We start from the raw sequence: 57,671 nt of genomic DNA, 5'->3' as shown, positions 1-57,671 counted from the left end.
TGGAGGGCCACGGCCGCGAGCAGGTCGTGGCCAACGCCGATCTGTCGCGCACCGTGGGCTGGTTCACCAGCGCCTTCCCGGTACGTCTCGCGCCGGGAAGCGATCTGGACTGGGACGAAGTCTGGTCGGGCGGCGACACCGTCGGAACGGTCTTCAAGCGCATCAAGGAACAGCTGCGGGGCATCCCCGACCACGGCATCGGCTACGGGCTGCTGCGCTATCTCAACCCGCAGACCAGCGCGGTGCTCGCCCGCTACCCGCGCCCGCAGATCGGCTTCAACTACATGGGGCGGTTCGGCGCCGCAGGGCCGGCCGACTGGTCCCTGTCCGGCGAAGGCGCCGCGGTGGGCACCGCCGCCGCGCCGGACATGCCGCTGCAGCACGTACTGGAGGTCACTCCGGTCACCGAGGACCGGCCCGACGGTCCGCAGTTGGTCGCCGACTGGCTGTGGGCGGGCCAGATCCTCTCCGACGAGGACGCACACGACATCGCACGGACCTGGTTCCGCGCGCTGGAGCTGCTGGTGGAGCACGCGGCCCGGCCCGGAGCAGGCGGACGGGTGCCATCCGACCTGCCACTGGTTTCGGTGACGCAGGGCGAACTGGAGGCGTACGAGCAGGAGTTGAGCAGCGACGGCACGATCGGGGGCCGCGGGCTGCAGGACGTCCTGCCGCTGGCACCGCTTCAGAAGGGCCTGCTGTTCCTGTCCGAGTACGACCGGGAGGGCCCGGACGCCTACGTACTCCAGCTCGGCCTCGAACTCGCCGGAGAGGTGGACGCCGCCGTGTTGCGCGCCGCCTGCGCGGCGCTGCTGCACCGGCACCCGAATCTGCGTGCCGTCTTCCGACACCGCGCATCCGGCGACCCCGTGCAGCTGATCCCGAACGCGGTGGAGGTGCCGTGGCGGGAGGCGGATCTGACGGGCGCCGACGAGGAGGCCGTCGCCCGGCTCGCCGATGAGGAGCGGCAGCGGCGCTTCGATCTGTCGGACCCGTCCCAGGCGCCGGTGATGCGCTTCGTGCTGGCGCGTACCGGCCCGGACCGGCACCGGCTCATCTGGACGATCCACCACAGCCTCGTCGACGGCTGGTCGATGCCGCTGCTGGTGCGCGAGCTGTTCACGCTCTACGCGCACGGCGGCCGGGACACCGCGCTGGCCGAGGTCGCGCCCTACCGCGACTACCTCGCCTGGCTGGCGGCCCAGGACACCGAGGCCGCGCTGACGGCGTGGAAGGAGGAGCTGTCCGGCCTCGAGGAGCCCACCCACGTCGCTCCCGCGGAGAGCGCCGGCCGTACCGCGGTCATGGCTCAGACGCTCGTCACCGAGGTACCCGCGCAGCTGGCGTCGGACCTCGCCGCCTGGGCGCGCGGGCGCGGGCTGACCCTCAACACGGTCTTCCAGGGCTGCTGGGCCGTGCTGCTGGGCGCGCTCACCGGCCGCGACGACGTGGTCTTCGGCGCCGTGGCCTCCGGCCGCCCGGCGGAGCTGTCCGGCGTCGAGAGCATGGTCGGCCAGTTCCTCAACACCATCCCGGTGCGGGTGCGCCTGAGGCCCGAGCAGACCGTTGCCGATCTGCTGACCGGCCTCCAGGAGCGGCGGTCAGCGCTGCTGCCGTACGAGCACGTCGGACTGGCCGAGATCCAGCACCGGGCCGGATTCGGCGAACTCTTCGACACCGTCCTGCTCTTCGAGAACTTCCCACTGGACGAGGAGAGCCTGCGTGTCTCCGCCGCCGGCCTGCGGCTGCTGGACGCCGAGGCGCGCGACGGGCGGCACTACCCGCTGAGCCTGGCCGTCCTGCCTGGCGCCGGCACCCGGCTGGACCTGCGCTTCGACTACGCCCCCGACCTCTTCACCAAGGAGGCGATCGAGCGGCTCGGCAGCCGTCTGCTGCACCTGCTCACCACCGTCGTCGGCTCCGCCGGACGCCCGCTGGCCGCAGTGGACCTCGTCGACGAGGCGGAGGCACGGCAGTTGCTGGTGGAGTGGAACGCCACCGAGCGCGACGGCGGGTTCGCGGGGGTCGTGGAGCGGGTGCGCGAGCACGCCGCGCGGCGGCCGGACGCAGTGGCGGTGGCCGACGGCGAGACACAGGTCTCCTACGCGACACTGGCCGCGGGGGCCGATGCCCTGACGGGCCGACTGGCCGGGGCCGGGGCCGGGCGGGGCGCGCTGGTCGCCGTGCTCGCCGAGCCCGGAGCCGCCTATGTCGGCGCGGTGCTGGGCGTGCTGGGTGCCGGGGCCGCTTGGCTGCCCCTGGACGTCGACGCGCCGGTGGCCCGGCAGACCGGACTGCTGACCGACAGTGGTGCGCGGTGGCTGCTGACCGGTCCGGGGCTGCGGGCCCGCGCGCGGGAGATCGCGGCGGCGTACGACGGGGAGTTGCACATCCTCGTCCTGGACGAGCCGTTCGGCGCCACGGCGACGGGCGAGCTCCGGCCGCTGGTGGGTGATGAGGACGATCTCGCGTACGTGATCTACACCTCCGGGTCGACCGGCCGCCCCAAGGGCGCGATGGTGCACCGCCGCGGCATGGTCAACCACCTGCTCGCCAAGGTCGAGGACCTCGGCCTGGCCGAGGGCGATGTGCTGGTGCACAACGCGCCGGTGACCTTCGACATCTCGGTGTGGCAGATGCTGGCCGCCCTGATGGTCGGAGGCACCACCCGGGTCGTGGACCGCGCGGTGGCAGCCGACCCGGACGCCCTGTTCGCGGTGACGGCGGACGAGCACGTATCAGTGCTGGAGGTCGTTCCCTCGCTGCTGCGGGCAGCGCTGGAGGCGTGGGAGACCACCGGTGCTTTCCCCGCACTCCCCCGGCTGCGGTACCTGGTCGTGACCGGTGAGGCGCTGCCGGTGGACGTGTGCCACCACTGGTTCGCCCACTATCCGCGGATCGAACTGGTCAACGCTTACGGACCCACCGAGTGCTCCGACGACGTCACCCACGCCGTGCTCGGCTCGGCCGACGAACTGACCGGCTTTCGCGTGCCGATCGGCCGCGCGGTGCGCAACACCCGGCTGTACGTCCTCGACGACGCCCTGCGGCCGGTACCGGTGGGAGTGCCCGGCGAACTGTACGTGGGCGGCACCGGCGTCGGCCGCGGATACCTGGCCGACCCGGCCCGCACCGCCACCACCTTCATCGCCGACCCCTACAGCGCCCCGGGCCTGCGTATGTACCGCACCGGCGACCGCGTCCTGTACCGCCCCGACGGCCAACTCGAATTCCTCGAACGCCGCGACCACCAGGTCAAGATCCGCGGACGCCGCATCGAACTCGGTGAGATCGAGGCCGCCCTGCGCGCCGTCGACGGCATCACGGACGCCGCCGCCCACGTCCACACCGACGCGGCCGGACACCAGCGCCTCATCGGCTACCTCGTCGGCGGCCTTGACGCCGGCCACGTCCACACGGCCCTGTCCCGGACCTTGCCCGACTACATGGTCCCCCAGGACCTGCTGGCCCTGGACGCCCTGCCCCTGACCCCCAACGGCAAGGTCGACCGCAAGGCCCTCCCCGTCCCCCAGGCGGAACAGACCGCCACCGGCCGCGCCCCCCGCACCCCGGAAGAGGAAATCCTGTGTGCCGCCTTCGCCCAGGTCCTCGGTGTGACCGCCGTCTTCGCCGACGACGACTTCTTCGCCCTCGGCGGCGACAGCATCAGCTCCATCCAGGTCGTCGGCCGCGCCCGCGCCCAAGGGCTGGTCATCACCCCCAGGGATGTCTTCCGGCACAAGACCCCCGCCGCACTCGCCGCCACCGCGCACGAGACAGCTGCGGTGTCGGCGGCGCCGGCGCCCCTCCCCCCGTCCGACCAGCCCCTGGTCACGCTCTCCCAGGACGAACTCGACGAATTCGATCTCGAATTCAGTGACCTTGGCGGATTCGGTGAATTCAGTGAATGAGAAAGGCGTCATGAAGCACATGAAGCGTTCAGGTATCAGCGATGTGCTGCCGCTGACGCCGCTGCAGAAGGGCCTGCTGTTCCTGTCCGAGTACGACCCGCACAGCGCGGACGTCTACTCGCTCCAGCTGACCCTCGACCTCGAAGGAGCCCTGGACACCACCGCGTTGCGCGCCGCGTGCGAGAGACTGCTGCGGCGGCATCCCAATCTGCGGGCCTGCTTCCGCCGACGGGCCTCCGGTGACTCCGTCCAACTCGTCCCGCACAGCATCGAGTTGCCCTGGAGGGAGCTCGACCTGCCGGATGCCGACGCCGCTGCCCTGCGCCGGGTGACCGACGAGGAGCGGCAGCGCCGCTTCGACCTCGGGCGCCCGCCGCTGATGCGGTGCGTACTGGTCCGTCAGTCTGCCGAGCGGCACCGTTTCATCTGGACCGTGCACCACAGCCTGGTGGACGGCTGGTCGATGCCCCTGCTGCTGCAGGATCTGTTCACGCTCTACGCGCAGGGCGGCCGGGACACGGGGCTGCCCGCGGCCCCTCCGTACCGCGACTACCTCGCCTGGCTGACGGCCCAGGACACCGAGGCCGCGCAGGCCGCCTGGCGGGACGCGCTGGCTGGGCTCGCGGAGCCCACCCGGCTGGCGCCCGCCACCGACCGCACCCCCGTCCTGCCGCTGTCCCTGTCCGTGGACGTGCCCGGACAGCTCGCGGCGGACCTCGCCGCGCGGGCGCGGGCATTTGGCGTGACGCTCAACACCGTTTTCCAGGGTGCCTGGTCGGTGCTGCTGGGCCGGCTCACCGGCTGCCAGGACGTGGTCTTCGGTACGGTCACCTCCGGCCGCCCCGCCGAGGTCCCGGGCGTGGAGTCCATGGTGGGGCTGTTCGCCAACACCGTCCCCGTACGCGTCCCGACCGGCCCCGGACAGTCCGTGGGCGCGCTGCTCGCGGACGTACAGGAGCGGCAGACCGGCCTGATGCCGTACGAGCATATCGGGCTGGCCGACATCCAGCAGCAGGCCGGGACCGGCGAACTCTTCGACAGCGTCCTGCTGTTCCAGAGCTACCCGATGGACGAGGAGGCGCTCACCTCGGCGCTGCCGGGGCTGCGGATCGCGGACGCCGACATCCACTCGGTCACGCACTACCCGCTGACCCTCGCCGTGCTGCCCACCCCGGGCGGCGGCCTCAGACTGCGCTTCGACTACGCGCCCGACCTGTACGAACCTGCCGATGTCGAGCGGATCTTCGGGCAGCTGCTGCGGGTGCTGCACGCCATGGCCGGCGACCCCGGGCGGCAGCTGGCCCGGATCGCCGTCCTGGACGCCGAGGAGCACCAACAGCTGCTTCAGGACGGGAACAACACCGCGACCGCGGCCCCGGCCCGGCTGGTGACGGCGGCCTTCGAGGAGCGGGTGCGTGAACTGCCCGGCGACACCGCCCTGGTGTGCGGGGAGACGGCCCTGGCGTACCGGGAACTGAACGTCCGCGCGAACCGTCTCGCGCACGCTCTCGTCGCGTACGGCGCCGGCCCCGGCCGCACCGTCGCCATCGCGCTGCCGCGCTCCGCCGACCTCGTCGTCGCGGCCCTGGCCGTCCTCAAGTCCGGTGCCGCCTACCTGCCGGTCGACCCGGACCACCCGGCCGAGCGCAACGCGGTGGTGCTGGCGGACGCCCGTCCGCTGCTCGCGCTCACCGTCGGCGGGACCGGCCAGGCACTGCCGGACGCGGACCTGCCCCGGTGGGCCCTCGACGACGCGGAGTGCGCCGACCGACTGGCCGGCTTCCCCGACACCGACCTCACCGACGCCGACCGGGGCCGCCCGCTCAGCGCCGCGGACGCCGCGTACGTATTGTTCACCTCCGGCTCCACTGGCCGCCCCAAGGGCGTCGTGGTCACCCACGGCGGCCTGGCCAACGTCGTCGAGGATGTCCGGCACCAGTACGCGCTGGGCCGCGGCGAGAGCTTGCTGTCCGTCACCACCTTCGGCTTCGACATCGCCAACACCGAGATCCTCTGCCCGCTGGTCAGCGGCGCACGGCTGGTCCTGGCCGACCGGGACACCGTGCGCGACCCGGCCGCGCTCGGCTGGGCGCTCGCCGACTGCGGCGCCACGGTGCTACAGGCCACCCCGAGCCTGTGGCAGGCCCTGCTCACCGCCGCCCCGAACGCGCTCGGCGGGGTGCGCGGCTTCGTCGGCGGCGAGGCGCTGAGCGAGCCGCTGGGCGAGGCGTTGCGCAAGGCGACCGCGAGCATCACGAATCTGTACGGGCCGACGGAGACCACCATCTGGTCCACCGGCGCCCCGGCGCTGGACGGCACCCGCCCGGGCGCGCCGGCCATCGGCACGCCCCTCGCCAACACCCGGGCCTACATCCTGGACGCATGGCTGCGCCCGGTCGACCCGGGCGTGGCCGGCGAGCTGTACCTCGCGGGGGCCGGACTGGCCCGCGGCTATCTGGACCGGCCGGGCATGACGGCCGAGCGCTTCGTGGCCAGTGTCCACGGAGGGCCGGGCGAGCGGATGTACCGCACCGGCGACCTGGTGCGCCGGGGCGCGGACGGACAGCTGGAGTACCTCGGGCGGGCCGACCACCAGGTGAAGATCCGTGGCTTCAGGATCGAACTGGGCGAGATCGAGAGCGCGTTGGGACGCCATCCGGGCATCGCCCAGGCGGTGGTGACCGTGCGCGAGGACCAGCCCGGCGGGCCGCTGCTCGTCGGCTATCTGGTCCCGGCCGCCGGCACCCCGGCGACCGGCGCGCCGACATCTGCCGACCTGAGCGGCCATCTGTCCGGACTCCTGCCCTCCTACATGATCCCCGGCGCGTTCGTCGTCCTGGACGGCTTGCCCATGACCCCGAGCGGCAAGGTGGACCGCAAGGCGCTGCCCGCTCCCGACCTGGGTCCGCGGTCCGCGGGCCGCGCCGTGCGCACCCCGCAGGAGGAGCTCCTGTGCCAGGTGTTCGCCGAGGTCCTCCAGCTGCCGCGGTTCGGCCCCGACGACGACTTCTTCGACCACGGGGGCCACTCGCTGCTGGCCGCCCGCGTGGTGAGCCGTATCCGTACGGTCCTGGGGGCCGAGGTCCCGGTGCGTGCGCTGTTCGACGCGCGGACGCCTGCCGCACTCGCCGGGCAGCTGCCCCGCTCCGGTGCGGCCCGTCCGGCGCTGCGCCCGGGCCTGCGCCCCGAGGACGTTCCGCTGTCCTTCGCCCAGCAGCGGCTGTGGTTCCTCGACCGGCTGGAAGGCTCGCACGGCACGTACAACATCTCCCTGGCGCTGCGCCTGACGGGCGAGTTGGACCGGGCCGCGCTCGACGGCGCACTGCGGGACCTGCTGTGCCGCCACGAGAGTCTGCGTACGGTCTTCCCCGCGCACGACGGAACCCCTCGCCAGCAGGTGCTGGACACCGCCGACGCACGCGTCACGGGGACCGTGCCGCACGAGACAGCCACCGACGGGGCCGGACTGTCGGCGCGACTGTCCGCCGAGACGGCCCGCGGCTTCGATCTGTCCAGCGAACTACCCTTGCGTGCACGGCTCTTCACTCTCGGGGCCGAAGAGCACGTACTGCTGCTCGTGCTGCACCACATCGCGGGCGACGGCTGGTCGCTGCGCCCGCTCGCCGACGATCTGTCCCGCGCGTACCGCGCCCGCCAGGCGGGCGAGCACCCGCATTGGCGGGAACTGCCGGTGCAGTACGCGGACTACGCGCTGTGGCAGCGCGAGCTGCTCGGGGACGAGGACGACCCGCAGAGTCTCGCTGCCAGCCAACTGGCCTACTGGAAGGAGGCATTGGCGGGCCTGCCGGAGGAGATCGAGCTGCCTGCCGACTTCGCCCGGCCGGCCGTCGCCTCGCACGAGGGCGCGGAGCACCGCGCCGTTCTCGGCCCCGATCTGCACCGCCGCCTGACCGATCTGGCCCGCTCCAGCGGCGTGAGCCTGTTCATGGTCGTACAGGCCGCCCTGGCCGCACTGCTGACCCGGATGGGAGCCGGCGAGGACATCCCGCTCGGCAGCCCGATCGCGGGCCGTACGGACGAGGCGCTCGACGACCTCGTGGGCTTCTTCACCAACACCCTGGTGCTGCGTACCGATACCTCGGGCGACCCCGCCTTCACCGAGCTGCTGCGGCGGGTGCGGGAGAGGGACCTGGCGGCGTACGAGAACCAGGACGTGCCCTTCGAGCGGCTGGTGGAAGTCTGCAACCCGGTGCGCTCACTGGCCCGGCAGCCTCTGTTCCAGGTCATGCTGGCCTTCCAGAACAACGCCGGTGCGCGGCTCGCGCTGCCGGGGCTGACAGCGGCCGTGGAGCCGCTCGGCAGTACCACGGCCAAGTTCGACCTGGCGTTCCAGCTCACCGAGCGGACCGCCGAGGACGGCGGCCAGCGGGAGACGCAGGGCATCGACGTCGTCGTCGAATACAGCACGCGGCTGTTCCGTCCCGAGACGGTCCAGCGGCTCACCGAGCGCTTCGTCCGCCTGCTCGGCGCCGTCGCCGCCGACCCGAAGACGCCGCTCAGCGGCATCGATGTGCTCGGTGACGAGGAGCGCCAGCGCATCCTCGGCGCGTGGAACAACACCGCCACGGTGGCGGTGCCGCGGCTGACCGTGCCACAAATGTTCGAGAGCCACGCGGCCCGGCGGCCGGAGCACCCGGCCGTGATCTTCGGCGCCGAGGAACTGTCCTACGGGGAGCTCAACGCACGTGCCAACCGGCTCGCCCGGCTGCTGGCCGGGCACGGCGCGGGGCCCGGCCGGCTGGTCGCGCTGCTGCTGCCGCGGTCGGTCGACATGGTCGTGGCGATGCTGGCCGTGATGAAGTCCGGCGCCGCCTATCTGCCGCTGGACCCCGACTATCCGGCCGACCGTCTCGCGTACATGTTCGCGGATGCCGAGCCGGTGTGCGTGATCGCCGCCGAGGAGACCGCCGCCCGCATACCCGGTACCGATGGCCCGGTGATCCTGCTCAACGGCGGCGCGGAGTCCGCCGGTCACCCGGAGGGCGATCTCACCGACGCCGACCGCACCGGCCCGGTGAACCTCCGCGACGCCTGCTACGTCATCTACACCTCGGGCTCCACCGGCCGCCCCAAGGGCGTCGTCGTCGAGCACCCCGGCGTCGTCGCCATGGTCTCCGACTTCGCCCAGCGCTTCGGACTCGGCCCGCACACCCGCACTCTGCAGTTCGCCTCGCCCAGCTTCGACGCAACGGCCTTCGAGCTGATGTCGGCGCTGCTGTGCGGCGGGGCACTGGTCCTGACGACGGCGGAGTGCCGCGGCCCCGGCGAGCCGCTGGTCGAACTGATCGCCCGCCACGGCGTGACACTTCCCATGCTGCCCCCGGCGGTTCTGGCCGCCTTCCCCGAGGACGTCACGCTGCCTGAAGGGATGTCGCTGATCTCCGCGGGCGAAGCGCTGCCGCCGGAGGTCGCCGCGCGGTGGTCCGCGGGCCGGAGGATGTACAACCTCTACGGTCCGACCGAGTGCACCATCGTCACGGTGGCCAGCGACCCGCTGACCGGTGACGGCAGGCCGCCCATCGGCCGCCCGCTCGCGGGCACCCGGGCCTACGTCCTGGACGCGCGGCTCGGGCCGGTCGCCCCCGGCGTGGCGGGCGAGCTGTACCTGGCGGGCGCGCAGGTGACGCGGGGCTATCTGAACCGGCCGGCACTGACGGCCGAGCGCTTCGTCGCCGACCCCTACGGCGGGACGGGCGAGCGGATGTACCGCACCGGCGACCTGGTGCGCTGGACCGCGGACGGGCAGCTGGAGTACGTCGGCCGCGTCGACCACCAGGTCAAGCTGCGCGGCTTCAGGATCGAACTGGGCGAGATCGAGAGCGCGTTGACGGCGCACCCGGGAATCTCCCAGGCGGTGGCGATGGTCCGTGAGGACCGGCCGGGGGACCGGCGGCTGACCGCGTACACCGTGCCCGAGCGCGCGCCGGTGTCCGGCCCGGAGCTGCGCGAGCACCTGTCCGGGCTGCTGCCGGACTACATGGTCCCCACCGCGTTCCTCACCCTGGACGAGCTGCCGCTGACGCCCAACGGCAAGGTGGACCGCAAGACGCTGCCGGTGCCCGCCGCCGAGGTGCCCGCCGGCTCGGGCCGCAAGCCGCGCACCCCGCAGGAGGAGCTCCTGTGCGAGGTGTTCGCCGAGGTCCTGCGGCTGCCCCAAGTCGACGCCGATGCGGGCTTCTTCGAGCTGGGTGGCGACAGCATCCGCTCCGTACAGATCGTGGACCGGGCCCGTAAGGCGGGGCTGAAGATCACGCTGTCCGACGTCTTCCGGCACCAGACCGTCGAGGCGCTGGCCGCGGCCACGCAGCGGGCGGAGCAGGCAGCCGGCACCACCTTCCTGGACCGGGTCCAGCAGGAGGCCGACGGCCGGACCGACGGGGCCGGGGCATTCGATCTGTTCGGCCCGGTGCTGCCGATCCGGCCGACCGGGGACCGGCCGCCGCTGTTCTGTGTCCACGGCGGTGTGGGATTCAGCCTCCCCTACCTAGGCCTGACCGCGCACATCAGCGAGCGCCACCCGATCTACGGCTTCCAGACGCCCTGCCTCACCGGCCGGGGTGCGCTGCCCGACAGCATCCAGGAGGTGGCCGCCCACTACTTCGGGCGCCTGCGGGAGATCCAGCCCAGCGGTCCGTACCACTTGTTGGGCTGGTCCTACGGAGGGCTGGTCGCGCACGAGATCGCCGCCCAGCTCCAGGCCGCGGGCGAGGAGGTCGCGCTGCTGGCCAACCTGGACAGCTTCCCCGGCGTCCCGGGTGCGCCGGAGCCCACGGACGGCGAGCTGCTGACCGCCGTCCTGGAGTACTTCGGCCTGGAGCACACCGGCGGAAGCCCCGACGGGCCGACGGCGGAAGAGGTCCACGAGGCACTGCGGCGCGCCAACAGCCCGCTGGGCGGGCTGGACATCCCCCATCTCGTCGACATCATGCACAACCACCTGCGCCTGGCACGGAAGTTCACACCGGGCCGGGTCGAGGGCCGGATGCTGCTCTTCGTCGCGAGCCTCGGGCTCGGCCCGGACGAGAGCAGGCACAAGGCACGGGCGTGGGAGCCGCACGTCGGCGGGGCGGTGGAGATCCACGACGTGCCGTGCGGGCACGAGTTCATGATGCACTCCGACCCGCAGGCCCGGATCGGCCGCATCGTGGCCGCCGAACTGGACCGCCTCTACGGGTGATCCGGCCGCGCCCCCTCGCCCGCGGACCCCCGACAGCCGGCCCCCAAGCGCACCTGCGCAGCACAGCAACCCTCGTAACACACACCATAGGAGAAGCCGACATGACCAATCCGTTCGACAACGAAGAGGGTACGTTCCTCGTCCTGGTCAACGACGAGGGCCAGCACAGCATCTGGCCCGCGTTCGCCGAGGTCCCGCCGGGCTGGACGGTGGTGCTCGGCGAGAGCACTCGTGCCCAGGCGCTGGCCGCCGTCGAGCGGGACTGGACCGATATGCGCCCCAAGAGCCTGTCCGCGCGCTCCGGCAGCTGACGGCGGTGCGGCCGGATACTGCGGTCTACGCGGAGGGGCTGGAGAAGAGGTACCGGGGGCACACCGCCCTGCGCGGCGTGGACCTGTCCGTGGCCACCGGGTCGGTGCTCGGCCTGCTGGGCCCCAACGGGGCGGGCAAGACGACCACGGTGCGGGTGCTGTCCACACTGCTGGTACCGGACGCCGGACACGCGTCGGTCGCCGGGCACGACGTGGTGCGCCAGAGCAAGGAGGTCCGGCGCCGGATCGGGCTCGCCGGGCAGTACGCGGCGGTCGACGAACTGCTCACTGGCCGGGAGAACCTGGTCCTGCTCGGGCGGCTACTGCGGCAGGGCCGGCGCGGCGCACGGCGGCGTGCCGAGGAACTCCTGGAGCGCTTCGAGCTGACCGAGGCGGCCGACCGACCGGCGGGCAGCTACTCGGGCGGCATGCGGCGCCGGCTGGACCTGGCCACGTGCATGATCGCCCGGCCGCCGGTGCTCTTTCTGGACGAGCCAACCACCGGGCTGGACCCGACCAGCCGCATGGTGCTCTGGAACGTGGTCCGCGAACTCGTCGACGAGGGCATCACCGTGCTGCTGACCACGCAATACCTGGAGGAGGCAGACTATCTGGCGCACCAGATCGTGGTCATCGATTCCGGCCGGGTGATCGCGGCGGGAACACCGGCCGAGCTGAAGCGCACGGTCGGCACCGAGTACCTGGAGGTGTCGGTGTCCCGCCCCGAGAGCCTGTCGGCCGCCCTGTCGGCCGTGTCCGCGCTCGCCACGGCGGAACCCACCGTGGACTCGGTGGCGGGCAGCCTGTCCGTACCGCTGGACTCCGGCCTGGAGAGTCTGGCTGCGATCGCCACCGCGCTACGGGCCGCGGGCGTCGAGGTGTCCGACTTCGAACTGCACCGTCCCACCCTCGACGACGTGTTCTTCCAACTGACCGAGCGCCCCCGGCCGGAGGCCGTGACCCATGAGTGAACTGCGCGCAGGACCACGCCCCTTGAGTACGCAACCGCCGCGTCCCGGAAGGCCGGGTACCGGCCCGCTGAGCGGCCTGGCCACCGGCCTGGCCGATACGGCCGCCCTGGCCGGACGGCATCTGCTGCATCTGCGGCGGGCCCCGGGCAAGTTCCTCGGCATCACGTTGAACCCGCTGGTTCTGCTGATCGCGGTGGGCTATCTCTTCCGCGGCTCGATCGCGGTCCCCGGCAGCGGCGCCTATCAGGAGTACCTGATGGCGGGCGTCGCCGTACAGGTGGGGCTGGCCAGTATCGGGCCGACGGCCATCGGGGTGGCCATGGACCTGCGCGGCGGGCTGGTGGACCGGTTCCGGTCGCTGCCCGTCTCGCGTACGGCCGTGCTCGCCGGGCAGACCCTCTCGGACCTGATGGTCTCGGCCATCGGGCTGGGGATCGTGATGCTGGTGGGCTACGCCATCGGGTGGCGGCCGCACACCGGGCCGCTGTCGGTGGTCGCCGGGCTCGCCCTGGTGCTGGCGTTCATCTACGCGATGCTGTGGGTGGGCGTGCTGATCGGGCTCTGGCTGCGCTCCCCGGAGACGATCGACTCGGTGGGGGCCGTGGTGCTCGTCGCGTTCTCGTTCCTGTCGAACGCGTTCTTCTCGGTGCAGGGGCTGCCGTCGTGGATCCGCCCGCTGGCCGAGTGGAATCCGGTCAGTTCGGTGGTGACGGCCTGCCGTTCGCTGTGGGGCAACCCCGTGGTGGCCGGCGACGGCTTTCCCGCGGAGCACCCGGCGCTGGTCACGGCCGGGACGCTCGTCGTACTGCTGGCCGTGTGTGTACCGCTGAGTCTGCGTGCCTACCGCAGGGCCGCCTGAGCGACCGTGCTCAACGGGCGGCTGTCACTTCGCCCGTTGAGCACGGTCGGCACCGACGATGTGAATACCACGTCAGTCGAGCCGGTCGGTGGCACGGTCAGACGAATCGGGCGTCCAGCACCGGGTCCTGCGAGATGACGGCCTGGTACAGATCGCGCAGCGAACGCCCCACGTCCAGGCCGAGTTCGTCGGCGAGCCAGGAGCGGGTGCGCCGGTAGACGTCCAGGGCCTCGCTCTGCCGACCGCAACGGTAGAGGGCGACCATGAGCTGCTCACTGAAGCGCTCACGCCCGGGATGGGACACCACCAGCTCCTGCAACTCGGAGATGGCCTCCCGCTCACCGCCCGTGTTCAGCTTCACCACGACGATGTCCTCGCGGAGCGTGAGCAGCCGCTCCTCCAGCTGAGCCGCGGCCGACCGGCACAGCGCGCCCTCCCCCACGTCGAGCAGCGCGGGGCCCCTCCACAGGCGCAGGGCCTCGTTCAGCACCTCACCGGCGCGGGCCGGCTGATCACGCAGCAACTCCGAACCCCGGGCGGCCAGGCGCAGGAACCGCATGGCGTCCGTGCAGTCCTCGGGGAGTTCGAGTGTGTAGCTCTCGCCGGTCGTGGACACCAGCTCGCGGGGAAGCCCGGACGTGTCCCAACTCTCCATGAGCTTCCGCAGTCTTGCGGCATTGGCATGCAGGGCGTTTCGGGAGTTCAACAGGTTCTTGTCGGGCCATAGCTCGTTCACCAGGGTGTCCCAGGAAACCGTGCGTCCGGCATTCAGAGCCAGGACGGCGAATAACGTCCGGAGCTTCTTCGCCCGGATCCGGTACGTCGCCCCTCCATGCTCGACGGCTAACGTACCCAGCACGTTGATCTGCATCAATCTCCCCATCCCCGTTGATGCGCGCAGCGCGGCATCTCGCCGGCGACTGTTCTTGCGCGCCGACGCAAGGGGAGGCTTTCAGCAGTGCCTTCCCCCTCGGCCTGCAGGTGTCGTCGAGACTGCCGGTACTACGGGCGTCTCAAAACTGATGTCCCACCGGTGGTCCAGGTGTATCGAAATAAGCCAGGAGGTCCCCATCTTACAACGTAGTGATCTTGCCTACGCCAGATCACCAACGTCAAAAATTGACCATTCTTTACAGATGCCGGATATAAGGAATCCAACATTCCGGTCCTGAACACCGCAGTCACACACGCCAGTTGCCCGGACGGGCGTCCTTCCCACGACCGTCTCGGCGGGCAGGCGCAGCGTGCGCGCGCTGCCGTCACGCCACAGGTAGAGCCCTGCGAGGTTGAACTCATCGGTCCCGCTCTTCATGTGCTCCAGCAGCACGGTGCCGCCCTGATCACCGACGCCCGACAGTCACGATCCGGACTATTCACGGGCCAACAGGCTGCCGATCGCAGTAGCCACCGTCGTCTTGGCAGGTCAGCAACGGTGGAAGGCGTGTACCGCCAGGGGACGAAGAATGTGCCGGCACCTTCGGACTGCCACCTGTGGCAGAAGCGTCCCTGCTGGCCACGGGGCCTCGAACCATTCTGCGGTCCCGGCACGTCTGGTTGACGTCTGAGACTGTCGAGAGCCCGTGTTCTTCAACGACATGGCTTGCACGGAAGTCGCGTTCGCCGACGACAGATGCTGCGTCGGAAGGCAGTGCCCTCGTCCTTACGGCCCATGGGCCCGAGGGGCACTTCACGGTCCATACCGACGCGGCCAAAGCGCCCGATCCGGCGACGGCAGTCCCAGCCGTGTACTACCTTCACCGTCGCCCCCGCGGCTTCGACGGCGGGCAACTTCGCCTGTACGACACCACGGTGCGCGACGGCCGGGCCGAACGCGCCGATACCTTCCGGACCATCGAGCCCGACCACGACACGATCCTCTTCTTCCCAGCCAGCGCCTTCCACGAAGTCCTGGTCTCACACTGCCCATCCGGCCGGTTCGCTGACTACCGCTTCACCCTCACCTCCTGGATTTCCTGACCGGATAGGACACCATGTCCCGGACACCGAGCCGCATCCTGCAGTGGATGGCACAGGCCGCAGAAAACACCCGCCCCTGCCCGGCGTCAGCCGCGCCCACCACGGGGCCACCCACCCCTCTGCCGGACCCTGGCAGCGCCCCCATCGCGATCGACACGGAGGACACCCGGCCAGAAACGGACGTCGTCGCGTCGCAACGCATCCGGCAGACATAAGGCTGCTCGCGCCCCGGCGCGACACACCGGGGCGATGCTCTGAGAAGCCGCCGGTTCGGATGAGAGCGAGTGAAAATCTGCCAGCTCGAATGCGACAGGACGAAGAGTTCGCATCACCGCTGATGTGAGATGGGGACTTTGGTGCCGGCTATCCCCCTTTTGCGCCAATGCCAAATCTTCGTCACCAGCTCCCTAGCGCCGTACCCGGGGCATTCCCAGGCCGATCCAGGAGATGATTTCGCGTTGGATTTCGTTGTTGCCGCCGCCGAAGGTGAAGATGACGGCGGAGCGGTAGCCGCGTTCGAGTTCGCCGTGGAGGACGGTGGCGGCTGAGCCTTCCTTCATCGGGCCCGCGGAGCCGACGATCTCCATCAGCCAGGCGTAGGCCTCGCGGCGGGCCTCGGAGCCGTAGACCTTGACGGCGGAGGCGTCCTGCGGGGTGAGGGTGCCGTGTTCGAGGGCGTCCACCATGCGCCAGTTCATCAGGCGCATCGCTTCGAGCTTGGTGTGGGTGCGGGCCAGGCGTCCGCGGACCCAGCCCAGGTCGATGACGCGGCGTCCGTCGGCGAGTTTGGTGGTGGCGGCCCAGCGCTGGACGTCGTGCAGGGCGCGGATGGCCATGGTGCCGTGGGCGGCGAGGGTGACGCGTTCGTGGTTGAGCTGGTTGGTGATGATGCGCCAGCCCTTGTTCTCCTCGCCGACGCGGCGGGAGGCGGGGACGCGGATGTTCTCGTAGTAGCTGGCGGTGGTGTCGTGGGAGGCGAGGGTGTTGATGAGGGTGCAGGAGTAGCCGGGGTCGCTGGTGGGGACCAGGAGCATGGTGATGCCCTTGTGCGGGGGGACGCCGCTCTCCACGGGGGTGGTGCGCACGGCCAGCCACACCCAGTCGGCGGTGTCGCCGTTGGTCGTCCAGATCTTCTGGCCGTTGACGGTGTAGGTGCCGGTGGTCTCGTCGCCCTCGCGTACGGCGCGGGTCTTGAGGGAGGCGAGGTCGGTGCCGGCGTCCGGCTCGCTGTAGCCGATGGCGAAGTCGATCTCCCCGGTCAGGATGCGGGGCAGGAAGTACGCCTTCTGCTCGTCCGTGCCGAAGCTCATGATGGTCGGTCCGACGGTGTTCAGCGCCATCAGCGGGAGCGGTACGCCGGCCTGTGCGGCCTCGTCGAAGAAGATGAACTGTTCCATGGCCGACATGCCGCGCCCGCCGTACTCCTTGGGCCAGCCCACGCCCAGCCAGCCGTCCGCGCCCAGTCGGCGGATGGTGCGGCGGTAGTGGCGTTTGCGGGCGGCGGGGTCGGCGTCCGGTGATGCGGTCTCCTGCGGCGCCAGTTCGGCGAAGTAGGCGCGCAACTCGGCGCGCAGCCGCTGCTGTTCGGGGGTGTATTCGAGGTGCACGGCCCCTCCTGGTCTGCTTCTGCCCGTCCCGGCACGGCGTCTGACGGTCCGTCGGAAAGTGGACCGGAGGGCACAGTAGAACGCGTTTCAGAAATGTGGAAGGGGTGGGCGCTGCTCCTTCGGCGTCCCTGGCTCGGGTGAGGTCTTCGGAAAACCGGAACGGGCAGCGCGGCGCCTGGCATGCTCTGGCGTGCCACTGATCCGTTGTTGCGGCCGGGAGGAGCGCGGTGCCCGCGGCGAGGCGTCCCAGGCTCAGGCCACCGCGGCGGCCCAGGCCGTCGGCCGCTCGCAGGGTGCCGCCTGGGGCGCGGGCCGGGGCGCCCGCGCGCAGCCGCAGGTTTCTGGCGTGGCTCGTACCGGTCGTGCTCGTGGGCGCGGCCACGCTCGTACAGGAGCAGATCGCGGGCCTGCCGGACCGGATCGCGGCGCTGATCTCCTGGTCCGCCGCCTCCTCCGCCTCTTCCGGCTCCTCCGGCTCCGGTGAGCGACCGCGCACCGGCCCGGACTTCTCGGTGTCCGTCGAGCGGATTCATCTGGACGACGAGGGGCGCAGCGCCGTCACCCGCGGCGACTTCCGGCCCAGCGCCGGACAGGCCCGCTTCCTGGCGCGGCCGGGCTCCGTGGCCGCTCCTGAGTTCACCGGTCTCCTGCAGTCGGCGGGCGCGGTCAATCTGCGGGCCCAGACCGTGCGCCTGACACTCACCGGCCGTCGCGACGAGCGGGTGACGATCCTGGAGATCCGCCCGGAGTTCGTACGCCGCACCGCTCCGCTCACCGGAACGCTCTTCGACGCCCCGGCCCAGGCCGGGTCGGATGCCTTCACGCTGCTGTTCGACCTGGACCGGCCCTATCCCGTCGCGCACGAGGCGGTGTACGAGGAGAACACCGGCACGTTCCGGCCCGGGCCACCGTTCTTCGCCCAGCACACCATTGACGTGGGCCACCGCAAGCAGCAGGTCGTGGTCTTCCGGGCCACGTCGCAGCGCTTCTACGCGGCCTTCCGGCTCCAGGTGACCTACCTGGTCGGCGACCGCAGGAAGCACACCGTCATCGACAGCCACGGGCAGCCCTTCCAGGTCACCGGCGGCGGCCCGGAGAGCAGGGTGCGATACGGGCGGATCTTCCGTCTGCAGGGCGACTTTTCGCTCTGTCAGGCCGTCGGCCCGGACGCCAGTGCGCTTCGCCCGTGCGGAGGGGGCTGAGGGTCGCGGGGGCCGTCAGTGGCGACCGTCTGACACCGCGCGGCTGAGCTGTGAAAACGTAGGGCGCAGAGCTCTCCCTTCGATGTTCGAGGAGTCCCGCGTGAAGATGTTGATCAATGTGCCGGAGACCGTGGTGGGGGATGCGCTGCGGGGGATGGCGGCCGCGCATCCGGAGTTGGTGGTGGATGTCGAGCGGCGGGTGATTGTGCGGCGGGATGCGCCGGTGGCCGACAAGGTGGCGCTGATCTCCGGTGGGGGCAGTGGGCACGAGCCGCTGCACGGGGGGTTCGTGGGGCCCGGGATGCTGGATGCCGCCTGTCCGGGTGAGGTGTTCACCTCGCCGGTGCCCGATCAGATGGTGCGGGCGGCGGCCGCGGTGGACAGCGGGCGGGGTGTGCTGTTCGTCGTGAAGAACTACACGGGCGATGTGCTGAACTTCCAGATGGCCGCCGAACTGGCCGAGGACGAGGGCGTCCAGGTCGCCAGTGTCCTGGTGGACGACGATGTGGCGGTGTCCGACTCGACCTTCACGGCGGGCCGGCGCGGCACCGGCGCCACGCTGTTCGTGGAGAAGATCGCGGGTGCGGCGGCCGAGGAGGGGCAGCCGCTGGAGCGGGTGGAGGCACTGGCCCGCCAGGTGGTGGCGGCCTCGCGCAGCTTCGGGGTGGCGCTCAGCGCCTGTTCGACGCCCGCCAAGGGCAGCCCGACCTTCGACCTGCCCGCGGGCGAGCTGGAGTTGGGGGTGGGTATCCACGGCGAGCCGGGCCGGGAGCGGCGTCCGATGATGACCTCCGGCGAGATCGCCGAGGCCGCGGTGGACGCGGTGCTGGACGATCTGGCGCCGCGCGGCCCGGTGCTGCTGCTGGTCAACGGGATGGGCGCGACCCCGCTGCTGGAGCTGTACGGGTTCAACGCCGAGGTGCACCGGGTGCTGGCCGCGCGGGGTGTGGTGGTGGCCCGTACGCTCGTCGGCAACTACGTCACCTCGCTGGACATGGCGGGCGCCTCGGTGACGCTGTGCCAGGTGGACGAGGAACTGCTGCGGCTGTGGGACGCGCCGGTGCGGACCGCGGGCCTGCGGTGGGGGTGCTGAGCCGCGCCCGGCTCCCCCGCGCTCCAATGGCCCTTGTGACCCCGATTTCCCCAAGATCCGAGTACGTCGAGAACTTCGAGGAGTGACCGTGTCCGAAACGGCACTGGATGCCGCGTTCTTCCTGCGGTGGATGGCGGCGGCCGCCGCGTCCGTGGACCGCGAGGCGGCGCGGCTGACCGAGCTGGACTCCGCCATCGGCGACGCCGACCACGGCAGCAATCTCCAGCGTGGCTTCGCCGCCGTGGTCAAGAGTCTGCAGGAGGAGGTGCCGCCGACGCCAGGCGCCGTACTGATCGCCGCGGGGCGGCAGTTGATCTCCACGGTGGGCGGCGCGTCGGGCCCGCTGTACGGGACCCTGCTGCGGCGTACGGGCAAGTCGCTGGGCGACGGTGCCGAGGTCTCCCGCGCGGAGCTGGCCGCGGCACTGCGTACCGGTGTGGAGGCGGTGGCCCAGCTCGGCGGGTCCGCGGTCGGCGACAAGACGATGCTGGACGCGCTGGACCCGGCGGTGAGCGCGCTGGGCACCTCCTTCGAGGCGGCGGCCGAGGCCGCCGAGCAGGGGGCGCTGGCGACCGTACCGCTCCAGGCCCGCAAGGGCAGGGCGAGTTACCTGGGTGAGCGCAGCATCGGGCACCAGGACCCGGGTGCGACCTCGTCGGCGCTGCTGGTCGCCGCGCTGGCGGAGGTGGCCCGATGAGCGCGGCAGGTGGCGCGAAGGGGCCGGTGGGCATCGTGCTGGTGTCGCACAGCGGGCCGGTGGCCGAGTCCGTGGCGCAGTTGGCGGCCGGGCTGGCGGGCGGGGGCGCCACGGCCCCGGTCGCGGCGGCGGGCGGCACTCCCGACGGCGGTCTGGGGACCAGCTCGGAGCTGATCACCGAGGCGGCGCACAAGGTCGACCGGGGTGCGGGGGTGGCGATCCTGGTGGACCTGGGCAGTGCCGTGCTGACCGTGAAGGCGCTGCTGGCCGAGGGCGACGAACTGCCCGAGGGTGCGCGGCTGGTGGACGCGCCGTTCGTGGAGGGCGCGGTCGCGGCCGTGGTCACCGCGTCGGCGGGGGCGGATCTGGACGCCGTGGTGGCGGCGGCCGGTGAGGCGTACGACTACCGCAAGCAGTAGGCGTGGGGCGGCCCGCCGGGGGAGTCTGTCGCTCCTGTCCCGGCGGGCCCTTACGCGTCCGGTGCCGGCAGGTCCTCCAGGAGCGTGCCGAGGGTGTCCAGGACCAGCTTGCACACCGTGTCCGGGTCGGCGCTGGCCAGCGGCTCCTTGGCGACCACGACGCGCATCAGGCCGATGCCCAGCAGCCAGGACAGGGCGAGGTCGGCGCGCAGGCCGCTGTCGTCGGCGGCGCTGAGGGTGGCCAGGACCTTGGCGTACTCCTCGTTCAGGTTGTGGACCACCGCCGAGGTGTCGTCGCTGCCGATGGAGCGCAGGAAGGTGGCCAGCGGCCGGTCCGCCTCGTCGGGGCCCGGCCCGGCGGACCCGCCCTTGGGGGCGAGGATGCCGCGCAGGGCGACCTCGAAGAGCTGCTCGGGGGCCGTGGTGCGCAGCTGCTCGTGGCCGCCGTGCGTCATCACCTCGGCGAACAGCGCCTGTTTGGAGCCGAAATAGCGGAAGAGGAGCGCCTGGTTGACCCCGGCCCGCTCCGCGATGTCGCGTACCGTGGCCCGCTCGTAGCCCCGCTCGGCGAACAGTGCGGACGCCGCCGCCAGCAGAAGCCGCCGGGTGTCCTGCGCGCCCCGCCTGCGCGTGACGGCAGTGGTCCCGTCCATCTTCACGCCCCTGACCATCGCTGTGACCTCCCGCTTTCGAGGGCCCGTCAGGATAGCGGCCGTACGCACCGTTGACCTTACCCGCGGGCCGATCTACCGTCTTGTAAGCAGACGCTTACACAAGGGAGGCCCCGGTGACCATCGCCGATCCCAGCCCCATTGCCTACCCCTTCAACTCGGCCCAAGGACTGGAGCTTTCCCAGGCCTACGAACAGGCCCGCGACCACCCCGGGCTGCTGCGGGTGCAGCTCGCCTACGGCGAACCGGCCTGGCTCGTCACCCGCTACGCCGAGGCCCGGTTCGTCCTCGGCGACCAGCGCTTCAGCCGCGCGGAGAGCGCCCGTCACGACCAGCCGCGCCAGTCGGAGGGCATGCAGGACAGCGGCATCCTGTCGATGGACCCGCCCGACCACACCCGGCTGCGCACCCTGGTCGCCAAGGCCTTCACCGTCCACCGGGTGGAGCAATTACGGCCGCAGGTGCGCCAGTTGACGCACGATCTGCTGGACGAACTGGAGGCGGCGGGCCCGCCCGCCGACCTCGTGGACCGCTACGCCCTGCCCATCCCGGTCGCGGTGATCTGCCGCATGCTGGGCGTTCCTGAGCAGGACCGGCCCAAGTTCCGCGAGTGGAGCGATGCGGCACTGTCCACCAGCTCCCTGACGGCACAGGAGTTCGACGCCAACCGGGAGGAACTGCGGGCGTACATGGCCGAGTTGATCGCCGATCACCGGCGTGCGCCGCGCGACGACCTGATGACGGGGCTCATCGAGGCCCGTGACGTCGGCGACCGGCTGTCCGAGCTGGAGCTGGTGGACCTGTGCGTGGGCATCCTGGTCGCCGGGCACGAGACCACCGCGACCCAGATCCCCAACTTCGTGCTCGCGCTGCTGGATCACCCCGGCGAGCTGGAGCGGCTGCGCGCGGACCCGGAGCTGGTACGGGGCGCCGTCGAGGAGCTGCTGCGCTTCGTACCGCTGGGCAGCGGCGCCGGGTTCGCCCGGTATGCCACCGAGGACATCGAGGTCGGCGGCACCCTCGTACGCTCCGGGGAGCCCGTCCTGGTCGCCATCGGCGCGGCCAACCGGGACGCGCTGCGCTTCGGCGAGCCGGGCAAGCTGGACATCGCCCGCAGCGGCAACCAGCACCTGGGCTTCGGGCACGGCGTGCACCACTGTCTGGGCGCGCCGCTGGCCCGGCTCGAACTCCAGGAGGCCATCAGCGCGTTGGTCACCCGCTTCCCCGGGCTCCATGTGGCCGGGGACGTGGTGTGGAAGGACCAGATGCTGGTGCGCGGGCCGCGTGTGCTGCCGGTGGGGTGGTGACGCCGTGACCTGGACCGCGGAGGTGGACGGCCACCAGTGCATGGCCTCGGGGATCTGCGCCGGGATCGCGCCGGACCTGTTCGCCCTGGACGGCGAGCACGCGCGCCCGCTGCGGCCCGACATCCCGGCCGACGAACGGGCGCTGGACGCGGCCGACTCGTGCCCGGCGATGGCCATCACGGTCCGCGAGGGCGAGCGGGTGCTCGGGCCGCGGCCGTGACGCTCCACTGAGGGTGCGGTGTGTGAGCTGCGGGCACGGCGCGGCTGAAAGCCGCACAGCCATGCAGCCCCGCGCCCCTGATGGGGCGCGAGAGCCCTCAGGGCCGGGCGGCGGCGAGCCGGTAGATCTGCCGGGAGCCGCCCTCCGGCCCGGGGTCGGTGGCCTCGGCCGGTACGAAGCCGAGCCGCTCGTAGAAGACGCGGGCGCCGCTGGTCACGGCCCCGGGGTGGTCGGCGCCGAAGGTGACCACCTCCACGGTGCCGGGCTCGGTGACGTACCGGCGCAGGGCCTCGGCCATCAGCGCCCGCCCCACTCCCCCGCCGCGGGCCCGGCGCGAGACCACCAGCCAGTGGACGTGGTACGCGGGCGGCTCGGACCCGAACAGCAGCCCGCCGAGCACCGCCGGGCCCCCGTCGCCCGACGACGCTTCGGCGAGCAGGGCCAGGCCGCTTGCGGCGTGCTCGCGGACCGCGGCGTGGAAGCCCGGCTCGGCCACCATCGGGCCGAACCAGTGCTCCACCTCCCCCGCGAGTTCGAGGAAGGCGGGCAGGTCGTCGGCGGTCGCGGTGCGCAGGATCATCCGTGCAGTGTGCCAGCGCCGTCGTCGGGGCCGGCGGCCAGGAGGGGTTCCAGGCGCCGCAGGGTCTCCTGGCGTACCTGCTCGGCGTCTTGGCCGCCGACGTCCACGGCCACCACGTCCCACGGCGTGGCCGCCAGCAGGCGCCGGGTCAGGTCGGACTCGGCGCGCAGATGGGCGGCGGCCGTGGCCAGGTCGGTGACCCGGCGTCCGCCGGGCGTCGCACCGAGCTTGCCGACGAACCAGTCGGCCCACTGCGGGCCCTCCCGCTCAAGGGCCCGGCGCAGCGCGGCCTCGGGGTCGTCGCGCAGATAGACCACCGTGACGCGGGTCGGTGCGACGGCGGTCACCAGGTGCGCCACGACGGCGGCGATCGCCGGCTCGTCGTGGCCCCAGGCCACCAGCGAGGGGACGAAGGGGATCAGCGCGTCGGTGACCAGGGCGTCCATGCCGTCCGCGCGGGACTGCGCGACGTAGGCGCGGGTGGCGGCGACCAGGGTTTCGGGGCGTACGCTGCCGGTCCCGTCGGCGAACTCCGCCGCCACCGGGGCGAAGGCGGGCCGGGTGAGGATGTCGGCCTCCTCGAAGTGGTCGACCACCGCCCCGGATTCCTTCAGCCACCGGGCCAGCGCGGCGCACAGCGTGGACTTGCCGACTCCGGGGCTGCTGCCCACTACTGCGATCAAGTGTGCTGTCATCCCGGCAGCTTCGCACGGCCGTCGGACCGTCCTCCCGGCGGGTCCCACGCGGCTGCCCGGCGCCGCGCTGGAAGCCTGGGCTTGGCACCGCGGGCCGGTGAGGGCTGGTCGCACAGTTCCCCGAGCCGTTGACCGGGCGCAAAAGCGCAGACTTCGGCAAGGCCGCTCGGCGGCTGCGGTCGGCGAGCGGCGGGGAGGCGTACGGGAACAGCGCCCGCCCCGAGCCATCGGGGCGGGCGCTGTCACCGCGGTGTGCGACTCAGGCGTGCTTCTCCGCGTCGAGGAGCTGCGCGATGCGCTTGTCGATCGCGGCGGCCTGGGCGCGGGCCTTCTTGGCGGCCGCGTGGTTGCCCGCGCGGTCCAGCTTGGCGGCCTTGCTGCGCAGGGCGCGGGCCTGCGCCGCGAGCTCGTCGATGTTGACCTTGACGGCGCCGCGGGCGACCACGCCCTGCTGGGTGGCGGTCGTGGCGGCCTGGGCGGGCACGGCGGTGAGCAGGGCGCCGCCGGCCAGGGCAGCGGTCACGACAAGTGCCGAAATGCGTCGGTGCATGAAGTTCCTTAACTTGTGGTGCATTACGGTGCGGTAGCCGGTGACCGGTGGTCGCCCGCCCCGCACGAGTCGATCATCCTGCGTGCCGCCCGCCGTGGCGTCAAGGGCGAATGGCCTGGCCACGGGCCCGCCGCCGGGCGATCAGCCGGTCCACGGAGGCGGTTCCCGGGCCGGTGACGGCCAGCGCCAGGAAGGCCCAGCAGAACAGGGCCGAGAGTTCGCCGCCGTTCTCCAGCGGCCACAGCGCGAGGCCCTGGTGCGCCTCGAAGTACGCGTACGCCATCGAACCGGAGCCGATCAGGGCGGACGTGCGGGTGACCGCGCCGAGCATGACCAGGGAGCCGCCGACAAGTTGGATGACGGCCGCGTACCAGCCGGGCCAGGTGCCCGCCGCGACGGTCCCGCCGCCGGTGCCCGGTGCGCCGCCGAGCACGCCGAAGAGCGAGGCGGCGCCGTGGCAGGCGAAGAGCAGGCCGGTGACGGCGCGGAAGAGGGACAGGGTGTAGGGGCGGGCGCGCTCCAGCAGGCGTGGGCCGGGCAGGTCGGGCGGGTCGGCCCGGCCGGGCGGTGCGGGGGTGGTCGGCGTGGGCAGGGTGCGGGTCATGGGTCAGCTCCTCGGGTGCGCGACTGCCCCTCGTTCCGCGGCCGTTCACCAGGAACACGGCGCCGCCGGGGAGGGAGGAATCCGCCTTCCACCCTCCCCGGCCGGCTGCCGCTCGCGCGTCCCGCACCGGGCGTCCGGTGCCTTACTCCACCGGCAGTACCCCGCCGGGCTTGCGCTCCCCCCGCGGTACCAGGTGGACCGAGACGCTGCTCAACTTCTCGCGGGTCTCCTCCAGTTCACGCTCGGGGCGGGAGTGCTCGACGACGCCGGCCCCGGCGCGCAGCCAGGTCCTGCCGCCCTGGGAGTAGGCGCTGCGCAGCACCAGCGCGGCGTCCATGGAGCCGTCGGCGCCCACGACCATGACGGTCCCGGCGTACGGCCCGCGCACCACGGGCTCGTCGCGGCGGATGAGTTCGTAGGCGGCGTGCTTGGGCACCCCGGAGGCGGTGACGGCGGGGAAGACCGCGGCGAACGCGTCCCAGGGGCTGCCGCCCTGCGGCAGCCGCCCCTCCACCTTGGAGGCCAGGTGCTGCACCGAGCCGCGCTCCTTGATGACCATGTACTCGCGCACGATCACGGTGTCCGGCTTGCAGGGGCCGATCAGCTCGTCCACCGCGACCTTGACCGAAATGGCGTGCTCGTGCAGCTCCTTGGGGTCCGAGAGCAGGTCCTCGCGCAGCTGCCGGTCCGTCTCCTCGTCGCCGGTGCGGCGCCGGGTGCCGGCCAGCGGCTGGCTGGCGACCTGGCCGTCGGGGGCGACCTCGACGACGGTCTCCGGGCTGAAGCCGACGACCTTGAGGCCGTCCAGGTCCAGCAGGAAGGAGCGGGCGGGGGTGTTGGCGCGGCGCCCGGCGATGTAGGTCGCGGGGAAGTCGATCTCCTCGGTGACCGGGACCAGGCGGGAGAGGACCACCTTCTGCAGCCGTCCGTCGCGGATGTCCTCCACGGCGGCCGAGACGGCCTTGGCGTACTCGGCGGCGCCCACCTCCAGGTCCACCTCGGCGCGCAGCGCGGTGACTTCGGCGTCCGGCGTGCCCTCGGCCAGGTCCTGCACGACGGTGCGCAGCACCTCCGGGTCCAGGCTGCGGACCTCGGCACTGCCCTGGCCCAGCCGGACCTCGGTGTGCGGGACGATCAGGTGGGCCAGGACCGCGTCGCTGCCGTCGGGGCCCTGGACGGCCTGGTCGCCGGAGATGGCGTAGGCGAGTTCGAAGGCGCACCAGCCGTAGACGCGCCAGTCCTCGACGGGGACGGAGCGCAGGAACTCCCGTACCGGCTCGAGCGGGTCGCCGTGCCAGGCGGTCTCGGTGACCTCGCCGCCGACGGTGACGCGGGCGGTACGGGGGCCCAGGCGCAGCTCCGCGTGGGTCCCCAGGGCTATGGACAGGCCGTCGGGGCCCTCGTAGACGACATGGCTGTCGAAGCGGCCCGAAGCGGCGAGCCGGGCCGCGGTGGCGACGTGCTCGCCGGGGGAAGGGGCCTGTGCTGTGTGGTACTGCGTGGCGTGGAGCTGGGTCGGCATGGAGTTTCCTTTCAGGCCGTTCAGGCCGTGGGAACAGGGCCGTGCAGGCCTGTGGGAGGGGGCCGTTCAGGCCGTGGGGACTTCGAGGCGTTCCAGGACGCGGGCGGCCAGGGCCCGCTTGTCGACCTTGCCGACGCCGGTCAGCGGCAGCTCGGGGAAGATCTCGACCCGGTCGGGCAGCTTGTAGGCGGCCAGGCCCCGATCGCGCAGCGCGGCGTGCACCTCTTCGTGGCTGGGCGGATCGGCCGGGTCCCGGGGCACCAGGCAGGCGCAGGTCTGCTCGCCCATGTACCGGTCGGGCAGGCCGATGACGGCCGCGGCCTTCACGCGCGGGTCGGCGAGCAGGTGTTCCTCGACCTCCTCGGCCGGGACCTTCTCCCCGCCGCGGTTGACGACGTCGTTGACCCGGCCGACGACCACGAGGTTGCCCGAGGGGTCCAGGCGTACGAGGTCGCCGGTGCGGAAGAAGCCGTCCGCGGTGAAGCGGGTGCGGTTGTGCTCGGGTGCGCGGTAGTAGCCGCGCAGGGTGTACGGGCCGCGGGTCAGCAGTTCGCCCGGGGTGCCGGGGGCGACGTCCAGGCCGTCCTCGTCCACGACGCGGATCTCGTCGCCGGGCGAGAGCGGGCGCCCCTGGGTGTGCACCACGGCCTCCGCCGGGTCGTCCAGGCGCGTGTAGTTGAGCAGCCCCTCGGCCATGCCGTAGACCTGCTGGAGGGTGCAGCCCAGGCCGGACTCCACCCGGGCGGCCGTGGTGGGGTCGAGCCGGGAGCCGCCGACCTGGAGCAGCTTGAGCCCGGACAGGTCGTAGGAGGTGGTCCTGGCGATCTCCAGCCACAGCGGGACCAGCGGCGGGACGAGGGAGGTGACGGTGGGGCCGCCGATCCGGTCCAGCAGCGGGAAGCAGTCCTCGGGCGAGGGCGAGGCGGCGAGCGCGACGGTGCCGCCCGCGCGCAGGGTGCCCAGCACGCCGGGGCAGGCCAGCGCGAAGTTGTGCGCGGCGGGCAGCGCCACCAGGTAGGTGCTGTCCGGGCCGACGCCGCACAGCCGTGCGCTCTGGCGCAGTTGGTAGGCGTAGTCGGCGTGGGTGCGCGGGATGAGCTTGGGCTTGCCGGTGGTGCCGCCGGAGAGCAGGAAGAGCGCGACGTCGCCGGAGCCGGGCCCGGGGGCCGTCACCGGTGCCCCTTCGCTTGCGTACACCTGCGCCAGGCTCACGTACGGGCCGGGGTCGCCGACCACCAGGACGTGCTGGAGCGTCTCACTGGCGGAGAGCATCTCGGCGGCCAGCTCGCGGTAGTCGAAGCCGGCCCACTGGTCCTGGCAGACGTAGGCGACCGCGCCGGAGGTCTCCAGGAGGTGCCCGATCTCCGCGCCGCGGTGGGCGGGCAGGGCGAGGACGGGCAGGGCGCCGATGCGGAACAGGGCGTAGCACAGCACCACGAACTCGGGGACGTTGGGGAGCTGGACCACCACGCGGTCCCCCGGCGCCAGGCCGCGCTCCAGCAGGCCCGCGGCGAGCCGGTCGGCGTCGCGGTCCAGCTGTGCGTACGTCATCGAGCCGTGGGCGTGGATCAGCGCGGTGCGGTCGGCGCGGTCGGGGACCGGTCCCGCGGGCCAGGTTCCCAGCGTCTCGTCGGTCCAGTAGCCCCGGGCGCGGTATTCCCGCTCCAGCGATTGGGGCCAGGGCACAAAGCCATCGCGCATGGCGATTCCTTCACAGGGATGAGGGAGGGAGAAAGGAGAGTGAGGGTGGGGCTCAGGCGGCGGCCGGGCGCAGTTCGAGGGTGCAGCACTTGACGCTGCCGCCGCCCTTGAGCAGTTCGGCCAGGTTCACGCCGATCGGCTCGTAGCCGCGCTCGCGCAGCTGTGCGGCCAGGCCGGTGGCCGCCTCGGGCAGGATCACATGACGCCCGTCGCTGACCGCGTTGAGACCGAACACCGCGGCGTCGCGCGCGCTCGCCTGGATCGCGCCGGGGAAGAGCAGCTCCAGTACGGCCCGGCTGCCGGGTGTGAACGCCTCCGGGTTGTACATCACCTCGTCGTCGTCCAGCACGGCGAGCGCGGTGTCCAGGTGGTAGTAGCGCTCGTCGACCAGGTCCAGGCCCACCACCGGGCGGCCCCAGAACTCCTGGGCCTCGGCGTGGGATTCGGGCGCGCTGCGAAAGCCCTTGCCGGCCAGCACCCAGCGCCCGGTGACCAGGAAGTCGCCCTCGCCCTCGTTGACGTGGGCGGGGTCGTGCAGCTCGGCGAAGCCGTTGGTGCGGAACCAGTCCAGGTAGGCGGGGCCCTCGCCGGAGCGCTCGGCGTTGCGGAAGCGGGCGCCGAGGACCTTGCCGTCCACGACGGTGGCTCCGTTGGCGGCGTACACCATGTCGGGGTACTCGGCGAGCGGCTCGATCAGGTCCACCGTGTGGCCCAACTCCAGGTAGAGAGCGCGCAGTTGCTCCCACTGGGTGACGGCCAGCTCGGTGTCCACCGGCTTGGCCGGGTCCATCCAGGGGTTGATGGCGTAGTCGACGCGGAAGTGGGTGGGGCGGCACATCAGGTAGCGGCGGGGGCGGGCCGTGCGGGTGGGGGCCGGTGCAAGTGACGTCATGTCAGGATCTCCAAGGTGTCGGTAGGGGCGGCCCGTTCCGGGGTGCCGGTGCGGGCCGGGACCGGCCGGTTCGTGGCCGGGCGGTCCGTAGGGTGCGGTCGTGGGCGCCGGGAGGTGTTACGGCGCGTCGAACCTGGCCTCCAAGGCGGCCAGGGCTCCCTGGTCGAGGGAGACGAGGGCGAAGTCGGAGGGGGTGTGGCCGCCGAAGCCGTCCTGGTCGAGGCGGTCGGCCAGGGTGCGCAGCGCGTCGCTCCAGGCCTGGGCCAGTGCGGCGGCCTCCCGCTCGGCGCCGGGGCCCGCGAGGTGGGCGTAGGCCAGGTCCAGGCGGGTGGCGTCCGGGGGGCCGGCGCGGTGGGTGCGCAGGTCCAGTGCTCCGGGTGCCGCGGTGGCGGGGCGCGGGGCGGAAGTATCCGTCCAGCCGGGGTCGGTGGGTGCTGCGGGGCTGCTGTCGTGGGTGAATCGGAGATCGGGGCGCGGGAGTTGGCCGGTCAGCGGCTCGTATCCCAGGCCGTCCGAGGGGGCGGACCGGGAGGTTTCCTTGACGCGCTTGAGGAGTGCGCCGAGGTCGTCTGCGTCGTGGTCGAGGGGGAGGCGGACCGCGCGGCGGATGCCGAACCGGCCTACCGTGGCGGCGCCTTGGGCCTCGTCGTCGGCCCAGCCGGAGAGCGCTGCGGCACTCCGGGCCGAGCGGGTGAGGTCCACCGGGAGCCCGCTGTCCGCGTCGGCGCCCCGGTCGCGGCACCGTCGGTGTGCGGCCAGGGCGAGGCCGGTGAGCAGTACGTCGGACAGGTCCGCGTGGAAGCGCTCGGCGATGCCGTCGAGGGCCACGAGGGTGTCCGTATCGGCGAGTTGGACCGTCCGGGCGGCCTCTCCCCCGTCCGTCGCGCTCCACAGCCGCGCGAACGGTCCCGGTACGGAGAGGGTGTCCCGCCAGTACTCCGCGTCCCCGGTGGCGGCGGCCAGGCGCTGCTGCTCCCGTGCCCACCGTCCGAAGGGGGCGACGGGTGCGGGTGCGGCGCCGGTGGCGCCCCGTACACTCCCCGCCAGTTCGTCCCGGAGCAGGGCCCACGAATCCGCGTCGACGGCCAGCGGGTGGACGCTGAGCAGCAGCAGTCCGGGGGCGTGTGCGCCGCCGTCCCACCACACCGCGTCCAGGTGCCTGCCGCGGCCCGGATCGAGCCGGTCGCGGGCCGCCGCCCGCTCGGTGCGTACCGCCTCCTCCTCCGCGTCGGCGGGCGGGGCTCCTGCGGCCCGGGTGAGCAGGGACCGCGCCGAGAGTTCGCCGGGCGGCGCCGGGATCAGGGCGTCGCCGGTCAGTGTGGCGCGCAGCACCTCGTGGCGGTCCAGCAGGAGTTGGAGGGCGGTGGTGAGGCGGTCGCGAGTGGTGCCGGAGGGGAGCTGGAGCAGCCCGGACCACGGCGCTGCGTCCGCGCGGCGCATGTCCGGGGTCAGCGGGATGCGGTCCGTGTTCCCGGTGCCGGATTGCGCCGTGGCCGCGGCGGCCAGGGCGGCGACCGTGGGGTACTGGAAGATGTCCCAGGGCGTGACGGCCAGGCCGGCGGCCTTGGCGCGGCTGGCGAGCTGGATGGACAGGATGCTGTCGCCGCCCAGCTCGAAGAAGCTGTCCCGTACGCCGATCGCGGGCAGCCCCAGCACCTGCGCGAACAGCGCGGCCAGCAGCTCCTCTTGGGGTGTCTCGGGCTGGTCGGTGCCCACAGCGCCGCCGAAGTCCGGTGCGGGCAGGGCCGGTCGGTCCAGTTTGCCGCTGGGGGTCAGCGGCAGTGCGTCCAGGACGACGGTGGCCGCGGGGACCATGTAGTCGGGCAGCCGGGCGCCGAGGTGCGTGCGCAGTTGGGCGGCGTCCGGCCGCTGGGCTGCGGCGGGCACCACGTAGGCGACCAGCAACGCGCCGCCCGCGCCGTCGGTGCGCGCCACGACGCTGGCCTGGGCGATGTCCGTGTGTTCCAAGAGGACGGCCTCGATCTCGCCGGGTTCGATACGGAAGCCGCGGATCTTGACCTGGTGGTCGCCGCGTCCGACGTACTCCAGGGAGCCGTCGGCGCGGCGGCGCACCACGTCGCCGGTGCGGTACATCCGGGCGCCGGGCGGCCCGTAGGGGTCGGCGACGAAGCGTTCGGCGGTCAGTGCGGGGCGGTGCAGATAGCCGCGGGCCAGGCCGTCGCCGCCGATGTAGAGCTCCCCGGTGCCGCCGACGGGGACCGGCTGGAGTCCGGCGTCCAGTACGTGGGCGCGGGTGTTCCACAGCGGGGCGCCCAGGGCCGGGTCGGCGCCGTCGACCTCGGTGAACAGGCTGTCGGCGCTGGCTTCGGAGGAGCCGTAGAAGTTGAGCAGGAGGGCGTGGGGGAAGGTGGCGGCGAAGCGCTCGGCCAGGGCGGCGGGCAGGGCCTCGCCGCTGCTGATCCACAGCTCGCAGCCCGCGAAGCGGTCCCGGTCCGCGGGGTCCAGGTCCAGGATGGCCTTCAGCAGGCTGGGCACGACGGTGATACGGGCCGCGCCGTGCTGCTCGATGAGCGCGCCGAGGTCGGCCGGGCTCTTGGCGGCGGTGCGGTCCGCGAGCAGCACCGAGCCGCCGTGCAGCAGCGGGCCGAGGAGTTCGCTGGTGCCGTCCAGGAAGCTCAGCGAGGTCTTGGCGCATACGGGTGCGTCGGGGCGCCAGGGGTAGCGGGCGTGGAACCAGCTGAGCCGGTTGACCAGGCCCTTGTGCAGTCCGATGACGCCCTTGGGGGTGCCGGTGGAGCCGGAGGTGTAGATGACGTAGGCGGGGCTGTGCGGGGTGCGGGCCGGGCCGTCGGCGCGGTTGCCGGTGTGCTGCTCGGCGAGCCGGGCGGCCACCGCCGGGTCGTCCAGGACGAGGTGGCGTCCGCTGCCGTCGGCGGGGAGGCCGGGTGCCACGTCCGAGGTGGTGATCACCAGGGCGGGTGCGGCGTCGCGGTGGATGAGCGCGAGGCGCTCGGGCGGGTAGTCCGGGTCCAGCGGGAGGTAGGCCGCGCCGGTCTTCAGGATGGCCAGCAGGGAGGCGACCATGTCCACCGAGCGGTGCAGGGCCAGGGCGACCACGCTCTGCGGTCCGGCGCCGTGGCCCGCCAGCAGGTGCGCGAGGCGGTTGGCGCGGGCGTTGAGCTCGGCGTAGGTCAGCTGCTGCGTGCCGCAAGTGAGCGCCGTCGCCTGCGGGGTGCGCTCGGCCTGGGCTTCGAAGAGCCGGTCCAGGGTGGCGTCGGGTACGAGGTGTGCGGTGTCGTTCCACTCGACCAGCACCCGGGCCCGCTCGCGCGGTCCGAGGAGGGAGGCGAGGCGGACCGGTCGGTCCGGACGGAGCGTCAGTTCCTCCAGCAGGACGTGGAGTTGGGCCAGCAGCGCGTCGATGGAGGCAGCGCTGAACAGGTCCGTGCGGTAGGTGGCCTCCAGCGCGAGGTCCTCGCCCGCGGCGACGGCGGCCAGGGTCAGCTCGAACTGGCTGGTGCGCTGGGCGACCGGGCGGGGGCGGACCCGCAGCCCGGGGAGGGTGAAGTCCGCGAAGGTGTCGGTGCGCAGCAGGAACATCACGTCGAAGGGCGTGGTCCGGCTGGCGGTGCGCTGCGGGCGCAGTTCCTGCAGCACGCTCTCGAAGGGCAGTTGCTGGTGTGCGTACCCCTCGGTGCATACGGTGCGCACCCGCTCCAGCACCTCGCGGAAGCCGGGGTCGCCGTCGAGGGCGACGCGCAGCAGCAGGGTGTTGTCGAAGTTGCCGATGAGGTTCTCGAACTCGGTGCGGTCGCGGTTCATCGCCGGGGTTCCCAGGGCGATGTCCTGGCTGCCGGTGCGGCGGCCCAGCAGGATCGCGGCGGCGGCGAGCAGCACCATGAAGGGGGTGACGGCCTCCCGGTGGGCCAGCTCGCGTACCTTCGCGGCCAGGTGCGGTGGCAGCTGCCGGGCCCTGGTGGCTCCGGTCTCGGCGGCGACGGCGGGGCGGGGGAAGTCGGTGGGCAGGGAGACCGGGTCGGGCCAGGGAGACAGGCGGCGGCGCCAGTGCTCCAGTTGCTGCTCGGCGCGCTCGCCGGTGAGCCGGCCGTGCTCCCAGTGGGCGAAGTCGGCGTACTGGACGGGCAGCGGCGCCAGCGGTGCGCTGTGGCCCGCCGCGCGCCGCCCGTAGGCGTCGCTCAGCTCGCCGAACAGGACGTTCCAGCTACCCTCGTCCAGGGCGATGTGGTGCGCGGCCAGGACGAGGAGGTGGGCGTCGTCGCCGGTGCGCAACAGGGCGGCGCGCAGGGGCGGTTCGGCGGCCAGGTCGAAGGGGCGGGCGCCGAGTTCGGCGGCGAGCCGGTCGGCCTCGGCCACAGTGCGCTCGCGCAGGTCCGTCACCGGCAGGGCCACGTCCGCGGCGGGCAGGAGGACGGGGGTCACGGTGCCGTCGGCGTCCTCGCGGTAGACGGTGCGCAGCACGTCGTGCCGGTGTGCCACGTCGGACAGGCCGAGCCGGAGGGCCTCGGGGTCCAGGGCGCCCTCGAGGTGGAAGGCGACGCACAGGTTGTAGGCGGCGGCTTCGGGGTCGAGCTGCTGGAGGGTCCACATGCGGCGCTGGGCGGCGGACAGCCGCGGCAGGCGGGGTGCGGTCGGGGCGTCCGGCGCCTGTGCCGCGGGGGTGCCCGGGCGGGCCAGTCCGCGTTCGGCGAGCTTGCGGCGCAGCAGTTCGCGTTTCTTGGCGGCGAGCGAGGTCGGGTCGGGGCTGCGGTTATCGGACAAGGGAGGTGGCGCCTTTCTCGTGCTCCGCGCGGTCGGCGGCCGGGGTGGCGCCGGCGCCCCAGTGGTCACCGAAGAGCAGCCGCTCGTCGGGGACGGAGGCGGGGATCGGCCGGGAGATGAGGGTGTGGTTCAGGAAGTGCCGCCAGGTGATGTTGCCCGCGACGCTGGTGCCGCCCCAACTGCCGCTGGAGAGCGTGGTGGTGAAGGGCACGCCGCTCTCGAAGCTGCCGGTGTTGGTCATGGTCGACTGGTTGACCACCACCCGGCAGGTGGTGATCCGCTCCGCGAGGTGCATCACCCGGTCGGTGCGGGTGGTGTGCACGGCGCAGCTGTGGCCGCGTCCGCAGCGGTCCGAGAGGGTCTGGACGAGGTCCACGGCCTGCTCGAAGTCGTCGTAGACGGCCAGGGTGAGCAGCGGGGCGATCTTCTCGCGCAGGATGGGGTCGTCACGGGTGGCATCGGCGCAGGCCAGGACGAGCACGGATGTCTTGTCGGGGTCGGCGAGTTCCAGTCCGGCGCGGGCCGCGATCGCGGCGGCGGGGCGGCCGATCAGGTCGCGGTCGAGTTGGCCGCTGTCGTTCCACAGCAGGGAGCGCACCGCGCGCGTCTCCTCCTCGGTGCACAAGTGCGCGCCGTGGCGGGCCAGTTCGCTGCGGAAGCGGCTCGCCACCGAGGAGTGGACGAGGACGTTGCTCTCCGAGGAGCAGGAGGTGCCGTTGTTGTAGCCGGCGCCGGTGGCGATCTTCTCGGCGGCGTCGGCGAGGTCGGCGGTCTCGTCCACGATCACGGTGGGGTTGCCCTCGCCGGCGCCGATGGCGGGGGTGCCGCTCTCGTAGGCGCGCCGTACGGTGCCGGTGCCGCCCACGGCCACGATGTGGTCGGCGGCCCGCATCAGCTGGATGGCCGCTTCCCGGCCGGTGACCTCCAGGCACTGCAACAGGTCTTCGGGGGCGCCGACTTGGGCGAGGGCCTGGCGCATGAGGCGGACCGTCTCGGTGGCGGTGCCGTGGGCGCGGGGGTTGGGGGTGAAGACCGCGGCGTTGCGGGTCTTGAGCATCGGCAGGGCGTTGCAGATCAGGCCGGGGGCGGGGGCGGTGGCCGGGCTGGCCGCCGCGATGACGCCGAGCGGTTTGGCGAGCTTGACCAGGCCCAGTTCGGGCAGTTCCTCGACGACGCCGACGGTGGCCGCGCCGTGCAGGTCGCGCAGTACGCCCAGGACGCGGCGGCGCTGGAGGGCGTAGAGGTGTTCGCGGTCGCCCAGGCCGGTCTCGGAGTGGCTGAGCAGCGCCAGGCGCCGGGCGTTGTCCTCGCGGTAGCACTGCCAGCCGACGGCGGCGACGACCTCGTCGACCCGTTGCTGGGACCACGTTGCGAACTCTTCCTGGGCGGCGCGGGCGCGCCGCACCGCCGCTTGTACGGCTTCGGTGACCATGGATGAACTCCCGCGGGGTCGCAGTGGGGGCCAGGAGGGGAAGGAGGAGAAAGAAGAGAGGGGAAGGGGGCCGGGCCGCGTGGGGCCCGGCGGGGAGGTCTAGGCGTGTGCGGCCAGGGCGCGCAGCGCTTGGAACCAGAGGTCGGCCAGCGCTTCGACGTCGGCCTGGGGCAGCAGGTCGCCGGGCCAGGACCAGCGCACGTGCAGTTCGGGGCCTTCGGTCCGGTTGAGGGTGTAGGCGTTGATGTCGAGGCTGTAGGTGAGCGGCATGGCGGGGTCGGCGGCGTCGCTGAAGTCGGCCTGCTCCTCGGCGATGGCGAACTGGTCGGCCGCGGTCTCGCCGGTGGTGAACCGCCCCAGGTAGTTGAACTCGATCTGGGGCTGCGGCAGTTGGGCGAGGCGTTCGGCGGTGTCGGGGTTGAGGTGGCGCAGCAGTCCGTAGCCGATGCCGTTGTCCGGTACGGCGTTCAGGTGCGCGCCGATCCGCTTGACGACGTCGGTGAGTTCGCCACCGCCGTTCAGGGCCCGGTCCACATCGACGGGTCCGGGGTCCAGGCGTACGGGGTAGACACTGGTGAACCAGCCCACGGTGCGCGAGAGGTCGGCGCCGGGCAGCAGCTGTTCCTCGCGGCCGTGGCCCTCCAGGGCGACGAGCACGCCGCGCTCGGCCGCTCCGCCGCCGCGGCGTTCGCGCCAGGCGGCCACGGCCAGCGCCAGTGCGGAGAGCAGCACCTCGTTGACGCCGGTGCCGAAGGCGGCGGGCGCCTCGGCGAGCAGGGGTGCGGTGTCGCTGGTGGCCAGGGTGCGGCCGACGTGGCGCAGGGTGCGCGCGGTGTCCCGCCGGGGGTCCAGCGCGCGTGCGGTCAGCAGCGGGTCGCCGCCGTCCAATGTCTCTTCCCACAGGGCGAGTTCGGCGCTGCGCCGGGGCTGTCGTGCCGCCTCGTCGAGCGCCCGTGCCCAGCTGCGGAAGGAGGTGCGTACGGGCGCGAGCGCCGGGGTGTCCCCGGCCAGGGCGGTACGGCAGGCGGCGGACAGGTCGGGCAGCAGGATGCGCCAGGACACACCGTCCACGACCAGGTGGTGGCCCAGGATCAGCAGGCGGCTGCCCTCGCGCTCACCGGTGTCGAACCAGACGACCTGGAGGACGACACCGTCGGCCGGGGCGAGCCGGTCCAGCGCTGCCTCGTACTCGGCGCTCAGGGTGCTGCGCAGTTCCTCGGGGGTGCTGTCCGCCGCGTCCACCCGGTGCACGATCCGCTCCGCCGGTACGGAGCCGGCCGGGCCCACCAGGAAGGCGGGTGTCTGGTCGCCGGGGGTCCAGGTGAAGCGGGAGCGCAGTACGTCGTGCCGGTCCACCAGTGCCTGGACGGCGGTGATCAGGGCGTCGTGGGTGAGGTCGAAGGGCAGCCGGAGCAGGTTGCCCTGGGCGTAGCGGTCGATGGGGCCGCCGGTGCCGGTGAGCCAGCGCATGATGGGCGTCGGCGGCAGCTCGCCGATGCCCGCGCCGTCCTCCTCGGGCGCCGAGGCGCCTGCCGTGGCCGCGCGGGCGGCGAGGTCGGCGAGGGTGGCGCTGTTGAAGACGTCCTTGGGTGAGATCGCCAGGCCCTGGGTCCGGGCCCGGCCGGTGAGCTGGATGGAGACGATGCTGTCGCCGCCCAGTTCGAAGAAGTTGTCCTCGGGTCCGGCGGCGGGCAGGCCCAGGAGTTCGGCCACCAGGTCGCACAGGGCCCGTTCCTGGTCGGTGCGCGGGGGCCGGGAGGCGGCGGTGGCGGTGACGGCGGGGACGGGCAGGGCGTCGCGGTCGAGTTTGCCGTGGGCGGTCAGCGGGAGTTCGGGCAGCGGCATCAGCGCGGCGGGCACCATGTAGTCGGGCAGCGCCCCGGCCAGGTGCGTGCGCAGCGCCGCCGGGTCCAGTACGGCGCCGGGCACGGGCACCGCGTAGCCGATCAGGCGCTTGACGCCGGGGCGGTCCTCGCGGACCACGACGGTGCACTGGGCGACGTCGGGGTGGGCGCCGAGCGCGGTCTCCACCTCGCCCAGCTCGACCCGGAAGCCCCGGATCTTGACCTGGTGGTCGGTGCGGCCGGCGAAGTCCAGCTGTCCGTCGCGGGTCCACCGTACGACGTCGCCGGTGCGGTACATCCGGGTGCCGGGTGCGCCGAAGGGGTCGGCGACGAAGCGGGCGGCGCTGACGCCGGGGCGGCGCAGATAGCCACGGGCCAGGCCGCCGCCGGCGAGGTAGAGCTCGCCGTCCACCCCCGGGGGCACGGGGTTGAGGAAGTCGTCCAGCACATAGGCGCGGATGTTGCCGATCGGCTTGCCGATCACGGGTGTTGCGCTGTCGCGGACCTCGGCGACCACGGAGTCCACGGTGCACTCGGTGGGGCCGTAGAAGTTGTAGCCGCGGGTGCCGCGCAGCTCGCGCAGTTCCTGCCAGATGGCCTGCGGGACCGCCTCGCCGCCGACGCCGAGGCCGGCCAGCGGGCTGCGTCCGTCGGTGACCAGTCCGGCGGCCGAGAGCTGGCCGTAGAAGGACGGGGAGACCTCGATGAAGTCGATCTCCCGCTCGCGCAGCCAGGCCAGTTGCAGCTGCGGGTCGCGCCGGGTGTCCTCGTCCAGGATGTGCACGGTGTGCCCGGCGAACAGGGCCAGCAGCGGCTGCCAGGAGGCGTCGAAGGAGAAGGACCAGCCGTGGCCGATGCGCAGCCGGCGTCCCGCGGTGCGTGCGGCGGGCCCGTAGACCTGCCGCTGGTGGTTGGCGAAGAGGCTGATCACGTTCTGGTGGACGGTGACCACGCCCTTGGGGTCGCCGGTGGAGCCCGAGGTGTAGATGACGTACGCGGGGTGGTGCGGCCGCAGCGGGTGGACGCGGTCGGCGTCGCTCGGCGCGGTGGCGGGCCGTTCGCTCAGTGCGCGGGCCAGGCCGGCCGAGTCCAGGGTCACGGTCGGCAGGTTGCGCGCGGCCTCGCGCAGCGCGCCGTCCAGTACCGCCGAGGTGGTGATCAGCAGCTCGGGGCGGGCGTCGGCGAGCATGTAGGCGATGCGGGAGGCGGGGTACTCGGGGTCGATGGGGACGTAGGCGGCGCCTGCTTTTTGTACGGCCAGCAGGGCGGTGACGATCTCCAGGGAGCGGGGCAGGGCGAGGGCGACGATGTCCTCGGGGCCGATGCCGCGGTCGATGAGCCAGTGCGCCAGCTGGTTGGCGCGGGCGTCGAGTTCGGCGAAGGTCAGCTGGGTGTCGCCGAAGGCGAGGGCCGGGTGGCCGGGGGCGGCGGCGACCTGCTGGGCGAAGAGGTCGGGCAGGGTCTGCTCGGCGACCTCGAAGGCGGTGTCGTTCCAGTCCTCAAGGATGGTGTGCCGCTCGTCGGCGCCGAGGATGTCCAGGCGCCCCACGGGCCGTTCGGCGGACTCGGGCAGGGCGTCCAGCAGCCTGCGCAGGCGCTCGGCGAGTTCGCCGGCGGCCTGCCGGTCCAGCAGGTCGGGCTGGTATTCCAGGCCCAGGGCGAGCCTGCCGTGGACGGCGAGCGGGACCAGGGTGAGGGGGTAGTGGGTGGCGTCGTGGTTGGCCAGGCCCTGGATCTGGAGCTGGTCGGCGGTGGTGGCGCGCTCCAGGCTCTGCGAGACCAGCGGCGCGTTCTCGAAGACGACCAGGGTGTCGAAGAGTTCGCCGGTTCCGGCGGCGCGCTGGACGTCGGCGAGGCCGAGGTGGTGGTACGGCAGCAGCCGGGCCTGCTCCTCCTGGACGCGCTCCAGGAGGGCGCCCAGGGGTTCCTCGGCGCGCAGCCGGATGCGTACCGGCAGGGTGTTGATGAACAGGCCGATCATCGACTCGACGCCGGGCAGGTCGGCGGGGCGGCCGGAGACGGAGGCGCCGAAGACGACGTCCTGGCTGCCGGTGAGGCGGCCCAGCAGGATGCCCCACAGGCCCTGGACGACGGTGTTCAGCGTCAGGCCGCGGGTGCGGGCCCAGCCGCTGAGCCGGGCCGTGTCCGCCTCGCTGAGCTCGATGGTGAGCTTCTCGGGGTGCTGGGGGGTGCGGCCCTGTGCCGGGCCGAAGAGCAGGGTGGGGCCGCTCAGTTCGGACAGCGCCTCTTTCCAGGCCTGTTCGGCGCGGTCGGTGGACTGCCGGGCCAGCCAGGCCAGGTGGTCGCGGTAGGCAGCGGGCCGGGGCATGCCGTCGGCCTGGCCGTCGCGGGCGTACAGGTCGGCCAGGTCGCGGACCAGCAGCGGCACCGACCAGCCGTCGAGCAGGATGTGGTGGGCGTGGATGACCAGGCGGTGCAGCTGGTCGCCGAGCCGGATCAGCCGGAAGCGGACCAGTGGCGGGCGGGCCAGGTCGAAGCGCTCGGCGCGGTCGGTGCGCAGGATGTGCGCCAGCTCTTCCCGCTGCTCGGCCGCGTCGTGCCCGGTGAGGTCCGACTCCCGCCAGGGGAGGGTGAAGTGGCGGGGTACGACCTGGACGGGGCGGGCGACCTGCTCGTTGAAGAAGCCGGCCCGCAAATTGGGGTGGCGGCGCAGCAGGGCCTCGGCGGAGCGGCGCAGGACCTCGGGGGCCAGCGGCCCGCGCAGCTCCAGTTCGAGCTGCATGGTGTAGATGTCGTGGGCCTGCTCGTCGAAGAGCGCCTGGAAGAGGAACCCTTCCTGCAAGGGCGCCAGCGGCCAGATGTCCTCGATGCCCGACTGGTTCGTCATAAGCCTTCCCGCTCGTCGTGGTGCGGACCGCTCCGCCGTTGGGTGCGCTGAATGTGGTGGACTGCGTCGGTGGCGCCCGGGGGCGGGCCGGTCACAGCTGGGCGTCGATCTCCTCGGCCGACATGCCCTCGATCTCCAGGTAGACCTCGGCGACGGCTTCGAGGTGCCCGTCGTCGCTCTCGTGTGCCAGCAGGTCCTGGGCCAGCTGGGCCACGGTGGGCCCGGTCAGTACCGAGCGCACGGTCAGTTCGGGCAGTTCCAGGGCTTCGCGCAGCCGGCTGACGATCCGGGTGGCCAGCAGCGAGTCGCCGCCGAGGGCGAAGAAGTCGTCGTGCGCGCCGATGCCGTCCCGGTCCAGGACCCGCTCCCAGACGAGCGCGATGGCGCGTTCCAGTGCGGTGTCCGGCCGGGCGGTTGAGGCGGCCTGCGGTGCGTACGGCGCGGTGTCGTCGCCCTCTGCCGCGCCGTCGGCCAGTGCCCTGCGGTCCACCTTGCCGTTGGCGGTCAGCGGGAAGCGGTCCAGCAGGTGCAGGGAGGCGGGCACCATGTGCTCGGGCAGCCGGGTGCGCAGCGCGTCGCGGATCTCCTCGGTGTGCGGGCGCTCCTGGTCGGCGTGGGCGGTCACGAAGGCGGCGAGCCCCCGGTATCCCCTGCCGTCCGGGCGGCCGATGGCCACGGCCACCGCGGAGGCCACCGCGGGGTGGGCGGCGAGAGCGGCTTCGACCTCGCCGAGTTCGATGCGCTGGCCGCGGATCTTGACCATGGAGTCGGCGCGGCCGACGAATTCGATGGTGCCGTCCGGCAGGAAGCGTCCCAGGTCGCCGGTGCGGTACAGGCGCTCCCCCGTGGCGGGGTGGGTGACGAAGGCGGCGGCGGTGCGCTCGGGGTCGGCCCAGTATCCGGCGGCCACGCCCGGTCCGGCGCAGTACATCTCGCCGGTCACGCCGTCGGGGCGGCCGCGCAGTCCGTCGCCGAGCAGGTAGTAGCGGGTGTTGGCGATGGGCTTGCCGTAGGGGACGCTGCCGCGGTCGGGGTCCAGGTTTTCGACGGGGTGCCAGATGTTCCACAGGGTGGTCTCGGTGGGGCCGCCGACGCTGACCACCTGCACGCCCTGGGCCGCCTTGGCGAGGTCGCCGGGGACGTACAGCGGGATCCAGTCGCCGCCGAGCAGGACCAGGCGCAGTGCGGCGAGGGTGCCGCTCGCGGTGCCGGTCTCCTCCAGCAGCATTTCCATCATGGCCGGTACGGAGTTCCACAGGGTGACGCGGTGGGCGGCGACGAGTTCGGCCCAGTGGGCCGGGTCCTGGGCGCGGTCGGCGTCGGGGACGACGACGGTTCCGCCGGCGCCGAGCACGCCGAAGATGTCGAAGGTGGACATGTCGTGGTGCAGGGCGGTGACCGCCAGGCACCGGTCCTTGGGGCCGATGCGGAACTCGGCGAGGGTGGCGGCCAGTGCGTTGACCATGCCGCGGTGGCGGATCATGGTGCCCTTGGGTTCGCCGGTGGACCCGGAAGTGAAGAGTACGTACGCCAGGTCGTCGGGCTGCTGCACGGCGGGCAGCGGCTCGGTGCTCAGCGCGTCGTTGAGCCCGGTGTCCACCCTCAGCACCCGTGTGCCGTCGGGCCAGTGAGCTGCTTCGTCCAGGGTGGAGCGGGTGAGCAGCAGGTCGGCGCCGGTGCGGCGCAGGATGCCGGTCAGGCGCGCGGCGGGCTGGCGGGGGTCCAGCGGCAGGTAGGGGGCGCCGGCGAAGAGGGCGCCGTAGGCCGCGACGAGCTGTTCCCAGCCCTTGTCCAGGGCGATGGCCACCGGCCGGTCGGGGCCGGCGCCGCGGTCGCGCAGCCAGTGGGCGACCTGGTTGGCGCGGGCGTACAGCTCGCCGTAGGTCAGGGTGACATCGGAAGTGATCACGGCGGTCGCCGCGGGCCGCAGGACGGCCTGCTCCTGGAAGAAGCTCTGTACGAGGACCTCGGGCACTTCGGTGTCGGGGCCCTGGATGCCGGGCCGTACGGCGCCGCCGGGGCGGGCCACCGGCTCCAGTTCGGACCAGGCGCCTTCCTCGGCCTCCAGGCGCTCCAGCAGCGTCCAGAAGGCCTGGAACATCTCGTCCATCATGCCGGGCGGGAAGATCTCGTCGACCGCGTCCCAGTTGACGAAGAGCTCGCCGTCGTGCTCGTCGATCTGGACGTCCAGGTAGACCTGCGGGGTCTGGGAGATCGTGTAGAGCTCCTGGAGGTGGCCGCCGAGCAGGGGCTTCTCGCCGCCGCGCAGGCCGATGGTGCTGGTGAGCACGACCGGCATCAGCGCGCCGTGCAACCCGCCCTGTACGCGCACCAGTTCGCGCAGCAGGCGTACCCCGCTGACGTCCTGGTGGGAGAGGTCGTGCCAGCCCTGTTCCTGGATGCGGGCGGCGCGCTCGGCGAAGGGGCCGGGGGTGCGGTTGTCGACCTCCAGCAGGGAGAAGGAGGCGAACTCGCCGAGGATGGCGTCGGCCTGGGGGTGCAGCGGCAGCCGGTTCATGCGCGGGACGTTCAGGGCGAAGTGCGCGCCGGCGCTCCAGGTGCCGAGCACTTCGGCGAAGGCGGCGAGCGCCAGCCCGGTGGGGGTCAGGCCGCCTTGTGCGGCGCGGATGCGCAAGCGTTCCCAGCGTGCGGCGTCCATGCTGCCGCGGCGGCCCACGAAGGTCGGGCGCACGACGGTGGAGGGGTCCTTGGCCATGGGCAGCTGCGGCGAGGAGGGGAAGTGGGGCAGCCGGCTGGTCCAGTACTCCAGGGACTTCTGGTAGCGCTCGGTGTGCGGCAGCTGGGCCTCGGCCAGGACGTAGTCCCGGTAGGTCAGCTCCAGTGGGGGCAGTTGGGCATCGAGGTCCTCGTACAGCTGGGAGAGGTCGGCCAGCAGCAGCTTCCAGCTGAGGTAGTCCAGGATGAGCGCGTCGAAGTCGAGGTGCACCCGCAGCCGCCCGCCGGGCAGTTGGCAGATGACCAGGCCGAACAGCGGCTGTCCGTCGACGGGGATGACCCGGTGGGACATCTCCGCGCGGATCTGCCGGGCGCGGCTGTCCACTTCCTGGGGGTCGCTGTCCCGCAGGTCGACGACCTCCAGGGGGACGGGGGGCGCGGTGGGCAGGACGCGCTGTTCGCCGCGTTCGGGGTCGATGACCACGCGCAGCACCTCGTGCCGGGCCATCAGGCGCTCCCAGGCCGCGGTGAAGCGGGGGATGTCCAGCTCGCCCTCGAACTCGTAGTAGGCGTGGGTGGAGACGTTGCCCAGCTCGAAGAGGTCCGTACGGCCCAGCAGATAGGCCTGCTGGGTGTCGGTCAGCGGAAACGGCTCGAAGCGCGCTTCAAAGTCGTGGACCAACCGCGGGAGGTCGATGCTCACGCTGGATCACCTTTCACTGCTGGTACGGGGGGTGCGATGCGGGTACGGGGTGCGCTGCGCCGGGATGTCCGGCGCCGCTGCGCGCAGCAGCCGGGTCAGCTCCGCGGTCACGTCCGCCTGCCGCGGGATGAGATAGAAGTGGTCGCCGGGAAAGACCTTCAGGTCGAAGTCGCCCGCACAGACCGCTTCCCAGGCCGCGGCGTCCGCGACCGGCACCGTGGCGTCCGCGTCGCCGGTCAGGGCGGTGATGCCCAGGGGCAGCTGCGGGCCGGGGGTGGGGCGGTAGCTCTCGATGAGGCGGTAGTCGTTGCGTACGGCGGGCAGGAGCAGGGAGCGCAGTTCGGGGTCCTGCCACAGTGCGGTGTTGCTGCCGCCGAGCTCCGTGAGCCGCGCCACGATCTCGCGGTCGCCGAGCAGGTGGGTCATCTCCCCTTCGGGGACGGCCTGTTGGCGGTGCGGGGCTTCCCGTCCGGAGACGGCCAGGTGCGCTACGGAGCCGGGGCTGCGGTAGGCCATTCTGCGGGCGACCTCGTAGGCGACGCTGGCGCCCATGCTGTGGCCGAACAGCACCATGGGCACGCCGGTGCGTGGAAGCAGCTGCTGGGTGACGGCGGTGGCCAGGGCGCTCATGTCGTCGATGAGGGGTTCTTGGATGCGGTCCTCGCGGCCGGGGTACTGGATCGCCCACAGCTCGCAGTCCGCGGGCAGGTGAGCACCCCAGGTGCGGTAGAAGCTTGCGCTGCCGCCGGAGTGCGGGAAGCACACGAGGCGGGTGCGCGGGGCGCCGCGCGAGCCGAAGTTCCTGATCCACGGGCCGGTGGGGGCCGCGGCGGCGCCGGTGCGCATCGCGGTCAGGCCTTCGCGGCGGCGTAGGCGGCGGCCGGTGCGGGCTCGCTGTCCGGTGCGGCGATGGAGCGGACGATCTCGCCGACCCGTACGGCCGTGTTGGACAGCAGGTTGGAGGTGATGCCGTGGGTGTGCTCGGTGGGTCCTTGGAGGAAGAGGCCGGCGCGGACGTTCTCGTCGGTCTCCACGCGGTAGTCGCGGCGTACCCGTACGCGGCCCAGTTCGTCGGTGCGGCAGTGCGGGGCGGCGGAGCCCAGGGCCGTGAGGGTGTCCAGCGGGCGGTATCCGGTGGCGTAGACGAGGTAGTCGCTCTCCAGGGTGGTGCGCTCGCCGGTGGGCAGGAACTCCAGGGTGGCGCGGACGGAGTCGGCGGTGGTGGTCGCGCCCAGGAGCCGGGAGAGGTTGTGTACGCGCAGCCGTTCGCGGCCGTGCACCTTCTCCTGGTAGACCCTGCGGTACAGCTCGTCGATCAACTCCAGGTCCACGACGGAGTAGTTGGTGCCGCGGTGGTAGTCGAGCATCATCTGCTTGACGTCTTCGGGGGCGCGGTAGAAGTGGTCCACGGCCTCCGGGTCGAAGATGCGGTTGACGAAGGAGCTGTCGTCGGCGGGTGCGTAGCCGTAGCGGGCGAACACCGCGTGGATCTGGGCGTCGGGGTAGGTGCGGTGCAGGTATTCGACGGTCTCGGCGGCGCTCTGGCCGGCGCCGACGACCGTGAAGCTAGCAGGCTGGGCGTCGGGCAACTGCGCGATGCGGTCCAGGAGTTCGTGGTTGTGCCAGACGCGGTCGCTCAGCCCTGCGCCGTCGGGGAGGTTGGGGCGCAGGCCGCCGGCCAGGACGACGTTGCGGGCGCGGCGGACGACGGGCGCGGCGGAGGTGTCGCGGGGCTGGGCGACGACCTCGAAGTGCGTGATTTCGCCATCGGTCTCCACGGGCCGTACGTCGATGACCTCGCTGCCGTACTCGACCTGCTTCTCGAAGCTTCCCGCGACCCATTCCAGGTAGTCGTGGAATTCCACCCTGGAGGGGTAGAGCATTTTGTGGTTGATGAAGTCGGCGAGCCGGTCCTTGCGGTGGAGGTAGGCCAGGAAGCTGAATTCGCTGGTCGGGTTGCGCATGGTGACCAGGTCCTTGAGGAAGGACACCTGCATGGTTGTGTCGTCGATGAGCATGCCTCGGTGCCAGCCGAAGGAGCGTTGCTTCTCGAAGAAGTGCGAGGTGAGTTCGTCATCGCTCGGCAGGCCGGTGTTGTGCTCGGCGAGGGCGACTGCGAGGGCGAGATTGGACGGCCCGAAGCCTATTCCGACCACATCCAGGACTGCGCTTTCCTGGGCTCCAGGACCGGTCATTACAGTTCCCCATTCTTCAGGCTGTTGGGACGCATATCCGTCCAGTTCATCTCGATGTAATCGAGTCCGCCCTTGCGGTCCGCGGGCCCCCAGGTGACGGACCATCCGTCGGGCACCTCGGCAAAGGCGGGCCACATCGAGTACTGCCCCTCGTCGTTGCGCAGGACAAAATAGGCGGCGGTATCGTCCTCGAAAGGGTTCGGCACACCGGTTCCTTGTCGGTCAAGCGGTTCGGTCGGGCGGTTTTCCCGGTCAGACGGCTGTGAGCAGGTCGAACCAGCCGCGTACGGTCGGCTTTCGCGCCAGGTCGGCATAGGCGACCTCAATTCCGCTCTCCCGCCACCGGGCGGAGAGGGTCATCATGCGGACGGAATCCAGACCGGCCACCAGGAGATTGTCGTCATCTCCGATCTCTGCGGTACTGCGGCCCAGTATGTCCGCCACATCAGACTTGATCAAATCCAGTGTCAGCGGAACCCCGGTCGGCATGTCAATTTCTCCTCAATATTTTGGGCAGGCGTGTTCACGGCAGCGCCGATCTGTTTTTGCGCAGCCCGCAACGGCATTACGGGTCGACTGTACGGCGCATCACCGGAACAGGAATAAGAATGCTGTCTATCGCTGGCCGGACTAATTCCACGGCCATGAGAAACGCACTGCGGAGGTCACTTCGCCGCAGGCTGAAGAGAGAGCGGTACGGGATTCAGGAGCAAATGTCCAATGGGTCGGGAGAGAACCTACACTCGATCCCTGACCAGCGCGAAAGAATCCCCCGAAACACTTGATGAACCCCTTCGTGGTAGTTGCTGTCGAGCACCCCAACGAAGGCAAACCTAACCTGGCTCGAGTTTGTTCAACAACTTAAAGCCAGGGTGACCCATGTCACATTACTTTACGCATATAGCAACGCGCCGGGCCAGCGGTGCCGGCCCGGCGCGTTCCTGCAGGTGGGAGCCCCTACAAGGGGGACATGTCAGGTGATGCCGGAAAGCTACGCCACCTGGGCCCGGTCACCCTGAGACACGTCGGTTTCGGCCACCGCCTGCCGCGGCCGGCCGGGCAGGATGAGTGCCACCACGGCCGCCAGCACCAGCAGCCCGGCCCCGGCCAGCAGCGCCGCGCCGTACCCGCCGTTCAGCGACTCCAGCGTGGCCTTGCCCTCGCCGGTGAGCGCGGCGGTCTGGCTGGTGGCCACGCTCACCGTGACCGCCAGCCCCAGCGAACCGCCCACCTGCTGAGCACTGTTCAGCAGCCCGGAGGCCATGCCCGCGTCCTCGGGCGGCACGGTGCCGGTGGCCGCGTTGGCCAGCGGTACGAAGCAGGCGCCGATCCCGAAGCTGGCGACAAGCGACGGGCCCAGGACGCTCACCAGGAAGCTGCCGTCCGTGGCGATCCGGCTGAACCAGAACAGGCCCAGCGCACCGATCAGCGTGCCGAAGATCACCAGTGCCCGCGGCCCGGTGCGGGCCAGCACCCGCCCCGAGAGCATCGCGCTGACCGTGAAGCCGACACAGAAGGGCAGGAACGCCAGGCCCGTGACGGCGGGCGAGAAGTGCAGCACCTGCTGCAGGTAGAGGGAGACGAAGTAGAAGCTGGCGAACTGACCGGAGGCCAGCAGCAGCATGGTCAGGTTGGCGCCGCTGACCGCGCGGTGGCCGAACAGCCCGAGCCGTACCAGCGGTTCGCGCGCGCCCTTGGCCTCGTACAGCACGAACGCGGCCAGCAGCACCACTCCGGCGCCCAGGAAGCCGAGGGTCACCGCCGAGCCCAGGCCGTCGTCGCCGATCCGGACCACGCCGTACACCAGGGCCGCCAGTCCCGTGGTGGCCAGCACCGCGCCGATGACGTCCAGCCCGGAGCGCTGCGCGGGCCTGCCGTCGGGCACCTCCTTGCCCGCCGCCGCGGCCAGCACCACGATCGGCACGTTGATCAGCAGCACCCAGCGCCAGTTGAGGTACTCGGTCAGCACGCCGCCGATCAGCACACCGGCCGCGCCGCCCGCCGCGCCCGCCGCGCTCCACAGGCCCAGCGCCTTGGTGCGCGGCCCGCCGGCCGGGAAGGTGGTGGTGATGATGGTCAGCGCGACCGGCGCCAGCACGGCTGCGCCCAGGCCCTGTACGGCACGCGCGATCACCAGATGGGAGGGGGCCTGTGCCAGACCGCCCGCCAGGCTCGCCACGCCGAACAGGCCCAGTCCCAGCCACAGCACCCTGCGCCGCCCGAAGAGGTCCGCGATCCGGCCGCCCAGCAGCAGGAAGCCGCCGAACACCAGGGTGTAGGCGTTCACCACCCACAGCAGCCCGGCCTCGCTGAAGCCCAGGTCGGCGCGGACCGCGGGCAGCGCCACGTTCACCACCGAGGCGTCCAGCGTCACCATGAACTGCACTGCCACCACAACCGACAGCACCCAGCCGAGCCGCACGGAGGACTGCTCCGCCGCTCCTCGCTCCTGCATTCTTGTCCCTGCCTCGTGTCTTGAGCGAGCGCCGGCCCTCGGTGGGCCGATCCCGGCTCGATGTGGCGGTCCGGCCACGGCGGCCGGACCGGTCGGGCGCTCTGCGGCACCCCGTTCGGTCCATCTGCGGCGGAGCGACTCAGCGGCCCCGCCGAGGTCCGGTGCGGTTCGGCCGTGCCCCATAGGGCGCGGTGAACTGCGCGATCAGCCACGACGCGCCCGCAGACGGCACACCGCACCTTCAGCGCAGCGCCTACTCCTCCGCTCGCACGTCGCCCTCCTCCTGCACCCACTCCTCGACGGTCCTGCCGTGCCGCCAGTAGCCCGCCGCGTGCAGCGCGTCCCGGCCCAGCCGCCGCTCCTCGCGCAGATAGCGGCGGATCTCGCGCACCGCGGCGGCCTCGCCCGCTATCCAGGCGTGCACCTCGCCCTCGGGCCAGGGCAGTTCCCGTACGGCCCGCTCCAGCGGGGTGGGGGTGGTCCAGGGCCCGGCCGGGCGGTGCACCCAGCGCACCTGTACGTCGGTGCCGGGGGCGGCCCCGAGGTCCTGCTCCTCCGCGGCGTCGGCGACCTCGGCGATCACCTGGGCGCGGGCGCCGCGGGGCAGCCGGGCCAGGAGCGAGGCGATGGCCGGCAGCGCGGTCTCGTCTCCGGCGATCAGATGGACGTCGGCGTCGGCGGAGGGCAGCGAGCCGCCGCCCGGCCCGGCTATGCCCAGGACGTCGCCCGGTACGGCGGCCCGCGCCCAGTTGGAGGCGCGGCCGTCGCCGTGGATGACGAAGTCGATGTCCAGCTCGCCGCTCTGCGCGTCGAAGCGGCGCACGGTGTAGTTGCGGGCGTGCGGCAGCGGGGCGCCCTCGGGGTAGCGCAGCCCTTCGGGGCCGATCTCCGGCAGCGCGGGCACCTTCTCGCCGTCCGGCGGGAAGAAGAGCTTGATGCGCTCATCGGCCTGCAGACCGGCCTCGAAGCCGTGCAGCCCCTCGCCGCCCACGGTCAGCCGCAGCATCCTCGGCGTCACCTCGGCGACCGCGGTCACGGTGGCCAAGTACGTCTTGATCGACGGGATTTCGCGCCGTTTACGGGTGCTGCCGTCCACTCGCGCCATCAGCGCCTACCTCATCTCGCGTCATCTCTGGCAGTCCAGGTCCCGCCGGGCGGAGCTGACACGGGGGAGTGCCCGGAAGGACCTGGACCAGGGTTACCGTACACGTACAAAAAATATATCCTCAAGTGCCTGTGGCAGGCTTCGTCGATCACCACAGGCAAGGAGAGAGGGCAGAGCACTGAGCACGAACACACCCGGCCGCCCCCGCAGGGGCCGTCCGCCGCGCCTGTCCAGGGAGCAGATCGTCGCCGCGGCGTACGAGATCGTGCGCGAGGAGGGGGCGGAGCACCTGACGATGCGGCGGCTGGCGAAGGCGCTGGAGAGCACCGCGATGGCCGTCTACCACCACGTGCGGGACAAGGACGAACTGCTCACGCTCGTACTGGAACATGTCGCGCAGGATCTGCCGCGGCCCGATCTGCCCGGCGATCCGCGCGAACGGCTCTTCGCCGTCTGCGAGTTGATGCACGGCGCGTTCCTGGACAACCCGTGGGTGGTGCCCGTGGTGGCACGCGGTGAACTGGTGGGCATGTCCGCGGTGTGGATGACGGAAGAGATCATCGGATCCCTCGTCGACTGCGGCCTGGAGCACGAGCAGGCCTTCTGGACACACCAGACCATCTGGTACTACACGGCGGGGCAGGCGCTGCACACGCCGCAGCGCGAGGTCCCGCAAGCCCCGGAGGGGGACGCCCCGCACTACCCCGAGGTCGCGGCCGCCGGGCCGTCGGAGGCCGCGTACCCGCATCTGACGAGGATCGCGGCGGAGTCGAGGAAACTGGAGGCCCAGTACAGCTACCGGCTGGGCCTCACCCACATTCTGGACGGCGCGCTGCCGCCCGGCGCCCGGGCCACCTGACCCGGGCGCGGCATCGGCCGATCCGGCGGCTCAGGCGACCTTCTTGGCCTTCTCCAGGGCGTCGGCCAGGCGCTCGATGAGCGGGGCGTAGCCCGCGTAGCTGAACTGCGCCTCGTTGTTCCAGGGGACGACCTGGCCGGCCTTGACGGCGGGCAGCCGGTTCCAGGTGGGCTTGGACTTGGCCAGCTCGGAGGTGGGCACGTTGTTGGGCCGGGCGTCCATGAAGATCACGTCTGCGGCGTAGGTGTCGGCGTTCTCCCAGCTCAGCAGCTCCCAGAAGCCCTCCTTGCCGGGCTTGCGCGGCACGATGAACTCGACGCCGAGCTCGGTGTAGTAGCGCGTGTCCGGGTAGACGGAGGGCACACCGGCCGCGATGCTGTCCGGCTGCGCGGCGGCCGCCAGGACCTTCAGGCCCTTCTTGGCCTTGGCGACGTTGCGCAGCCGCTCGGCGGCCCGCTCGAAGCGCGCCTTGGCGTCGGTGACCTGCTTGGCCTTCATGTCGGCGCCGAGCGACTCGGCCAGCTGAGCGTAGCGCTGGATGGCGGTCAGCAGCGAGACCTTGGAGGTGGCGATGCCGACGCTGGGCGCGAAGCCGAGGATCTTCTCGGCGCTGTCCTCGGGGACGTTCCACAGCAGCGGCGGCTGGTTCATGTTGCTGACCAGCAGCTGGGGTCCGAGGGCCGCGTACTTCTCGATGTTGAAGTCGCCGCGGGCGTTGCCGAGCACCGTCAGCTTCTTCACGTCCAGGGTGCCGGCCTGCGGGGTGGGGTCGCCGTTCTTGTACGTGCTGGGACCGAAGACACCCACGCACTTGACGCCGTAGTCGTGCAGGGCGGCGGCGGAGCCCACGTACGCCACGATCTTGTCGGGGGTCGACTTGGCCGTCGCCGTCTTGCCCCGGTCGTCCTTGAAACTCCAGCCCTTGGAGCCGGACTTGCCCTCCGCCTTGGAGTCGCCGTCGCCGCACGCGGCCAGCAGCGCCCCGAGGCTCAACGCTCCGCCCGCGGCCAGCAGGCCCCGGCGCGACGGCCCGCCGCTGCCCCACCTCCCGCCACGGGGAAGGTCTGTGCTGGCCGCTGCACGGCGGGGCACGGTCATGGCTCCTCGCTCTCCTCAGGACAGGCTGGATCAACCGCAGGGCCCGGCCGCGAAGATGACACAGCGACATCTCGCCAGGCCCTGGTGAGGCGAGGCTAACCTAAGCTGATGATATTGGACAGCGCGATCCCGGGGTGAGGCGCACATCACGGAACTCCGGGCGCCGGGCGGATCGCACTGGCGCCGCACCTACCCAACTCCCCTCCCCCGCATGCCTGTTACGGCCCATGGGGCACCGGGCCAGGCCGCGCCCGCCGCCGCACACGGCCGCCGACTGGCCCTGCCGCCGGGGAACGGCCCCGCCCAGCCCCTCCCCCGGCCCTTCCCCCGCCGCGAGCCCGTAATTCGGTTGCCGCCCCTACCACGCTCTGCTGCACTGCTGGGCGACAGCAACCGAGAATCCGAGGAGAGGTCAATGCGAGCAACGTTCATGTCCCCCCAGCAGGAAATTCCCCTCCACGCAAAGGACATGACACACGTTGCGCACCCTCAATCTGGGAATTCTGGCCCATGTCGACGCCGGTAAGACCAGCCTGACCGAGCGGCTGCTGCACGCCGCCGGCGTCATCGACGAAATCGGCAGCGTGGACGACGGCAATACGCAGACCGACTCCCTCGCACTGGAGCGGCAGCGCGGAATCACCATCAAATCCGCCGTCGTCTCCTTTCCCGTCGACGACATCACGGTCAATCTCATCGACACGCCCGGCCACCCCGATTTCATCGCCGAGGTGGAGCGGGTGCTGAACGTGCTCGACGGCGCCGTGCTGGTCGTCTCGGCCGTGGAGGGCGTGCAGGCGCAGACCCGGGTGCTGATGCGGACGCTGCGGCGGCTGCGCATCCCCACCCTCGTCTTCGTGAACAAGATCGACCGCGGCGGAGCACAGTACGAGCGGACGCTGCGGGACCTCGCAGCCAAGCTCGTCCCCACCATCCTGCCGATGGGCTCCGCCCAGAACCTGGGCACCCGCGACGCGCACTACACGCCGTACCCCGCCTCCGACGGCGCCTTCACCTCCCGGCTGGCCGACCTGCTCACCGAGCACGACGACGCCCTGCTGGCCGCGTACCTCCGCGACGAGACGGCGCTGACGTACGAGCGACTGCGCGACGGACTGGCCACGCAGACCGGGCGCGCCCTGGTGCACCCGGTCTACTTCGGCTCGGCCGTCACCGGCGCGGGCGTCAAGTCCCTGATCAGCGGCATCAAGGAGCTGCTGCCCGCCACCGAGGGCGATGCCGAAGCCCCGGTCTCAGGCACCGTCTTCAAGGTGGAGCGCGGGGCGACCGGCGAGAAGATCGCCTACGTCCGGATGTTCGCGGGGACGGTACGCACCCGCGACCGGGTCCCCTTCGGGGGCGACGACGGCATTGACGGCGACGGCAAGGTCACCGCCGTCAGCGTCTTCGACGGCGGTACGGACGAGCGGCAGCCCTGCGTCGGCGCGGGCCGGATCGCCAAGCTCCACGGCCTGGGCGGCATCCGTATAGGCGACCGGATCGGCGCACCGCACGCGGCGTCCGCCCGGCGCCACCACTTCGCCCCGCCGACCCTGGAGACGGTCGTCGTCCCCCGCCGCCCGGCCGAGAGAGGCGCGCTGCACCACGCGCTCACCCAACTCGCCGAGCAGGACCCGCTGATCGACCTGCGCCAGGACGACATCCGCCAGGAGGTCTCCGTCTCCCTCTACGGCGAGGTGCAGAAGGAAGTCATCCAGGCCACCCTCGCCGACGACTTCGGTATCGATGTCACCTTCCGCCGGACCACGACCATCTGCCTGGAACGCCCGGCCGGCACCGGCAGCGCCGTCGAATTCATCGCCAAAGATCCCAATCCCTTTCTCGCCACCGTCGGACTGCGCGTCGATCCGGCGCCGCCCGGCAGCGGCGTGGAATTCCGCCTGGAGGTGGAACTGGGCTCGATGCCGTACGCATTCATCAAGGCCGTCGAGGAAACCGTGAAGTCCGCACTGCGCCAGGGAATTCACGGCTGGCAGGTCACGGACTGCACGGTCACCATGACGCATTCCGGATACTGGGCCCGGCAGAGCCACGCCCACGGCACCTTCGATAAATCCATGTCGAGCACCTCGGGCGATTTCCGCAATCTGACACCGCTGGTGCTGATGGACGCCCTGCGGCAGGCCGGAACCCAGGTCCACGAGCCGATGCACCACTTCCGCCTGGACCTGCCGGCCGACACCCTGGGCCCGGTGCTGCCCGTCCTGGCCCGCCTGCACGCCGTCCCCGAAACCCCCCAACTGCGCGGCCCCGCCTGCGTACTGGAGGGAGAGATCCCGGCGCAGCGGGTGCACGAACTGGGGCAGCGACTGCCGACCCTGACCCGCGGCGAGGGCGTCCTGGAATCCGCCTTCTCCCACCACCGCCCGGTCACCGGCACCGTCCCCGAACGCCCCCGCACGGACCACAACCCACTGGACCGCAAGGAGTACCTGCTGCATGTCGTGCGCCGGGTGTGACCCGGCACCTGAACGGCAGGCCTCCGGCATCCGACGGCCCGCCGCAACGGCCGAGGCCCGGGTCGTGCCCTTCAAGTGCCGCTTGCCTCGCGACTTGGACCGCAAGGCGCATCTGCTGCACGTCCTGCGCCGGATGTGGCCCGGCACAGCACGCGAACGGCAGGCCGCCGGCATCCGACGGCCCGCCGCAACCGGCGAGGCCCGGATCGGCTCCCTCAAGTGGCGCTTGCCGCGCGGCGGGTGAGGGCCGAGCCGTGGCCGGTGCGTGCTGTGAGCGGGACCGCCGCCGCTGCGGGATTCGGTGACCGGCATGTCGCAGCCCCTACGGGCGGATCTTCATGAACGCCGACGCCGAGGTGCCTACATCGCCTGTCGGCCGCCACCAGGGCGCAGGCTTCAACTGCTGTCGTGCCCGGCGGTTCGGCGCTGCTTTGCACGGTGGTTGAGCGCATCGACGATGCGTTGCCATGCCGGTGATGCCTCGGAGATCCGGGAGGAGACCAGCTGCAGATAGCCCGCCCGCTCGCCGTCCCGTTCGTGTTCGATCTCCCATGCGTCCAAGTCGTCGATGAGCCGGTCCAGGCGTGGATCGTGCGGATCCCAGTCGACCGATTGATCACAGGCGAGAAACAGGCGCATCGTCTCGGGGTCGTCCAGGCTCGCGTTCTTGTCCCGTATCCGCTCCGGCATGACGTGCGGGTCCAGGGCCTGCATCAGAATCCATGCGTCGCGTTCGAGCTGCACCCTCCGTTCGCTGACCCCGAGACCGCGCATCCGATGCAGGACGGCGACCACCTCGGCGGGCAGCACAAGCCGTTCGCCGCTGTCCAGTTCGGCGATCCTGCGGCGGGATTCGGTGAGCTGGTCGATCTTGCGTTGCAGTGCGGCGTCGATGTCGGTGACGGCCGCCGCGAATTCGGCCGGCTGGGCATGCAGCAGGGCATCTATACGGGCCAAGGGCACCCCCGCATCGGCGAGGGTCCGGATCCGGATGAGCTCCACCGCCGCTTGCGCGCCGTAGCGGCGATAGCCGGAGGCATCGCGCTCGGGCTCGGGCAACAGGCCGACGTGGTGGTAGTGGCGTACGGTGCGCACGGTCACGCCGGCGGTCGCCGCGAGCTGGCTGATCGTGAGCACCGTCCCCCTCGGGTCTTCCTAGATCGCAGTCGTGCCGAGTCTAAGCGGCCTCACCACAGCCCGGTGCGGTGCGGCCGTGCCCCAAAGGGACACAGGGCCGAGTCGATGTGCCGCTCCGCCGCAGGGGCGCAACCAACCACGACGCACCCCCAGATGACACACCGCACCACCAGCGCAGCGCTCAGGCGCGCGCCACCCGGCCGACAACGTCGCGGACCGCCTGGACCACGGCATCGGGGCGGTCGAAGCAGAGCCGGTGGTGGCTGGTGTCGGAGATGATGCGCTGCTCTCCGTACGAGACCGCGCTCACCAGGGCCGCGTCCAGTCTCGTCCTGCCGTCGAGCATGTCCCGCACCGTCCGCTCCGACGTCAGCGCCTGCTGCCCGGGGTCGGCGCCCACCACGGTGAGAGCGACCACCGGGACGTCGGGAAGGGGCGGCCCGGCCCGCAGTTCGGTGGCGAGGTCGGCCAGCCTGCTGCGCTCGGCGATGCCGGCCTCGGTCTGTTCCCCACTCACCTTGGCCTCGGCCAGCGCCTGCCGCAGGTGCTCCGGGAAGTCCGCGTACAGCTCGGCGAACATCTCACGCAGGGCCGGGCGCATCTGTTCCACCTGCTCCCGATCAGGCGCCATCCGCTCGACCGCCGCCAGACTGGCCTCGGGCGGCATGGCGTCGTCCCAGTCACGGTGGAAGGCGTCCATCCAGACCAGCCCCGCCACGTCCTGCGGGTACAGCTGCGCGAACCGATGCGCGTAGAAGCCGCCGAGGGAGTGCGCCACCAAAACGTAGGGTGCGGCAATCTTCTGGGCGCGCAGCAACTCGCGCAGTTCCGTGGCGACCGCGGCGGCAGTGCGCGGCAGCGGAAGGGGATCGCTGTAACCCGTGCCGCCACGGTCGTACACCACGGCAGTGGTGAACTGCGAAACCGCCTGCTGGACACCGAAGTAGTCGAGACCGACCGCGCCGGCGCCCGGCAGAAACACCACGGCCGGCCCGCCACTGCCCGACCGATGCACGAAAACGCGGCGGCCGTCGATCTCCTGGAACCCTCCGACCGGCGGCGCAAGCCGAACCGGGGAAGTGCTGTCGTTCGTCATACGGCCAGACTCCAACCCTGACGCAGGGTCAGGGTCAAGCCCCTCCGCCGCGCCCCCTACAGCCGGACACGCGACCTCGGCACTTCGCGGACCGCCCCCATACGGCCCCGGACGTCGCCTCAGCCCGCGGCGTACTCCCGGATGGTCCACGGCCAGGCGGGCGGCCCGGCCGATCGAGGCGGAGTTGCCTGCATAGGCTCAGGTGCGGCGGATCACGATGTCGCCCATGCCCGTACGGGCCCGCAGCTCGACCTTTTCCTTGGCGATGCCGCTGCCGTCGGCCGGGCCGATGGCGTTGTGCACCCCGCCGACGTGGGTGGTCACCTCCCACACGGCGGCGGTGGATCCACGGACGCCGATTTCGAGATCGCCGACGCCGGTCTCCAAGGTGATGCGTCCGCGCACGACCTCATTGATGCTGATGGGGCCGTTGGTGGTCTTGGCGTCGACCCCGGCGTGTGCGAGGCCGATGGCGATGGGGCCGTTGGCCGTGTCCACCTCCAGGTCGCCGGTGACCTCGCCGATCGTGGTCGCGCCGTTGCTGTTCTTGACCGTCGCCGTGCCCGCGACCTGGCCGATGTCCACCCGGCCCGAACCGGTGACCTCGACGTCCCCCGTCGCGCGGTCCAGGCGGATGGTGCCGTGGTCCGTCTCCAGCCGTACGGTTGCCGCCGTCTCGATGTGAATGGCGCCGGTCGACGTCTTGAACCGGCCGTCCCCCAGGCGGCCCGAGCAGATGAAGTCCGCCATCGGCGAGATGCCCTGGACGTCCGACCCGGCGGGCAGCTCTACGCGCACCTCGACGGACCCGATCTTGCTGAGCGGAGAGCTCTTCCTCGGTCCCTTGACCTGCAACTTGCCGCCGGAGCAGGTGATTTCGGTCTGTTCCGCGGCCTGCACATCGGCCTTGTCGGTGGCGTCGCTCGGCAGCACCTCCACCACCGTGTCCGTGCGCTCGCTCGCGGTGATCCGGGCATTGACGATGTCGAACTCGACGGTGGCGAAGAGCGGTTGGGGAGTGTCGAACGTAGGCATGGCTGTCCTGTCCTTGTGGCAGTGGTGTGCGTTCCCGCTGGTAGAGCGGGTGAGAGTGAAGTGCTGCGGCGCAGCGGGCCGGGCTAGTGGACCCAGCCGGCGTAGTCCTGTTGGCCCATGTGCCGCCGGTGGCCGGGCGGGCCGACGTAGCCGCCGGGTTCGAGGGCGAGGGCGACGGCCCGCGCCAGCCAGGCGTTGACGGAGAGTCCCTCCTGGCCCGCGGCGCCCTCGACTCGGGCCTTGAGGTGGACGGGGAGCCGGAGGTTGATCCGTACCCTGCCGCCCTCCTCGCCGTCCGCAGGGACGGATGGCGCGGAAGTCCGCCCGCCGCCGGCCGGCGCGCCGTTGCCTGCCCGCGCCGTCTCGTACGGCTCCAAGGCGGGCGGCAGCGTCACCACGAACTCGGGGTCGGGCCCGCGCAGTCGCATGGTGACCGATCCCGGCGCGAGGTCGAGGGAGACCTCGCCCATGGCTGCGGACAAGGCGTTGAGCAGCGTCAGCCGGGCGGCCGATGACAGCTGCGCGGTGAGCTGTTCGGTCAGGGCACGAGCCTCGTCGCCGCCGGTTTCCGCGGCGACCACGAGCTCATGCCGGAGGTTGTCGACATGCGGAGCGAGGTCCATGACGCCATCATGGCACACATATGGCGCCATCGCGAGCAGACTTGGCGCTACGGTGATGCCAGTCGGCACAGAAGGTGCGACTTTCAGGGCGCCACTCCCCCATCGAGTAAGGTCGGCCACCCTTAGAGCACCACCGCAACAACCACGCAGTACGCGCACATGCTCCCCATTCCGCAGGGCTGCAGAGCATCCATCACCATGGCGTCACACTGGCGCCACTCTGACACCACTCGGTCGGTAGCGATGTGACACCTTGCGAAGATTCCACCACCTCCCCCACCGCCCCCTCCCCCCGATACGGGAGCACTCGGCACCACCCAAGCCACCCCGCGCCCGGCGGCCGAACTTCCACCGCGGC

General features: G+C 72.0%; 41 protein-coding genes and 1 pseudogene (1 of these 42 only partly in view). 15 read left to right on the top strand and 27 right to left on the bottom strand.

The features are described 5' to 3' along the window. The 5 genes from AC4IJH_RS13700 to AC4IJH_RS13680 form a co-directional block, all read left to right on the top strand. On the top strand, positions 1 to 3,911 hold the 3' end of the coding sequence (locus tag AC4IJH_RS13700) for an amino acid adenylation domain-containing protein (protein ID WP_490851926.1). Its footprint begins 4,024 nt before the window's first position; the window shows 3,911 of its 7,935 coding nt (coding positions 4,025-7,935); the start codon falls outside the window, past its left edge; its stop codon occupies positions 3,909 to 3,911. 19 nt (positions 3,912 to 3,930) lie between these two features. Next, the gene (locus tag AC4IJH_RS13695) at positions 3,931 to 11,109 is read left to right on the top strand and encodes an amino acid adenylation domain-containing protein (RefSeq protein ID WP_490851925.1); all 7,179 of its coding nucleotides are present in this window, start codon (positions 3,931 to 3,933) and stop codon (positions 11,107 to 11,109) included. Positions 11,110 to 11,210: 101 nt separating this feature from the next. Then, positions 11,211 to 11,420 (top strand): MbtH family protein, encoded by a 210-nt coding sequence (locus AC4IJH_RS13690; RefSeq protein ID WP_490851924.1) that lies wholly within the window; start codon positions 11,211 to 11,213, stop codon positions 11,418 to 11,420. A gap of 5 nt (positions 11,421 to 11,425) precedes the next feature. Continuing rightward, the gene (locus AC4IJH_RS13685) at positions 11,426 to 12,391 is read left to right on the top strand and encodes an ATP-binding cassette domain-containing protein (RefSeq protein WP_490851923.1); all 966 of its coding nucleotides are present in this window, start codon (positions 11,426 to 11,428) and stop codon (positions 12,389 to 12,391) included. A 22-nt stretch (positions 12,392 to 12,413) separates the two neighbouring features. After that, the gene (locus tag AC4IJH_RS13680) at positions 12,414 to 13,250 is read left to right on the top strand and encodes an ABC transporter permease (protein WP_490851922.1); all 837 of its coding nucleotides are present in this window, start codon (positions 12,414 to 12,416) and stop codon (positions 13,248 to 13,250) included. A 97-nt stretch (positions 13,251 to 13,347) separates the two neighbouring features. Here the strand turns inward: AC4IJH_RS13680 and AC4IJH_RS13675 are convergent, their stop codons facing one another. The 3 genes and pseudogenes from AC4IJH_RS13675 to AC4IJH_RS13665 form a co-directional block, all read right to left on the bottom strand. Beyond that, positions 13,348 to 13,905 carry an AfsR/SARP family transcriptional regulator gene (locus tag AC4IJH_RS13675; RefSeq protein WP_490851932.1) on the bottom strand — a complete coding sequence of 186 codons (558 nt, stop codon included), beginning with the start codon at positions 13,903 to 13,905 and terminating at the stop codon, positions 13,348 to 13,350. After that, positions 13,906 to 14,121 (bottom strand): annotated as a pseudogene (locus AC4IJH_RS13670) (AfsR/SARP family transcriptional regulator); the annotation flags it as partial. Positions 14,122 to 14,343: 222 nt separating this feature from the next. Then, positions 14,344 to 14,577, bottom strand: a complete 234-nt coding sequence (locus AC4IJH_RS13665; RefSeq protein ID WP_490851921.1) for a hypothetical protein — start codon at positions 14,575 to 14,577, stop codon at positions 14,344 to 14,346. 164 nt (positions 14,578 to 14,741) lie between these two features. Here AC4IJH_RS13665 and AC4IJH_RS13660 point away from each other — a divergent pair, with 164 nt between their 5' ends. Then, a complete protein-coding gene (locus tag AC4IJH_RS13660; protein ID WP_490851920.1) occupies positions 14,742 to 15,227 on the top strand; it encodes a 2OG-Fe(II) oxygenase in 486 nt (161 codons plus the stop codon). Positions 15,228 to 15,634: 407 nt separating this feature from the next. On the opposite strand, the gene AC4IJH_RS13655 is transcribed toward AC4IJH_RS13660, so the two are convergent. After that, positions 15,635 to 16,834 (bottom strand): acyl-CoA dehydrogenase family protein, encoded by a 1,200-nt coding sequence (locus tag AC4IJH_RS13655; RefSeq protein WP_490851919.1) that lies wholly within the window; start codon positions 16,832 to 16,834, stop codon positions 15,635 to 15,637. 293 nt (positions 16,835 to 17,127) lie between these two features. Between AC4IJH_RS13655 and AC4IJH_RS13650 the strand changes: the two genes are divergently transcribed. From AC4IJH_RS13650 to AC4IJH_RS13635, 4 genes are all read left to right on the top strand, one after another. Next, on the top strand, positions 17,128 to 18,036 hold the full coding sequence (locus AC4IJH_RS13650) for a hypothetical protein (RefSeq protein ID WP_490851918.1): 909 nt from the start codon (positions 17,128 to 17,130) through the stop codon (positions 18,034 to 18,036). Between the two features lie 100 nt (positions 18,037 to 18,136). Continuing rightward, positions 18,137 to 19,129: a dihydroxyacetone kinase subunit DhaK gene (dhaK, locus tag AC4IJH_RS13645; protein ID WP_490851917.1), complete on the top strand. Its 993-nt coding sequence runs from the start codon at positions 18,137 to 18,139 to the stop codon at positions 19,127 to 19,129. Positions 19,130 to 19,259: 130 nt separating this feature from the next. Beyond that, complete coding sequence (dhaL, locus tag AC4IJH_RS13640; RefSeq protein ID WP_490851931.1) at positions 19,260 to 19,826, top strand: dihydroxyacetone kinase subunit DhaL; 567 nt, start codon at positions 19,260 to 19,262, stop codon at positions 19,824 to 19,826. Next, positions 19,823 to 20,245, top strand: coding sequence for a PTS-dependent dihydroxyacetone kinase phosphotransferase subunit DhaM (locus tag AC4IJH_RS13635; protein ID WP_490851916.1), 423 nt, complete (start codon positions 19,823 to 19,825; stop codon positions 20,243 to 20,245). The genes dhaL and AC4IJH_RS13635 overlap by 4 nt, the downstream gene beginning before the upstream one ends. A gap of 50 nt (positions 20,246 to 20,295) precedes the next feature. Here AC4IJH_RS13635 and AC4IJH_RS13630 read toward each other — a convergent pair whose 3' ends face one another. Next, on the bottom strand, positions 20,296 to 20,898 hold the full coding sequence (locus AC4IJH_RS13630) for a TetR/AcrR family transcriptional regulator (protein WP_490851915.1): 603 nt from the start codon (positions 20,896 to 20,898) through the stop codon (positions 20,296 to 20,298). 134 nt (positions 20,899 to 21,032) lie between these two features. On the opposite strand from AC4IJH_RS13630, the gene AC4IJH_RS13625 reads away from it, so the two are divergent. Both AC4IJH_RS13625 and AC4IJH_RS13620 read left to right on the top strand, forming a co-directional pair. Beyond that, on the top strand, positions 21,033 to 22,223 hold the full coding sequence (locus AC4IJH_RS13625) for a cytochrome P450 (RefSeq protein ID WP_490851914.1): 1,191 nt from the start codon (positions 21,033 to 21,035) through the stop codon (positions 22,221 to 22,223). A 4-nt stretch (positions 22,224 to 22,227) separates the two neighbouring features. Further along, entirely contained in the window at positions 22,228 to 22,443 is a 216-nt protein-coding gene (locus AC4IJH_RS13620) for a ferredoxin (protein WP_490851913.1), read from the top strand. Between the two features lie 97 nt (positions 22,444 to 22,540). On the opposite strand, the gene AC4IJH_RS13615 is transcribed toward AC4IJH_RS13620, so the two are convergent. From AC4IJH_RS13615 to AC4IJH_RS13535, 17 genes are all read right to left on the bottom strand, one after another. Continuing rightward, positions 22,541 to 23,023, bottom strand: a complete 483-nt coding sequence (locus AC4IJH_RS13615) for a GNAT family N-acetyltransferase (RefSeq protein ID WP_490851912.1) — start codon at positions 23,021 to 23,023, stop codon at positions 22,541 to 22,543. Next, positions 23,020 to 23,718 carry a hypothetical protein gene (locus AC4IJH_RS13610; RefSeq protein ID WP_490851911.1) on the bottom strand — a complete coding sequence of 233 codons (699 nt, stop codon included), beginning with the start codon at positions 23,716 to 23,718 and terminating at the stop codon, positions 23,020 to 23,022. The genes AC4IJH_RS13615 and AC4IJH_RS13610 overlap by 4 nt, the downstream gene beginning before the upstream one ends. Positions 23,719 to 23,977: 259 nt before the next feature. Next, entirely contained in the window at positions 23,978 to 24,268 is a 291-nt protein-coding gene (locus AC4IJH_RS13605) for a hypothetical protein (protein WP_490851910.1), read from the bottom strand. A 100-nt stretch (positions 24,269 to 24,368) separates the two neighbouring features. Beyond that, complete coding sequence (locus tag AC4IJH_RS13600) at positions 24,369 to 24,872, bottom strand: DoxX family protein (RefSeq protein ID WP_490851909.1); 504 nt, start codon at positions 24,870 to 24,872, stop codon at positions 24,369 to 24,371. Between the two features lie 142 nt (positions 24,873 to 25,014). Then, a complete protein-coding gene (locus tag AC4IJH_RS13595) occupies positions 25,015 to 26,394 on the bottom strand; it encodes a salicylate synthase (RefSeq protein ID WP_490851908.1) in 1,380 nt (459 codons plus the stop codon). A gap of 66 nt (positions 26,395 to 26,460) precedes the next feature. Further along, complete coding sequence (locus AC4IJH_RS13590; protein WP_490851907.1) at positions 26,461 to 28,095, bottom strand: (2,3-dihydroxybenzoyl)adenylate synthase; 1,635 nt, start codon at positions 28,093 to 28,095, stop codon at positions 26,461 to 26,463. Positions 28,096 to 28,147: 52 nt separating this feature from the next. Continuing rightward, positions 28,148 to 28,987, bottom strand: a complete 840-nt coding sequence (gene ddaH / locus AC4IJH_RS13585) for a dimethylargininase (RefSeq protein ID WP_490851906.1) — start codon at positions 28,985 to 28,987, stop codon at positions 28,148 to 28,150. 117 nt (positions 28,988 to 29,104) lie between these two features. Beyond that, positions 29,105 to 33,727, bottom strand: a complete 4,623-nt coding sequence (locus AC4IJH_RS13580) for an amino acid adenylation domain-containing protein (protein ID WP_490851905.1) — start codon at positions 33,725 to 33,727, stop codon at positions 29,105 to 29,107. Beyond that, complete coding sequence (locus AC4IJH_RS13575; RefSeq protein ID WP_490851904.1) at positions 33,717 to 35,159, bottom strand: aldehyde dehydrogenase family protein; 1,443 nt, start codon at positions 35,157 to 35,159, stop codon at positions 33,717 to 33,719. Before AC4IJH_RS13575 ends, AC4IJH_RS13580 begins: the two co-directional genes overlap by 11 nt. Positions 35,160 to 35,258: 99 nt before the next feature. Continuing rightward, positions 35,259 to 39,851: an amino acid adenylation domain-containing protein gene (locus AC4IJH_RS13570; RefSeq protein ID WP_490851903.1), complete on the bottom strand. Its 4,593-nt coding sequence runs from the start codon at positions 39,849 to 39,851 to the stop codon at positions 35,259 to 35,261. Between the two features lie 91 nt (positions 39,852 to 39,942). Then, complete coding sequence (locus AC4IJH_RS13565) at positions 39,943 to 43,230, bottom strand: non-ribosomal peptide synthetase (protein WP_490851902.1); 3,288 nt, start codon at positions 43,228 to 43,230, stop codon at positions 39,943 to 39,945. A 6-nt stretch (positions 43,231 to 43,236) separates the two neighbouring features. After that, positions 43,237 to 44,076, bottom strand: coding sequence for a thioesterase II family protein (locus tag AC4IJH_RS13560; RefSeq protein WP_490851901.1), 840 nt, complete (start codon positions 44,074 to 44,076; stop codon positions 43,237 to 43,239). 5 nt (positions 44,077 to 44,081) lie between these two features. After that, the gene (locus AC4IJH_RS13555; RefSeq protein WP_490851900.1) at positions 44,082 to 45,425 is read right to left on the bottom strand and encodes a lysine N(6)-hydroxylase/L-ornithine N(5)-oxygenase family protein; all 1,344 of its coding nucleotides are present in this window, start codon (positions 45,423 to 45,425) and stop codon (positions 44,082 to 44,084) included. Next, positions 45,425 to 45,631, bottom strand: a complete 207-nt coding sequence (locus AC4IJH_RS13550; protein WP_490851899.1) for an MbtH family protein — start codon at positions 45,629 to 45,631, stop codon at positions 45,425 to 45,427. The genes AC4IJH_RS13555 and AC4IJH_RS13550 overlap by 1 nt, the downstream gene beginning before the upstream one ends. Positions 45,632 to 45,677: 46 nt before the next feature. Further along, positions 45,678 to 45,914 (bottom strand): phosphopantetheine-binding protein, encoded by a 237-nt coding sequence (locus AC4IJH_RS13545; RefSeq protein ID WP_490851898.1) that lies wholly within the window; start codon positions 45,912 to 45,914, stop codon positions 45,678 to 45,680. Positions 45,915 to 46,416: 502 nt separating this feature from the next. Further along, positions 46,417 to 47,880 carry an MFS transporter gene (locus AC4IJH_RS13540; RefSeq protein WP_490851897.1) on the bottom strand — a complete coding sequence of 488 codons (1,464 nt, stop codon included), beginning with the start codon at positions 47,878 to 47,880 and terminating at the stop codon, positions 46,417 to 46,419. Between the two features lie 253 nt (positions 47,881 to 48,133). After that, positions 48,134 to 48,985 (bottom strand): siderophore-interacting protein, encoded by an 852-nt coding sequence (locus tag AC4IJH_RS13535; RefSeq protein ID WP_490851896.1) that lies wholly within the window; start codon positions 48,983 to 48,985, stop codon positions 48,134 to 48,136. On the opposite strand from AC4IJH_RS13535, the gene AC4IJH_RS13530 reads away from it, so the two are divergent. Further along, entirely contained in the window at positions 48,918 to 49,844 is a 927-nt protein-coding gene (locus tag AC4IJH_RS13530) for a TetR/AcrR family transcriptional regulator (RefSeq protein WP_490851895.1), read from the top strand. The two genes, AC4IJH_RS13535 and AC4IJH_RS13530, sit on opposite strands and share 68 nt — an antisense overlap. Before the next feature lie 30 nt (positions 49,845 to 49,874). Here AC4IJH_RS13530 and AC4IJH_RS13525 read toward each other — a convergent pair whose 3' ends face one another. Next, positions 49,875 to 50,942, bottom strand: coding sequence for an ABC transporter substrate-binding protein (locus tag AC4IJH_RS13525; RefSeq protein WP_490851894.1), 1,068 nt, complete (start codon positions 50,940 to 50,942; stop codon positions 49,875 to 49,877). A 479-nt stretch (positions 50,943 to 51,421) separates the two neighbouring features. On the opposite strand from AC4IJH_RS13525, the gene AC4IJH_RS13520 reads away from it, so the two are divergent. Continuing rightward, positions 51,422 to 53,422 carry a GTP-binding protein gene (locus AC4IJH_RS13520; RefSeq protein ID WP_490851893.1) on the top strand — a complete coding sequence of 667 codons (2,001 nt, stop codon included), beginning with the start codon at positions 51,422 to 51,424 and terminating at the stop codon, positions 53,420 to 53,422. A 94-nt stretch (positions 53,423 to 53,516) separates the two neighbouring features. After that, on the top strand, positions 53,517 to 53,666 hold the full coding sequence (locus tag AC4IJH_RS13515) for a hypothetical protein (protein ID WP_490851892.1): 150 nt from the start codon (positions 53,517 to 53,519) through the stop codon (positions 53,664 to 53,666). Positions 53,667 to 53,818: 152 nt separating this feature from the next. On the opposite strand, the gene AC4IJH_RS13510 is transcribed toward AC4IJH_RS13515, so the two are convergent. The 4 genes from AC4IJH_RS13510 to AC4IJH_RS13495 form a co-directional block, all read right to left on the bottom strand. Next, on the bottom strand, positions 53,819 to 54,559 hold the full coding sequence (locus AC4IJH_RS13510) for a MerR family transcriptional regulator (RefSeq protein WP_490851891.1): 741 nt from the start codon (positions 54,557 to 54,559) through the stop codon (positions 53,819 to 53,821). A 181-nt stretch (positions 54,560 to 54,740) separates the two neighbouring features. After that, positions 54,741 to 55,544 carry an alpha/beta fold hydrolase gene (locus tag AC4IJH_RS13505; RefSeq protein WP_490851890.1) on the bottom strand — a complete coding sequence of 268 codons (804 nt, stop codon included), beginning with the start codon at positions 55,542 to 55,544 and terminating at the stop codon, positions 54,741 to 54,743. 309 nt (positions 55,545 to 55,853) lie between these two features. Further along, positions 55,854 to 56,690 carry a DUF4097 family beta strand repeat-containing protein gene (locus AC4IJH_RS13500; protein ID WP_490851889.1) on the bottom strand — a complete coding sequence of 279 codons (837 nt, stop codon included), beginning with the start codon at positions 56,688 to 56,690 and terminating at the stop codon, positions 55,854 to 55,856. Positions 56,691 to 56,773: 83 nt separating this feature from the next. Beyond that, positions 56,774 to 57,313: a hypothetical protein gene (locus AC4IJH_RS13495; protein WP_490851888.1), complete on the bottom strand. Its 540-nt coding sequence runs from the start codon at positions 57,311 to 57,313 to the stop codon at positions 56,774 to 56,776. Between the last annotated feature and the right edge of the window lie 358 nt (positions 57,314 to 57,671).

This window comes from Streptomyces sp. UF-297 (assembly GCF_058245575.1).
Note: the sequence above shows the minus strand (reverse complement) of the source record. Positions and strands in the feature narration are given on the sequence as shown.

Coding starts and splice junctions, on each gene's coding strand:
- AC4IJH_RS13695 (WP_490851925.1), top strand. CDS start 3,931: ATGAAGCGTTCAGGTATCAGCGATGTGCTGCCGCTGACGCCGCTGCAG.
- AC4IJH_RS13690 (WP_490851924.1), top strand. CDS start 11,211: ATGACCAATCCGTTCGACAACGAAGAGGGTACGTTCCTCGTCCTGGTC.
- AC4IJH_RS13675 (WP_490851932.1), bottom strand. CDS start 13,905: ATGGAGAGTTGGGACACGTCCGGGCTTCCCCGCGAGCTGGTGTCCACG.
- dhaL (WP_490851931.1), top strand. CDS start 19,260: ATGGCGGCGGCCGCCGCGTCCGTGGACCGCGAGGCGGCGCGGCTGACC.
- AC4IJH_RS13635 (WP_490851916.1), top strand. CDS start 19,823: ATGAGCGCGGCAGGTGGCGCGAAGGGGCCGGTGGGCATCGTGCTGGTG.
- AC4IJH_RS13630 (WP_490851915.1), bottom strand. CDS start 20,898: ATGGACGGGACCACTGCCGTCACGCGCAGGCGGGGCGCGCAGGACACC.
- AC4IJH_RS13615 (WP_490851912.1), bottom strand. CDS start 23,023: ATGATCCTGCGCACCGCGACCGCCGACGACCTGCCCGCCTTCCTCGAA.
- AC4IJH_RS13610 (WP_490851911.1), bottom strand. CDS start 23,718: ATGACAGCACACTTGATCGCAGTAGTGGGCAGCAGCCCCGGAGTCGGC.
- AC4IJH_RS13605 (WP_490851910.1), bottom strand. CDS start 24,268: ATGCACCGACGCATTTCGGCACTTGTCGTGACCGCTGCCCTGGCCGGC.
- AC4IJH_RS13600 (WP_490851909.1), bottom strand. CDS start 24,872: ATGACCCGCACCCTGCCCACGCCGACCACCCCCGCACCGCCCGGCCGG.
- AC4IJH_RS13595 (WP_490851908.1), bottom strand. CDS start 26,394: ATGCCGACCCAGCTCCACGCCACGCAGTACCACACAGCACAGGCCCCT.
- AC4IJH_RS13590 (WP_490851907.1), bottom strand. CDS start 28,095: ATGCGCGATGGCTTTGTGCCCTGGCCCCAATCGCTGGAGCGGGAATAC.
- ddaH (WP_490851906.1), bottom strand. CDS start 28,987: ATGACGTCACTTGCACCGGCCCCCACCCGCACGGCCCGCCCCCGCCGC.
- AC4IJH_RS13575 (WP_490851904.1), bottom strand. CDS start 35,159: ATGGTCACCGAAGCCGTACAAGCGGCGGTGCGGCGCGCCCGCGCCGCC.
- AC4IJH_RS13570 (WP_490851903.1), bottom strand. CDS start 39,851: ATGACGAACCAGTCGGGCATCGAGGACATCTGGCCGCTGGCGCCCTTG.
- AC4IJH_RS13560 (WP_490851901.1), bottom strand. CDS start 44,076: ATGCGCACCGGCGCCGCCGCGGCCCCCACCGGCCCGTGGATCAGGAAC.
- AC4IJH_RS13555 (WP_490851900.1), bottom strand. CDS start 45,425: ATGACCGGTCCTGGAGCCCAGGAAAGCGCAGTCCTGGATGTGGTCGGA.
- AC4IJH_RS13545 (WP_490851898.1), bottom strand. CDS start 45,914: ATGCCGACCGGGGTTCCGCTGACACTGGATTTGATCAAGTCTGATGTG.
- AC4IJH_RS13540 (WP_490851897.1), bottom strand. CDS start 47,880: ATGCAGGAGCGAGGAGCGGCGGAGCAGTCCTCCGTGCGGCTCGGCTGG.
- AC4IJH_RS13535 (WP_490851896.1), bottom strand. CDS start 48,985: ATGGCGCGAGTGGACGGCAGCACCCGTAAACGGCGCGAAATCCCGTCG.
- AC4IJH_RS13525 (WP_490851894.1), bottom strand. CDS start 50,942: ATGACCGTGCCCCGCCGTGCAGCGGCCAGCACAGACCTTCCCCGTGGC.
- AC4IJH_RS13500 (WP_490851889.1), bottom strand. CDS start 56,690: ATGCCTACGTTCGACACTCCCCAACCGCTCTTCGCCACCGTCGAGTTC.
- AC4IJH_RS13495 (WP_490851888.1), bottom strand. CDS start 57,313: ATGGACCTCGCTCCGCATGTCGACAACCTCCGGCATGAGCTCGTGGTC.